Source organism: Sorangium sp. So ce327, from assembly GCF_051530205.1.
GTDB lineage: Bacteria > Myxococcota_A > Polyangia > Polyangiales > Polyangiaceae > Sorangium > Sorangium cellulosum_B.
In genome coordinates this window covers 2,766,545-2,823,063 of the sequence record NZ_CP150330.1, presented here as the reverse complement: position 1 = coordinate 2,823,063, position 56,519 = coordinate 2,766,545, and the positions used below count along the sequence as shown (strand labels likewise).

Genomic DNA, 56,519 nt, shown 5'->3' with positions numbered 1-56,519 from the left:
GCCGGCGCGGCGCTCGACGTCTTCGAGCCCGAGCCGCTGCCCGCGGATCACCCGCTGCTCGCGCTCGACAACACGGTGATCACGCCGCACCTCGGCTATGTCACCGAGGAGGGCTATCGCCTGGTCTATGGCCAGGCGGTCGAGGACATCCGCGCCTTCCTCGACGGCAAGGCGCTGCGGCCCTTGAACCAGCTCCCGGTCGATGTGGCCCCGCTCGGATAGGCTCCGCCGCCGCGCCCCGCGCGTCAGAGGAACTGGCTGCTCCACTTGCGGAACGTCATGATGCCTTTCTCCCCGGCGCACAGGACGGGCTGAGCGCGGTAGATCTTGTTCTCCCAGATCGGGATGTCCTCCTCGATCTGCCGGCAGACCTCCGCGGCCACGGCCTGGCCGAGGCGCTTCGCGCCGTCGTTGCGCAGCCAGAAGGCGACGCGGATGTCGACGAGATCCTCGTCGATCGGGGTGACCGTGTTCACGAAGAGGAGCTCGACGATGCCGGTGAAGCGGATCGTCCCGTACCCCATGCCGTGGCCTTCCCATGTGATCGTGCCGTCGACCACCTGCCCTCCCGGGCCCTTCTGCTTCACCGCGGACCTGGATCGGATGATGTGGCCCTCGATCTCGATCTCGGTCCGAGGCGGCACCAGCATGCCGTGCACCGCGACGAAGTGCGCCGGATCCACGATGTTCTCGAGGGTCTCCTGGACGTGCGTCCGGACCCTCCAGCGCTTGCTCAGGCTCAGGGACCACTCCGGCGAGCGCGCCTCGGCGAGCGGCGGGATCTCGAAGGCAGCGGGCTCGCCGCCGAGCGCGTGGTGGACCAGGATCAGGCCGTCGAGCTCCCGTACCTCCCAGGCGCGGGTCCTCGCTCTCGGCGGGATCGTGTCCGCATAGGGGATGTGCACGCACTTCCCTTCGCCGGAGATCACCCACCCGTGGAACGGGCACCGGATGCCGCCCTGCTCGACGCGGCCGCCCACCCCGAGGTGCGCGCCCATGTGAGGGCAGTGGGCGTCGAGGACCCGGGCCTGTCCGTCCTGCGTCCGGAACAGCACCAGATCCTGCCCGAAGCAGCGGAGCGAAACGGGCCCGCCCGCGGGCAGCTCGTCCGAGGTGGCGACCTGGAACCAGCCTTGGGGGAAGGGCTGCAGAGGGATTCGAGCGCTCACGTGGGTCTCCTCGGCTCAACGTCTGTCGGGGTCGCCCGTACGCTCATGCAGCGCGGGGCGGAGGGGCCTTGTCGTACCGTTGATCGCGGCATGAGCTCGTCATCTTACGAGACCCGGACGCGCCGAGGTACCGCCAAGCTGGCTCCTGCGGGCCTCGCGCGCCCGAGCGGGCGGCCGCGCTCCTGGTGAGGCCGCCTGTCCGCCGCTTGCCCTGCCCGCCCGCGAGCTCTCTGCCGATCGCCGCCGGCGGGATCCCCGGTGTTCACCGCCCGCGGCTCGTCCCCTGTCAGCGCGCCGCCGCGAGCTGCTCCAGCCCCTCGTCCACGCCGATGACAGGCGCATACCCGAGCTCGGCGCGGGCGCGGTCGGTCTTCACGGTCACCGAACGCGACATCATGGCGGCGGCGAAGCGGGTCATCGGCGGTGCCCGGCGGACGCCGAGGAGGCGCCAGGCGCCCTCGATCGCGGCCGCGAGCGGGAGGACGACGGCGCTCGGGATGCTGCGCCCGGGCAGCGCCACCCCTTGCGTCCGCGCCAGAGCCGTCAGGAACTCGCGAAGCGTGCGCGTGCCGTCGTCGGCGACGAAGTAGGCGCGCCCGCCCTGGCCGCGCTCCAGGGCGAGCAGCAGCGCGTGCACGAGGTTCGCGACGTGCGTCGTCGACGTGCGCGCGCCGCCGCCGTCGAGCCAGGCGAAGCTCCCCTCCCGCGCCATGCGCAGCACGACGGGCAGCACCGTCGCGTCCCGTGGGCCCCAGACGAAGCGCGGGCGAATGGAGACGGTGGTCATGCCGCCGGGTTCGTGCGCCGCGAGCACGCGCCGCTCCGCCTCTGCCTTCGTCTCCGAGTACAGGAAGCGCTGCCTCTCGGGATAAGGGTGCGTCTCGTCGATATCGATGAGATCGTGGCCATCGAAGAGCGCCGCCTCGGTGCCGACGTGGACGAACCGGCGCACACCGGCGGCGCGCGCCGCGGCGAGCACCCGCCCCGTCCCCTCCACGTTGCCCTCCCAGAACTGCGCGCGCGTCCCCCACTCCTCGACAACCGCGGCGCAGTGCACCGCGGCCTCGGCGCCCGCGAGGTCCTCGCCCTTCAGCGTCGCGAGATCCGCCGCGACCGGCGTCGCGCCATAACGTCGCACGACGTCAGCGCTCCTCGGCGAGCGCGCCAGCGCGCTCACCTCGTGACCGGCGCGCACGAGCCCCTCGATGAGATGGCCTCCGATGAACCCCGAGCCCCCTGTAACGAAGACCTTCATGGCCGCCACGATGCCCGCGCTCTCACTGGATGTCCAATGCGACCAGCGGCGAGGCCGGGACGGGCGCAGCGGTCGCGTCGTCTCACCTCTCGCCTCCACCAAGCAAAGCGACCACGACTGCCCGCAAGCGAGCGATCTCGCCTTGGAGTGCATCATTTTCCCGCCGCAGACGCGACTCCGCCTCTCGTGACCGCGAGAGGTCGGCTTTCTGCTGTTGAAGGACGCGGTGCAACTGGCGCCGCTCGACGAGCAGCGGGCGGTTCAGATGAAGACGCTGGATGTGAAACCAGCCGCGAGGCGTCAGCCCGATCAGCCGACCGTGAACTGTCTCCTCGACGTGCGCGCCGAGATCGTCACGCTGAGGGCGAAGAAGCCGCAAGCTGTCCGGTGCGCCGTGTGCGGGGGCATAATCGCCCTTGAACCGATTGCACGCGGTGCAAGCGTAGACGAGGTTCTCGATGTCGTCGGAACCACCCGCCGCGAGCGGGTAGAAGTGATCAATCTCCAGCTCGCCTCCCACCGACGTTTCGGAAACGCCGCAGTAACCACACCGTCCACCGAAGGTGGCCCGCACGATTGCGCGCGCTTCAGTGGAGACGGCCATTCATGCAGCGGGGAGCGGCCCGCCGGCGACGCGGGCAAGTCCGTCGAGGATGGACGCGCGGCGCCGATCGAACTCTTCGAGGAACCTGCGCGTGTCGGTCACGAGGGCCTGTTGCTGTGCCATGAGCTGGGCCAGTTGCTCGTTCTCGCCCTCGACGCTGGCCAGCTCGACCGCCAGCTCGCCGGCCTCGGCACGCAACCGAGCCATCTCCGGGGCAAGCACCGCCGCCTCCTCCGCCTCGATCCGGGCCATCAGCGCCGCGAGCTCCTCCTGCTCAGGCTGTGTCAGCGTGCCGGAAAGCTCCCTGTCACGGAGGCGGTCGAGCTTGCTCTGGTCGTCCTCGGTCCAGCTCATGGCAGCCACCCTACCCATACCAGGCTGGGAGCGCAGGGGCAACGGCAGGCGCTCGCGACGTGTGGCGACGCAAATGGCACAGCCGCCGCCATCTCCAGTCTGGCAGCACGCGCATGCAGGCTGACTGCACACGCACGTGGCCCCCGGTGCCGACTCGTTGGTCGCGACCCACTTATCGTCGGCGGGATCGTCGGAGGGAGTGCTCCGGCGCCAAGACCGGTCCTGCCGCCGAGCTGCGCAACCCGAGCCATTTCGCCCGGTTGCACGAATGTACAACTTCGTGTACATCTATGGAATGGCGCATCGCTACTCCGTCGCAGAAGCTCGGGCCCATCTCCCCTCTATCATCGAGCAAGCGGAAGCGGGTGAGGTCGTCGAGCTCACCCGGAGAGGTCGCCCCGTGGCGGTCGTCTTGTCCCGGGAGGAGTTCGAGCGGCTGCGCTCGGATCGACCGAGCTTCGGCGACGCGTACCGTGCATTCCGGAAGAGGCACGACCTCGATGAGGTGGGCCTGGAGCGCGACTTCGCCGCGTCCGTTCGCGACCGTTCGCCGGGTCGACAGGTCAAGCTGTGAGCCCGCGCTTCTTGCTCGACACCTCCACGATCTCGGAGCCGATGAAGCAGGCGCCCGACGAGGCGATGCTCGCGAAGATCGAGGCCCACGCGCACGAGAGCGCGCTCGCCGCCCCCGTGTGGCACGAGCTGTGGTACGGCTGTCGGCTCCTGCCCTCAGGCAAGCGGCGCACGGCGCTGGAGGCGTACCTGCGCGAGGTCGTCTACCTGTCTCTTCCCATCCTGCCGTACGATGCCGCGGCCTCGGCATGGCATGCCGACGAGCGCGCTCGGCTTGATGGAAAGGGAACGCCGGCACCGTTCGTGGACGGCCAAATCGCCGCCATCGCGAAGAGCAACGACCTGATCCTGGTAACGGTGAACACCCGAGATTTTCGGCGATTTCAGGGCCTGCCGATCGAGAACTGGTCGAGCAGAAAGAAGCAGTAGGCGCCGAGTCATCGTATCGACAGCGAAGGCAGGTGCCGCCGCGCAGCCGCGCGCGACAGCCGCTCAAGGGCGGCGCGGCTCAGCCGAGGAAGTCGAGGACATCCTCGTTGAACTTCTCGGGGTTCTCGAGCCACATGAAGTGGCTGCCCCCCTCGTCCGCGCCGAAGAGGAGGAGCTCGGCGCCGGGGATCTGGTCGGCGACCCACTGCTGGGAGATGGGGTTGAAGATGCTCGCATCTCCGCCGACGACGAGCGTGGGCACGTCGATCCGCGGGATCACGTCCCTCCAGTCCTGCTCGGCCTGGTTTACGAGCAGCTTGGCGGCGTACTCGCGCGGGAGCTTCAGGTTCTGCTCGACGACCAAGGCGAGCTGATCCGCCGGGTAGCCGGGGGTGAACATGGTGGCCACGAGCCCGTAGGTCGTGGCGATCCCGTCGGGCCCGCGCAGCGCGGCCGCCGTCTCGTGGAGCGTCTGCGGGGTGAACAGGGCCCCCGCCTCGACCGCCTCTTCCGCGGACCAGTCGGGCCAGGCCGTCATCGCAGGGCCCACGTCGACAAGGATCAGGCGGTCGATGTAGCGTCCCCCGTAGTTGTCCCAGTAGCCGTAGAGCGCGCCGCAGCCCATCGAGTGACCGAGGACGGAGAGGTGCTTGAGCCCCATCCCGCGGATGAATTCGTAAAGATCCCTGCTGAAGCGCGCCATGCGGTAGCCGTGCTCGGGCTTCTCCGACTCGCCATGTCCGCGCCAGTCGAGCGCGAAGACATGGTGGTGCCGCGCGAAGGCGAGGATCTGCGCCCTGTACAGCGCGGCCGACTGAGACCACCCGTGCAGGAGCAGCAGCGGCCTCCCCCTCCCCGCCTCCAGGTAGTTGAGGGCGACCCCATCGCTCGTCGTGAAGGTCCCGGAGCGGATGCGCGGCGCCGCCGACGCCTCGCCACCGAGCAAGCTCGTGGCGGCCAGCCCCGCGCCGAGGCCCACCGCCTGCTTCAGCACCTGGCGACGGGTAGGGGTCGAGCTGGACGAAGGTGCTGCTTGCTTCTTGTCGGTCATGGCTCTTGATCTCCACTGCCGGCCGCGCGCGAGGCTGCCCCTCGATCACACGCTGCCACAGCCAAAAGGAAGAGTCTCGACGCGACCGCGGCGATCGCCCGGATTGACGATCATCTCGACCGCGCCGTCGGGCAGATTGTTCACGAACGGACCAAGGCCGCAAGTAAATACAAATTATAAACGGCGCAAGCAAATCTCCGACGCCGGGGCGTGTCCACGCAGGAGACAGGCCGCGCGGCGCCGCGATCGCGACGGCGCGCGCTGTATCATGCCATGAACCGGACGCGATAAATCGGAGGGGGGTGGCTTGAGATCAGCTGCCATGAATCGCCTTGATCTTTTCTGCGCGGTAGCGTCGCACGCCCGTGACATGTCACGGTCGCGGCGTGACACGTCACGGTCGCGGCGTGACATGTCACGGTCGTGGCGCGTGGAGCGCCGCGGTCACCCCCGAGGCGCCGGCAGAGCGCTGGCCCTGCGCGCGGGATGGAAAGCGCCTTCTTCGGTCGATATCCCCAGCATCTGCGGCGTGCGGCGCCCCGAGCGCGTCCGCCAAGGCACCAGAGCCGCCGAGCAGAACCACGGCGGGCACGGCCGTTGCTAACGCGGTTGCTAACGCTGCTGACGACAGTTCAGGAAGCGGATTGACCGGCGCTTCCACGGTATTCTGAGCCATGCAACACGACCTCCTTGCCCGACGCGCGGCGCGCGCCGTGCCATTCTTCTTCTCCCTCTCGGCCCTCTCGGCGAGCTGCTCTCGCGGCGCGCCCGAGCCTCCGAGCGTCGACGGCACCGGCGGCACCGGCGGACATCCGGCGACCGTTGACGCGACCCAGGCCAGCACGCACGGGTCCGGGACTGCAAGCGAGGCGGCGGCCGGCGCCGGCGTCCCGGGTGACGCTGGCCCGGACGCTCCCCCCGAGGCGCCTCAAGATCCAGGCGACAGCACCTGGAGAGCCACGGGTTGGCTCGAAAGGTGCCAGGTCGACGTCGCCGACGAGCCCAGCAAGGCGCTGCCGTCCTTGCGCTGGGAGCAGTGCCCGGGCAGCGCTCCGGGCTGCACGTCGCTCGTCGTCGACTGGGACGCCGGCAAGTATCCGTGGACCGCCTCGCCGACCGTCGTTCGATGGGGCGACGGCTACCGCGTCGGGCTGTATTTCGAGTACCGGGGTGAGCGACGGACCGGCGTCTACGACGCCGACGGGACACCGCTGGCCGCATGGCGCTACAAGGACCTCGAGCCGACCGTGCCCGAGACCAACCCGAGACAGGAGTACTGCATACCGACGGTGCCCAGCGTCGGTCATGAGCGGGTCTGGCTCGGCGCGCAGAGGGTGAGCGTCGAGGCGCCCGGCTCGGCCTACCTCGTCTCCGGCTACGACGCGCTCGCCACCGCGAGCCAACCCATCCCGGTCGACGCGCCGAGCCACGGCCTCTACACGACCGACGACACCCTCGCGCTATCGGGGCCCGGGTCCGGCACGGTCAACATCTACGACAGGATCAGCGGCCAGGCCAAGAGGTTCGGTCGCCAGTCTGGCAACGACGCGCCATCGTTCTACGAGATGGTTCCAGTCGGCGATCATGCGCTCGGCCTGGCGACCCTCGAAGACGCCACGTCCGAGGGGTGGATCTGGAGCCGCCAGACCCACACCATCGAACCGCTGCTCCGGGCGGAGTCGCCTCGGGTCATCGCCGACGTCAAGAGCGACGGCCAGACGCTCGTGTGGCTGGAGGCGGAGCCCTACTCCGACGACGGGCTCTACGGGGCGTCCAGCCTCTGGACCAGCCCCTTCGCGGCGACGAAGGCGGCTCTCGCTCCGGAGGAGCGCCGGCCGGGCCCGATCATCGGATACCCGATCTCGGCCGCCGGGGAGGGCTTCTATGCCGTCTATGCGATCGGCGAGGACGTGATCCACGTCTACCGCCTGTCCGACGCCCATCACTGGTCGTTCACGACGCCGCCCGAGCTCTTCGCTATCCAGAACATCGCTCACGTGGACTCCCGCGAGGTCTGGGTCTGGGTCCGGGGCGGTATCGTACGCCAGGCGATCTCGGGGCTCGGCGCCGGCGATCCCGCCCCGTGATGTCCGCCCCCCACGCCCGGGACGAGCCTGGACGATAACGCGGCAAGTCCCATGGCGCGGCCCGCATGCCCGTACCAGGGCGCACCCCCTGGCGCCTGCGGCCGCGCAAGCGGCGGCACGGGTTCGCACGGGTTCAGGGATCGCGCGCTCCCGCGACACCTGGCTGGCGGGAAGCCTGCCTGGCTGGTAGTAGCCGAGCTGGTAGCAACCTCGTGAGCCCCCTCCTCTCCACCGCGGCGTCGTGGGAATGCGCATCACGCCGCCTGTCGGCTCGAGCGGAGCGGGGCTATTGCCCTGGAGAGCAGACATGTTGAAGGTGGCGATCATCCTGGGGAGCACGCGGCCGGGCCGCAACGGCGAGGCTGTCGCGAAGTGGGTGCACGACGTGGCGACGAAGAAGGGCGGCGCCGACTACGAGCTCGTCGATATCAAGGATTTCGACCTGCCGTTGCTCGACGAGCCGGCGCCCCCGTCGATGGGACAGTACACCAAGCCTCACACCAAGGCGTGGGCGGCGAAGATCGATTCGTTCGACGCCTTCGTGTTCGTCACGCCGGAGTACAACCACGGCACCTCGGGCGCGCTCAAGAACGCGATCGATTACCTGTACAAGGAGTGGAACAACAAGGCGGCTGGCTTCGTGAGCTACGGCAGCGCGGGAGGCTCACGCGCCGTCGAGCACCTCCGGCTCGTCATGGCCGAGCTCCAGATCGCGGACGTGCGCTCGCAGGTCATGCTCTCTCTGTTCGACGACTTCGAAAATTTCAGCGTGTTCAAGCCCCGCCCCCGCCACGAGAAGTCCGTCGGCACCTTGCTCGATCAGCTGCTCGCGTGGGCCGGAGCGATGAAGACGCTGCGCACCGGGTGAGCAAGGCGCGCTCGCGGAGCCTCACGGGCCCGACGACGCCGACCCGCAGCGATTCTCGTGGCGTTCGCCGATTCTACCGCGGACGTTGCAGGAGGGTACCAGGAGCACCCCGTGGAGGGGAAATCGGCGCCTGAGACCGCCGACAGGAAACCAGCGCCGACCTCGATTGTGTAGGGTGTCAGATGGCGCAACCCTTGGTCGGCTCGTGGGGCTTCACGGCGGACGGGACCCTCGCTCGGAGGCGCCGGTGAACCTCGCCGCGCGGCCTCATTTCGAGGGCCAGACCCGGGCGGAGGAGCTGCTCCCCCCTCCCGGGGACGGAGGCCGGAGCGCTCCGCCGGACGACATCGCCGTGCCTCCGGAGCGGAAGCTCCCACCCGCCGTGACGCAGCGCTCCGGCGAAGAGGCGCACGAACTCGGCGCGCTCTACCGCAACCACCATCGCCTGGTGTACCGCCTCGCGCTCCGCTACGGCCGCGGCAACGTGGCCTGGGCAGAGGACGTGACGCAGGACGTCTTCCTCGACCTGATGAAGGCGCTCGAGACCCTGACCGAGCGAGACAACCTCGAGGGGTGGCTGTACAGGACGACCTCGAATCGCTGCCTGAACCGGCTGCGACGGGACCGATTCCTCGCGCTCCCGCCCATCCGCTGGCTGCTCGGGCAAGGCGAGGGCGAGCGCAGCCCCCTCGATGAAGTGACGATCGCGCGCGACGATCTGCGCCGCGCGCTCGAGACGCTGGGCACGCTGCCTCCCAAAGAACAGGTCGCTTTCTCGATGTTCTATCTCGACGGCAAGGAGCAGGAGGAGATCGGGAAGATACTCGGCCACTCCAAGGGATACGTCTGCAAGCTGATTCAAAAGGCGGTTGCGCAGCTCCGCGACGCCGGATGGGAGGTGGGCCATGACGCGAAACCGTGATCTGCTCGCGTTGCTGCGCGAGGTGGACGAGCAGCTCGCCGCGGTGAAGCCGTCGCCTCGGCTCGAGGCGCGCCTCGTCGCGGAGCTCGACGGGCGCGGGCGGCGGCCTTTCATGGGCGGGAGCGGGGGGCGCTCGCTCGTGCTGGCGCTGGGCGCCAGCGCGAGCGCCGTCGCCCTGGGCACCGCGCTCCAGGGCCTCACACCCGGCTCGATCTTCACAGAGCGCCCCGTCGAACAAGCGATCGAGCTCGCCGGCGATCCGCCTCCCGCGGACGGCGGGCTCCTGGAGCGCACGCCGGCCCACGGCCCGACAGCGCCGCCTCCCCGGATCCGCGCCCCGCTCCTCCAGGAACCTCCCCGCCGGCTCGCTCCGGCGCCGCCCGTGCCGCGCAGCGCCGTGCCGCCGCGGGACGCGAACGACACCCCAGGGCTCCTGGACGACAGCCGGCTCCCTGTCGACCGCGCCTCGCCTCCGCCGGCGCGCGGGCGCGTCGAGCCGCTGACCTCCCCGCACACGCTGGGACGGAGATGGGTTGATGGCCCGGAAGGGCTATCTCCTCTCGCGCAGCGCGGCCCTCACGCCCCGCTGCGCCGAGGCTCCGGAGGCGTCCCCGCGGAAGCGGCCGCGCACGAGGGCGAGAGCGGAGAAGGCACCCGTGCCACGGACGCCCAAGGACCCACGACCGAAGATCCGGCGGCCCCGCGGGACGAGGCGCTCTGCCAGACCGCGGACGCGTTGCGGCGTGAGGCCAGGGCACGGTGCGAGGCGCAGGGCCTCATCGTCGCGGATTTGACGCTGCTCGATCCCTGCGATCACGGGAGCTACCTCGACGCCGAGTACACGTGCGGGAGGATGGCGCTGACCACGTGCTGGAAAGGGGTGCTCGGCGACGGCGTCACGTGCTTCGACACGACGTATGTCAAGGACGAGGTCTACATGATGTGCAGGGAAAGGGACACGGAGCTCCGCTCCCTCGATCAGGAGCAGCCCGACGGGGCCTGCGGTGACCACGAGACGACCAGGGTCTACTACGAGTGCTGTCCCCTGGGGGATCCGCTGCCTTCGCCGTCGTGCTGGACGAGCGAGATCGACTTCGGTGAGGCATGCCAGCCGTACGAGAAGCTGGATGCCGAGGCCACGGCGCTCTGCAGGGGCAATGGCCACTATCTCTTCCGTCGCGTGTTCGGGGACAAACACGTCGCCTGCACCGACGCCACGGCCACGAGCCTGAGCTACACCTGCTGCCCCTTCTGATCGCGAAATCGCCCGCCCGAGGAAACCGCCGGCCTCGTCGCGGTTGATAGATGGAGAGCGACACGACGGAGAGGGCGCGCTGACCCGAGCTCGAGCGGCGCGCGCTCGGAGCTGTCCGGCGCAACGCCGGCTTTCACGGAGGATCACGATGCGGACTTCCCTTGCGATAGGTCTATTGCTCAGCGTCTCGATATCCAGTCTCCTCGTCGGCTCGGGGTGCACCATCACCCTGGCGCCGGATCCCGATCCACCAGCGGGCTCGACGGGCGGGGAAGGCGGGGACGCCAATCCTGGGACGGGCGGCGGCGAGGACCCGGGGTCGGAGGGCGGCGGGGGAACGTTGCCTCCCCCGCCCTCGGCGTGCTGGCTCGGGGACATGGGCGACGGGTTCACGTGCCACGACACGGCCATGCTCCGGGATCACGCCCAGGCGAGGTGCGCGAGGATGGGCGCGGAGCTCGCGAGCTTCGTGAGCGACACCCTCAACCCGAGCTGCGCCGAGCACGAGAGCAGCGAGGTGGTCTTCGAGTGCTGCGGCGGCGAGCCGCCACCTCCGCCGCCGCCGCCGAACTCGTGCTGGAAGGGCGAGCTGGGCGACGGGTCCTCCTGCATCGACCTGGGCGCCATCAAGGATCGGGCTTACGCGATGTGCGTGAGCGCGGGCGCCCAGCTCACCTGGCTCGACGCCCTGCCGGACCCCGGGCGCTGCGGCCCGAACGAGGCCACCAAGGCCACCTTCGAGTGCTGCGGCTCCACGCCGCCGCCCCCCCCGCCGCGCGCGTGCTGGAAGGGCGAGCTGGGCGATCGCAGATCCTGCGTCGATCCCTCCGCGCTCAAGGATCAGGCCTATGCGGCGTGCTCACGCTCGGCCGCAGACCTCACCTTCTTCGATTACGAGCGGAACAACCCGAGCTGCGCAGCCCACGAGACCACCTGGGGTTACTTCGAGTGCTGCGGTAGCGAGCCTCCTCCTCCGCCGCCTCCTCCGTCCGGCGCATGCTGGAAGGGCGAGCTCGGCGATGGCCTCTCCTGCGTCGACCGCTCGGTCATGAAGGATCGGGCCTATGCGACGTGCGTGAGCGCGGGCGCCAGGTTCACCTCCTTCACGTACGAGGAGGACAACCCGCGCTGCACCGGCTACGAGACCAGCAAGGCCGTCTTCGAGTGCTGCGGCGCCGAGCCTCCTCCTCCTCCGCCGGAGGCCTGCTGGGGTGGTTCTCTGGGCGACGGCACCTCGTGCATCGACATGGCCGCCCTCAAGGAACGGGCCTACGCCACGTGCGCGAGCGACGGCGCGGATCTCTCGGCGTTCGACTACGGGTACGATGGCCGCTGCGCCGCCCACGAGTCGAGCTACGCCAAGTTCACTTGCTGCGCCTCGAAGACCCCGCCCCCTCGGTAGCGCCGGCGCGACCGCGCGGAACCCCGGGCTCGCACCTGCACCGCACAGCTCGCCCGGCGCGGCCGGCCGCGCAACGTGTTTGCACATCGGCGCGACATCGGCTCTGATGGCCGAACTTCTTCCGAGGTTCTCATGGCCGTGGCCCCGCCCCTCGTCCGCGCACGACTCACGATCGATGGACTCAAGACCTCGCTCGAGGTGAAGGAGCTCTCAGGCGCGGAGGCGATGTCGGAGCTCTACGCCTTCGATATCACCGTCGAGTGCGCCGACACCGACCTCGACCTCGACGCGCTCGTCGCCGAGTCGGCCGTGCTGACGCTCGATCACGGCGCCAGCGGCCGCCACCTGCACGGGATCGTCAGCCGGTTCGAGCAGGTCCACACCTCGGAGCACCACGCCGCCTACCGCGCCACGCTGGTGCCCGAGGTCTGGCTCCTCGACCAGCGGTACGATTGCCGCATCTTCCAGGGCGTCACCACGGCCGAGGTCATCGAGCGCGTGCTGAAGCTCGGCGGCGTCCGGCGTTACCAGATCGTGCTCCAGCGCGGCTACGAGGCGCGCGACGTCTGCGTCCAGTACCGCGAATCGGACTGGGCGTTCCTCGGCCGCCTCATGGAGGAAGAAGGCATCTTCTATTACTTCGAGCACACCGACGCTGGCGCGACCCTGATGATCTCCGACACGGCGCAGGTCCACTCGCCCATCTCCCCGAAGGAGCTCCGGTATCGGCCGGTGACGGGGTCGATCCACGCCGGAGAAGGCATCGATACGTTCCGCTTCGCGCAGCGGGTCCGGCCGGGGAAGGTCACGACGCGCGACGTGCCGTTCGAGAACCCCGCCTCGGTCGTGGACACGGCGGCCGAGAAGGGGCGGCACACGGACCTCGCCGTGTTCGCGTACCCGGCCAGCCCCGCGGCGGAGGTCCGCCTCGACGCGCTCCAGGCGACCGCCGCCGTGGGGCAGGGCGAGGCCTTCTCCGTGCGGCTCGCGCCCGGCGCGCGGTTCCGGCTCGAGGATCACCCGAGGGAGAGCTTCAACGCGGAGTACCTCGTCACCCGGCTCCAGCACGCGGCCCGGTTCGACAGCAAGGAGGGGTACCGCTGCACGTTCGAGTGCGTCCCGGCCGGCGTCGCCTTCCGGCCCCCGTGCAGGACGCCAAAGCCGCGCATCGCCGGCCCGCAGGCCGCGACCGTGGTCGGGACGCAGGGGGCCGAGATCGAGACGGACAGCGACGGGCGCGTGAGGGTCAGGCTGCACTGGGATCGCAACGGCAGCGCCTCGGAGAACGCGTGCTGGGTCCACGTCGCGCAGATGGCGTCGGGGGCCGGCTACGGGGCGATGCACATCCCGCGCGTCGGGAGCGCTGTGCTCGTCGAGTTCCTCGACGGCGATCCGGACCGGCCGATCGTGACCGGGCGGGTGTACACGGTCGTGAGCCCCTATCCGTACGCGCTGCCTGCCGAGAAGACCAAGTCGGCCTTGCGGACCCAGACCACGCCGGGAGGCGGCGGGTACAACGAGCTCCGCTTCGAGGACCAGTCAGGCCGGGAAGAGGTCTACCTCCGCGCCCAGCGCGACCTCAAGGTCGAGGCCCTGAACGACGCGCGCCGCAACGTCGGCGGCGACGACGCGCTCGCGGTGACGGGCGACCGCACGAAGACCGTCGGCGGCGCGGAGACGGTGACGATCGCGGGCGCGCGCACCGTGACCGTGGGTGCGGCCGAGACCAGGACGGTGGCCGCGGATCGGACCACCTCGGTCGGCGCCGACAGCTGGCTCTCGGTCGCGGGCGATCACACGGCGAGCGTCGTCGGGGACCGCCGCGACATCGTCGCCGGGGACCGCAGCGCGTGCGTCGGCGGGGACGAGTCGGTCAAGGTGAGCGGTGATCGGACGGTCATCGTCACCGGGGCGCACGCGATCTCGTCCCTGGACGACGAGTCGAGGCGCGTGGCGGGCAACCTCACCCTCTCGGTCGGCGGCACGATGCAGCAGGTCGTCGACGGGCACTGCACGCTCAGCGCGGGCTCGCTCGAGTGGGCGATCACCGACGGCGCGCTGGAGATGACGTGCGCCGGAGAGGTGCGCGTCGAGTCCGAGCAGGAGGTCCAGATCGGCGGACCCGATCTCACCCTGTTCGCCGACTCGACGATCCGGATCCGCGCCCAGAAGAAGATCGTCCTCGAGATCGGCAATTCGACCGACGCCGAGGGCAAGTCCGCGAAGATCGAGATCACCTCGGACGGGATCTACGTGACCAACGGGAGCGCCACGGAGAAGCTCGACGGCGGCGCCGTGCGCCTGAACTGCTGAGCGCGGCGCCGCGGCGGAGAGGGCTCGATCCGTGAAGCTTCGCAACGAGACAAGGCACCTGGCGCGCCTCCTCAGGACAGCGTCGGCGCGCAGCGACGACCACATGCTGGGCTGCGCGATCGCGCGGCCCACCTTCCGGGTCGCCGGCGGCGCGCTCGTCGCCACGCCCGACGAGCCGTGGCCGATCTCGGGCGAGCCCGTCGCGACGGCGCTCGGCAAGATGCCGGGGGACAAGCCGTTCTACATGGGCGGGATCGACGTGCTGCTCGGCGGGAAGGTGCGCCAGCCCGGCGGCGCTGCGAGGCCGCGCCTCGACGTCGAGCTCGAGGTGGGGCGGAGCTTCCGGCGGCGGATCGCCGTCTTCGGCGACCGCTCCTGGGTGCCCGGGGCCGGCGGCGCCCTGGTCCCGAGCGAGCCGGAGTCGTTCGTCTCGATGGAGCTCGACTACGGGCGCGCCTTCGGCGGGACCTGCCCTACCGACTACGGGCTCGACATGCCCTTCACGCCCAACCCGGCGGGGCGAGGGTTCTACCTCGACGCGAAGAGCGCGCTCGGGAAGCCGCTGCCCAACCTCGAGGACCCGAACCGGCTGCTCCGCTCGTTCGGCGACTCCCCCGATCCCGTCGGCCTGGGGTATTACCCTGGCGAGGGCGCGCTCCGCGTGAAGGCGGCGACGAGCGCCGCCGCGCCGGACCCGAGCCGGCTCACGCCCGACAGGGCGCCTGAATTCAAGGTGGGGCACAGGGACATCCTCCCCACGTTCTTCAACATGGGGCACCCGGGCATGATGATCGAGGCAGGCGGCGAGCCGAGGCCGGGCGACGGGATCCGGCTCACGCACGGCCTGCGCGGCGGGGAGCTCGCGTTCGCGATGCCCGACCTGCGGATGCACATCCATGTGCAGCTCGAGGAGCGAGAGGTCGTCTTTCCCATGCACCTCGATCAGATAGGGATCGTCGCGGGGGAAGGCCGGGTGTTCTTCTCCCTGCGCTGCGTGTTCGAGTACCACGTCCGCAAGGAGGAGCGGCGCACGGCGACGCTGTACGACGGGCCACCGCCGGCGGTGATCCCGGGGAGTTACCGGATCGCGCACGACCGGTGAGGCCGGCGGTCGAGGCTCGTCTCGAGGCGCCAGAGGTGGACGGTGTCACGGCGCAGCCTGGCATGTGCGTTCGGGCCCGCTTCAGGACCCGACTCGAAGACGGAACGGCGCGCTTGCGGACGACGATGCACCGGGCTAGGATGCCCTCCTCACGATCGTCCCTGGCCCTCTATAACGACGCTTTCCCTCTTCCCTCTCTCGTGGGGGAGATTGCAGCTCGCTCGGACGACTGGACGACGCACCGTGTGCTCGCGCGGGAGTTCCGCGCCGCACGTCTCCGTTCGATCCGTCACGGCTTCGTCGGATGGCAGGCCGAATGCGCCGCAGAGCGCACCAGAAGGCCGTAAAAGAGCAGGATGGCATGGGAAATCGTCTCTACGTAGGAAATCTTTCGTTCAACACCACCCGCGAGACCCTCGAGGCTGCGTTCGCCGCGGCCGGCGAGGTCCGTGAGATCGCGATGCCGACCGACCGCGAGACGGGGCAGCCGCGCGGCTTCGCGTTCGTGACCATGGGCTCGGCCCAGGCCGCGAACAGCGCCATCTCGCAGCTGAACGGCGCCATGCTCGATGGCCGCGCGCTGAAGGTCAACGAAGCGCAGGAGCGTCCGGCGCGCGGCTTCGGCGGCGGCGGCGGCGGCGGCGGTCGCGACCGGTACTGATCACGGGCGCGGCGTGGCGGCGCTCGTGCGCCGCCACGCCTGCGCTTTCAGGACGCACCCATGAGGTGCTGAAGAACGCGCCCGGAGGCGCCGAAAGGCCGGTTCGGCATGCAGAGACAGGGAGCATTGAAGCGGCAGAAGGAACGCGAGAGGCAAGAGAAGCAGCGCGAGAAAGACGCGAACCGTCTCGCGCGCCGCACGGGAAAGGGCTCCGCCATCAGCGGGACGCCGGGAGAGGATCCGGACATCGCAGGGATCGTCCCGGGGCCTCAGCCTGCGGTCACCGAGTGAAGCGCGCAGCGCCGAGCCAGGGCGCCGAGCGCGCCCCGTCCGAGCCAGGAGCCGACCAGGACGGCTCGGCGCAGGCGGCCGTACGGCAACGATTCATCGAGCAGAGCGCAAACGCGCTGGGCCAGGCGTGGGCCAGGCGTTGGCGTCAAGACCTCCATCGAGAGGGCCGCCCCGCCGCCGGCGGATGGCCCGGCACGCTGCGTGAAGCACGAACGCAGGTGGAGATCACCCTTCCCGGGGAGCTGTGCCATCGCAAGATGCCCGCCATCACCGGCGTGGAGCGCGAGCTCGCCGCCCGGACCGCCTACTCAAGCGCGCGGGACGAGTGGCGAAGGCACACCGACCCCGAAATCCCCTAGTCGGGTAGGCCGGGGTCGACTACCCCCCGGCCCCTCCACAGATCCGGACGTGCGGAACTGCCGCATCCAGCTCGGCGCGTGCTGCGCATCGAGGACTGAGGGCGCACGCCGGGGAGGCGTCGAGCGCACCTGGTCGAGCCTGAGATCCAGCCGGATCGAAAGGCGAATGCGCGTGAGTACAGTTTGTTAGGCTGGTCGCATGATTCCAACGAAGAACAGCTGGCTAGTTCTCAGTCTTGTTGCGATCGCCGCGGGCTCGACGTCGGCGTGCACGATCGAGACCGCGTCGCCCACCGGCACATCGGGCACGTCCGGCGGCGCGGGCACCTCCGGCGGCGCGGGCACCTCCGGCGCCGGGGGCGCTGGTCCCAGCGGCTCCTCCGGCAGCACCGGCACATCGGGCGGCACGGGCGCTTCCGGCAGCGGTGGCTCGTCCACCGGCGCGGGTGCCCTCCCCGCCGGCACGTTCCTCTACGTGCGCGCGGAGACGGCCGATCACGATCACCTCATCGCGCGAGACTTCGCGACCGGCGCCGAGCGCGTGGTCACCGATCTGCGCGGCGACGGCAGTGAAGGTTGGGAGATCTGGGGCCACACCCTCTCGCCCGACCGCACCCGCATCGTCCTCGCTTCGCTCTACGGCCCCACCAAGGAAGACAACGACACCCGCCTCGCGACCCGCCGCCTCTGGAGCCTCGCCACCGACGGGACCGATTTCCGCCGCCTCACGCCGGTGTTTCCCAACGACGGCGAGGGCCTTACGAACTTCCAAATCTCGGTGGACGCACCGATGTTCACGGCCGACGGCACCGGCATCATCTACGACTTTGGCAACTGGTGGTACGAGGGAACGAGCCTCCAAGGAGGCTCGTTCCCGTGGCGCGTGGCGGCGGGGGGTGGCTTGCCGGAGCCCTTCCCCACGGTGTTGAGCTGCACGGTGATAGAACCTTCGGTCAACCCGGCCACCGGCGAAGTCCTCCTCATTCACAGCGTGTGCGTGAATTCGGAAGATCAGGGCATCTTTCTCTATCCGAGAGCGGGTGGCACCAGCCCCGTGAAGCTCGTGGATGAGGGCTACGGCGCAGGCCAGGTGCGGCCCTCCCTTACGCCAGCGAGCTGGCTCGGCGACGGAAGCGGCTTTGTCTTCGCCGGAACCATCGATATCCCGGCCGACGACACCACGGTAGCCACAAGCGCCCTCCTGGTCTACGACATGGCCACAGCCATGATGTCCCCCCTCGTGCTCGCCGAGCCCGGCACCTACATTGATAGCGTGACGATCGCTCCCGACGCGACGTCCCTCGTCTACTGCCTGCGCCACGACGACGTGACGGATCTCCACGCCATCGACCTCACGCAGGCCGAGCCCGAGGACAAGCCGATCACCACCGACGGCAAGAGCTGCTCCCCGGCCTTCTGAAGCGTCGCTGGCCTAGCCTGGATTTTCACCGAGATAGTTCGCCTAACGGCGCAGCATGAGGCCGGCCCTCCGGTTCGGTAATCGAGGGACACGGTTTTACGCCGAACGGCGTGAGACAGACAAGCGGTGGCATCAAGGATGCCGTGAGGGAAAAGGGTGCGCTATGGGCGAATTTCTCGTCCGTCAGCCTCTCCCCCTCAGCGGACGCAGCTGATGCGCCGGCAGCGCCGATCGACCTTGAAATCCAGCAGAAATCGGCTTCATCGCTTCTCTGCACCGCTCTTCTCACCTTGACGTGATGCCTTATGTGTGGGTCACGTTTTTTACGATGAGCGCACCAACTGCCCTAACTGACCCCGCCCGCTTCTTCCTGGCGCCCACCCAGGCGCGGCACCGCCAGTACGAGGCGCTGCGCGCCTACTTTGTGGAGCGTCGCTCGAGCGCCGAGGTCGCGAAGGCCTTCGGCTACACTTCCGGCTCGTTCCGCGTGCTCTGCCATCAGTTCCGGCACGATCCTGACCGTGCCTTCTTCGCCGAGCCGATGCGCGGCCCGCACGAGCAACCGAAGAAGTCCCGCGCCCGGCGCCTGATCATCGCGATGCGCAAGCGCAACCTGTCGATCTACGACATCGCCGAGGAGCTCCGGGGCCAGCACATCGAGCTCAGCCCCACGGCCATCACCGAGGTGTTGCGCGAGGAGGGCTTCTCCAGGCTGCCGCGTCGCAAGGACGACGAGCGCCCCGCCAGGACGCGCCCCGAGCGCGCCAGCCGCGCCGATGTCCGCGATTTTCAGCTCGTCCCTGCGACGTTCGAGACCCATGTCGGCGGTTTGTTCGTGCTCCTCCCGCTGCTCGTCAAGGTGGGCCTTGATCGGCTCGCCGACGAAGCAGCCCTGCCTGGCTCGAAGGCGATCCCGGCAGCCCACGCGCTGCTTGCAGCGCTCGCGTTGAAGCTGACGTCCATCGAGCGCAAGAGCCACGTGATGGATCTGGTCTTCGACCAAGGCCTGTCGCTGTTCGCGGGGCTCAACGTCATCCCGAAGACGACCTTCCTCGCGCAGTACTCCGATCGCCTGGGCCGCTCCAGTTCGGTGCGACTGCTGCGCGGCTGGCTCGAACACCTGCGCGCGCATCTCGCGCTCGCGGGCGCGTCGTTCAACCTCGACTTTCACGCCGTTCCCTTCTTCGGGCAGGACGAGTTCGTCGAGCGCCACTACCTTTCCAAGCGCAGTCGCCGCGACAAGGCCGTGCTCACCTTCATCGCCCAGGACGCCGACACCGACGTGCTCTGCTACGCCAACGCCGACCTGCGCAAGGGAGAGGAGAGCGATGAGGTCCTGCGGTTCGTCGACTTCTGGAAGAAGGCGCACGGCCAAATGCCCCCGCACCTCGTGTTCGATTCGAAGCTCACCACCTACAAGAACCTGAGCCGCCTCGATGCCCAGGGGATCACCTTCGTCACGCTGCGCCGCCGCACGGATGTCCTCAAGCGCCACGTGCTGAACGCTCCGGCTGCAGCCTGGCGCCGGGTGGAGCTTGATGTACCGCACCGCAAGTTTCGCAACCCCAAGGTCCTCGACGAGACGATCCGGATGGGCAGGGACTATCCCGCGCCGATCCGCCAGATCTGCGCGCGCGATCTTGGTCACGACGAGCCCACGGTCCTGCTGACCAACGACACCCGCTCGACGCCGCGCACGATCCTCGAGCGCTACGCTCGGCGCATGCTGATCGAGAACAACCTCGAGGACCAGGTCCACTTCTTCCACGTCGATGCGCTGTCGTCTGCGGTGGCCATGAAGGTCGACTTCGACGTGACCTTGACCGTCATCGCCACCGGTCTCTACCGGCTGCTCGGCAAGCACCTGCACGGCTTCGAGCACGCCAAGGCGCGGCAGATCTTCCGCCGCTTCCTCGACACGACGGCGAGGGTCGAGGTCAGCCCGCAGCGCGTTCACGTGCGCCTCCCTCGTCGGGCTCACAACCCGATGCTGCTTGAATCCGGCTTGCTCGCGACGCCCGTCGCTGTCCCCTGGTGGGGAGGAGCTTCGCTCGAGGTCGCGTTCGCTTGACCGCCGTCAGTGGCCTTTATGTTAACCGATCTTCTGCTGTGAAAATCCAGGCTAGCGATCTCCCGCGCCGTGGGTCACGTCGATGCCTCGCAGCGCCTGCTGGGCGATGCTCAGGAAATCCGTCTCGGTGATGATCCCGACGAGCTGCTCCTCGTCGCCGACCACGGGCAGACAGCCGATCTTGTGATCGAGGAGGATCTGGGCTGCATCGGCGGCCGGGGTCGTCGCTCGCACGGTGCGGACACGCCGGGTCATGATCGACTCGATCGGGATGGGCTTGCCGTCGAGGCGGCTCACGTGGCGGAGCAAATCGCGATCGGAGACGATCCCGACGACGTGCCCCTTCGCGTCGACCACGGGAATATGCCGGATCTCCGCGAGCTTCATCTCGAGGTTTGCGGCGCTGATCGTGTCGGCCTCCTTCAGCGTGATGACCGCGGTGCTCATGTAATCCTCGACCCTGCAGTTCTTCTTGGGCTTCATCGAACAGGCTCCTTGCGCTCTCGGCACGCATGAGTACGCCCGCCCCCATTGCGAGCTCCGCTCCCCCGTGCCCGCTCGACGGAGCATGCAAGAGGCCGACCAGCGTGCACCCGCGCCCCGGAGCCGCTGCGCCGCCACGTCGCCGGGGCGCGGGCGCAAGGCCTGCGGACGCGGTGAAATTGCTGCGCCTCGCGCCTCACCGGGCGCGCCGTCTGCCGGGACTCGGCCAGGGAGCGAGCGCTCGTGGAGATCATCGGATGGAGTCTCGGAGTCGCGAGCCGCAGCATGCGTCTCCCGACGTTCTCCTCGCTCGAGGTGCTCGCGGCCGAGCGTCGTGCGGTGGCCGCAGAACGCGGATAAGATGAAATCTAGAAAGGCAGGCAGCCAGCCATCGCGATGGGGTTCCCGACGCGGGGTTCGTCAGGGTCGAGCGGCAAAGATCTCGGCGTGCGCTCGCAGCGCCTTCGAGCAGCGGCGCCACGCATCGCACAAGCGGCATCGAACCGCTGCGCGTCTCGTGGTGGGTCGGTTTGCCGCAGCGCTCTCGGCGCCGCGACGCGGAGCGCTCGCGCGCCCGCGACGTCCATCGCCAACACTGGAGTAGCCTCATGGAAGACTCTATATCACATATCGACGGAGAGAAGGGAAACGAGCCTCATCGGCCCTTGACAGGACTTCGCGACAACCCGCACATCCAGCGGCAAACCCGGCTCACGTGGATTCGTAGCATCATGCTGCTCATCACGACCGACCCGGACTCGAACGCGCGCGGCGTGGCGGTGCACGCGGGCGCGGGCGTCCCGATCGCGGAGCAAGATGACGTGTCGCTGCTCCTCGCGGCGCTCCTGGATCGGGTCAAGCTTCGCCGGGACATCTGGGTCCCTCTGAGCTTCGGGGTGCTCGGGTTCATGCCCATCGTCTGCCTGGCGCTGGCGATGTTCGAGATCGTCCCGCTGCACCTCTCGGGTCCTGGCGTGGCGCTCCCCGCAGCGTTCGCTGCGATCGCGCTTGGCGTCCGCTTCCCGCGCTACGGGCGGCTCGCCGCCCGCGGGTACCTGATGGCGCTCGTCGCGGTGTGGATGTACGACGTCACGAGGGCGCTCTCGATCCTCACCGGACAATGGAACGACTTCATCCCGAACATCGGCGCGCAGCTGCTCCATCGACACGAGGGCCACGCGCCGCTCGGTTATGCGTGGCGCTGGCTTGGAAACGGGGGTGGCATGGGTGTCGCGTTCTTCATGGTCTACCCCGTCTTCGCCAGAGGGCGTGAGGTCGTCCAGGCTGCCGTGAAGTACGGCGTCTTCGTCTGGACTTGCCTCATCATCACGGTGCTCGCCGCGCCCCGTGGCGAGGAGCTGCTCTTCCGGCTCACGCCGAAGACGTTCGTTCTGAGCCTGATCGGTCACCTGGTGTTCGGCGCCGTCCTCGGTTACCTCATGCGCTGGACCGGCCTGAACGTACGTCCGTACCCGGCGGATCGCGCGTCCCGATCGAGCCAGGGCTAGCCGGTCCCGGCGCGCTGCGCGGGACCGTCGCGCTCCAGGCCTGGCCGGAGCAGCGCCGCGGCGCCGCGGGCTCGAGCGGCCGGGCCTCCCGTCGGAACCACAGCAGCGAGCAGAAGGCGCGTTGCTCCGCTGCCAGAAGGTTTGTTACGCTGGCGAGCACGATGGCCCGTGTTCTCCTCGCATGGATCGGGAAGGCCGATATCAAGGCGGCGTCGGGCGACGCCACGGTCGGCGAAGGCCCCATCGCGCACGCCGTCGCCGAGCGCGCGTTCGACCACCTCGTCCTGCTGAACAACCATCCAGGAGAGGAGGTCGCGCCGTTCACGCGATGGCTCAGGACCAAGACGAAGGCGAGCATCGTCCTCCGGCAGGAGGCGCTCTCCACCCCGGCGCGCCACGCGGACATCTACCGCGCCGTCATGGAGGCTGTGGCCTGGTCGATCGAGCAGTACGGGAAGAGGGCCAAGCGGACCTTCCACCTGAGCCCGGGCACGCCCGCGATGGCGGCCATCTGGATCCTCGTCGCGAAGACGCGCTTCGAGGCGGAGCTCATCGAGTCATCGCCCCAGACCGGCGTCCAGACCGCCGACGTGCCCTTCGAGCTCGCCGCGGAGCTGATCCCCTTCGAGGAAGAGCTCGCCCGCCTCTCGGACGGCTTCCGGCCCGACGAGCCGGCGTTCTCGGACATCGTCCACCGGAGCGAGGTGATGAAGCGGCTGCTCGACCGCGCGCAGCGGGCCGCCGGCACCATGGCGCCCGTCCTCATCCAGGGCGAGTCCGGGACTGGAAAGGAGCTCCTCGCCCGCGCCATCCACCAGGCGAGCCCGCGCGCCGAGGGCCCGTTCGTGGCCGTCAACTGCGGCGCCCTGCCCAGGGAGTTCGTGGACTCCGAGTTCTTCGGGCACACCCGGGGCGCCTTCCCGGGCGCCGTCGCCGACCACCAGGGGCACCTCGGGCGCGCGACCGGCGGGACGCTCTTCCTCGACGAAGTCGGCGAGCTGCCGCTCGATACGCAGGTGAAGCTGCTCCGCGCCCTCCAGGAGAAGAAGATCCGCCCCGTCGGCGGCAGGCAGGAGGTCCCCGTCGACGTGCGCGTCATCGCCGCGACCAACCGGGATCTGATGCGTGAGGTCGGCCAGGGTCGATTCCACGAGGATCTCTTCTACCGGCTGGCGATCCTGGTCCTGCACACGCCGCCCCTCCGCGAACGCGAGGGCGACGTGGGCCTGCTGATCGACCAGTTCCTCGAACGCCTCAACAACGAAGCGGGCCCCGGAGGCACCCAGAAGAAGCTCTCTCCCGCCGCGAGGAACCACCTGCTCCGTCACCCCTGGCCGGGGAACGTCCGGGAGCTCGAGGGGACCCTCTGGCGCGCCTTCGTCTGGGCGCGCGGGCCGGTGATCGATGTCGTCGAGGTCCGCGAGGCGCTGTTCGTCCGCGAAGACACGCCGCGGGATGCGGTGCTGGGCCAGCCGCTCGGCGAGGGCTTCAGCCTCGAGGAGACCATCGCCCACGTCGTCCGGCACTACCTGGAGCGGGCCATGAAGGAAGCGAACCAGAACAAGACGCGCGCGGCGGCGCTCATCGGCTTCAGGAGCTACCAGCGCCTGAAACAGTGGCTGGCCAAGTATGGGGTGGAGGCGTGATGGAACGGGCCGCGCTCGGCCGAAGGCGTGGTCTCCGCACTGGTGCGGCGGAGGATTGGACGCTTTTCTAGCGGTTTGCCGCTCTAACCGTAGGTCGCGACGCCATTGGCGTAGGTGTTGCGACTTTGCGCCTTTGCGTTAAAATCTCTCTCCGGATCCCTGGCCTGACTCCTGGTGGGTGGAGCTACGCGCCGGACGCGGCGGCGTCGCTCACCATCCAGGCAAAGCGGTCGTCCACCCCCGCCCTCGCGCCGCTCTCCTCGCTCTGATCGGACCACGAGAAGCGCTCGCTCACGCGCGCCGTCGCGCTCGCGTCGCCCCTCCAGGCGAACCGATCGCCAACCACGGCCTTGGTGGTCTTGTCATCATCGTCGTCGTCATCATCCGTGTCCCCCACGGGGTCCCCGAGGTCGTCGTAGACGCCGCTCCTGCTCCCGAGCGCGAACGGCCCGAAGCTGTACCCGTCCGACCCAGCGTCGAGATCCCCGGGGTCGTGGTACTGCGCGTCGATGGAGCTGTAGAGTTTCCCGCCGACCTTCTTCGAGTATTTGAACCCGTTCGCCAGGGCCGTGTACTTGAGGATGCTGCTCACCTTCCGCGACTGCAGGAGGTTCTGCTCGGTCACCTTCTTCCACGTCTTCACGGCGATGATCGTGTCCTTCACCGACTTGGCCGCGGCGCCAAGGCTCTTCCCGAGCTTCTTCATGCGATCGGCGGCGCTCTCGCCAAGCTCCGCGGCGCCCTGCTTGAACGACTTCCACACGCTGCCGTCCGCGGCCTCCGCGAGCTCCTCGAGCAGCTCGTCGCTCTGCGATCGCAGCCGGCTGAGCGAGTCCGAGAAGCTCTCCGCCGCCTGCTTGCCCACCTTCGACGCGACGTCGTCGGCCGCCTCCTCGGCGGACTCCTTGAGGATCTTGGCGAGCGTCCCCTCGGCGCTCTCCCGCGCGAGCGCCTTGCCGGCCCGCTCGAAGAACGGCTGGGCGAGATCCGCGCTCTTGGCGGCGGCCATCTTCGCGCCCTTCACCAGCCCCTTCCCCGCGGCCTTCGCGCCCTTCCACAGCTTGCCCGCGATCTGGCCGCCGAACTTCATCAGGATGTCCATCGCGATCTCGATCGCGATGTCGACGAGGCACGCGATGAAATCGGTCCAGGTGAAGCCGGCCTTGGCGGTGCCCCAGACGATGGTGAAATCGAGCGGCAGGCTGATCGGGCTGTTGCACGCGAGGTGGAGCGAGAACGGCACGGTCTTGAACGGCGAGCACGCGAGATCGCAGGTCGTCTCGCCGAAGATCGGGTTATCGCATCCGATCGCGACCCCGCTCGTCCCCCAGACCGAGATGGAGCTCCCGAAGAGGATGGTCCAGGGCAGGAGCGGATTCCACCCCTGGACCACGTCCACGTGCGGGACGACGAGGCTCGCGTCGCTCCCCCGCCCCATCCAGTGCACGCCGTCGAGCTGTATCTCGTGCTTGTCCTGCTCCGACCAGAACGAGAAGAGGTGCGTGCCGCTGACGAGCCCCGTCTGGAGATGAGGCCAGTACTTCTGGGGCACGTAGGCCCCGGGCGGCGGCATCGGCCACCAGAACAGGGCCTCGTGCCACGAGAGGCCGAGGAACACGTTCCACCGCGTGACGGTCAGGCAGCCGTACGACATTGTCCGCGCTCCTTCATCGGGTCGATCATCGCGTCGATCGCGCGGCCGAGGTCCAGCGCACCTCGCGCCGCAGGTTCATCATCTGCTCCTCGGTGAGATCCAGGGCCACGGGGGCCCTGGCGCTCCAGACCACCACGACCTCGCCCGGGACCGGCCGCACGACCACCGAGCAGAGGTGGGACTCCGCCTCGGTGAGCGCCCGGCCGGGCGCGAGCTCCAGCATCACCCGGGGCACCTCGCCGGGCAGGTGGAAGGAGTAGACTTGCCGGTTCGGGTGCACGTGATGCAGCTCGAAGTACTCGTCCGGCGCGAGGTCGGAGACGCTCATCCCGGGCGACGCGACCTGCGCGTACTCCGGCCGGAGCGGGCCGCCGGGGTCCTGATAGAGCGGCGGAATCGAGAGGACATCCCGGGCGGCCCAGCCGCGCTCGACCTCGGCGGGGAGCTTGCCGTCGCTCTGGCAGGTCGGGGCGAGCCCGAGGTAAGCGAGCCGGGGAAACCAGGCCATGGACTGGTAATCCCAGCCTGCCGGCAGCGGCGCATGGATCCACCGGTACGGCTTGCCCACGGCGAGGCGCTGGGGCGTCAGCGGGTCGAACGGGAACTCGAGGTTGGGGATCGGCCGCCCCGCGAAGCTCTCGGCGTCGAGCTCCATCAAGTACCCGTAACCACAAGGATTTCTCGGGTAATGGTACACCGTGTCGGCGAGCCGGTCGATGCCTCGGCGGGCCTCCTGGACGAGCTGGCCGAGGAGGTCGCCGTTCCGGCCGAGCGCCGTCAGATCGACGCCGCCGTAGGCGTAGTCGTAGCGGATCGGGACCACCTCGATCGGCGCAGGCTCGGAGAAGCGCGGCCGGCCCGCGCGGTCGATCTCCCCCACGCGGTCGCCGTGGACGACGATCTCGCGGTGGTGCTTGCCGAACCGGACGCTCGCGGTGAGCGTGCGGGTGTCGGGCTTGTAGGCGTGGGCGAAGGCCTGGATGACGACGTCGGTCGCGCGCCGGAAAGGGAGCATCTCGTCGACGGCGATCGGCGGAGACACCCGCGGCGGCTTGCGATCTTCGCTGTACGGGATCTCGTCGTCGTGCAGGACCTCCTGCTGCCCGGGGGCGTCGAGCTCGCAGCGCCCGTTGTGGATCCGGTAGGTGCGCTTCGAGATCCAGGCGATCCACCGCCGCCCGTCGGGCTCGCCCTGCAGGAGCAGCTCGGTCTTGCGGCGCGGCCTGCGCGGTCTGTGCGCAGGCGCGCGCGCGGCGGGCGGCGTCGGGTCGTCGCTCACGGCCGTTGCTCCGCGCTCACTCTGCCTCGTAGATGCGCCACCGGCCCCGCCAGAAGTTCTTCTCCGGCTCCTCCGCGTCGCCTGGCTGGCGCCGTGTGTCGGTCAGCAGCGGCTCCATCTGATCCCAGAAGCCCTGACCCACCGCGGGGCCGAAGATCGCCATCACCGTGTCGCGCATGAGCTCGTGGCGCTGCGCTTCCGGCAGCACGTGAAAGGGGTCGGTGAGCCTCTTCGTCATGCGGTCATGGTACGTGGCGCGCGCGGGCGGCGACTCGATATTTTGTTGGGATCTCCCGCCGCAGGCGCGCACCTCTGGCCGAGCTCGGCGGCCAGGTGATGAAGCCATCCGCGCACCGCCACACACCGGCGACGACTCCGATGGTCGTTGCGGCCCGCGAACGCTGGAAGAGCCCTTGACCTCGGGAGGCGCGGTTGCGACCGTGCATGACGGGGACATGAGCGAGCCGAAGGGGACACTCCCGGTCGACGACGCGCAGGCCGCGCAGTTCGCGGCGCGCGCCTTGCCGTTCTTGCCAGGCACCGCGGGCGGCGTCGCGTGCGCGTCGCTCACGCCGTCGGCGTCGGCGGCGGCGGCGCAGGCGACCGTGGACACGGTCCCCTGGCGCCACGAGGGCAAGCTCCGGCTCACTGTCGTCGTGAAGGCCAGCTTCTCGCTCGACGCGTCGCCGATGCGGCCGGCGGAGGTGGCGGCGCCGTTCCACACGAAGGATGTTCACGACCGCCGCGGCCCGATGACCCACGTGACCGCGGCGAGCGATCGGGTGCCGTACCGCCAGTACGTGGACGTGACCGCCCTCGGGCACGCCGCCGCGCCGGGCGGCCGCCCCGTCGCCGAGATGAGCGCGCGGTTCGCGCTCGTCCAGCGCGAGGGGCAGGGCCTCGACAAGACGGTGCGCGTCGTCGGCCGCCGCAAGGAGGCCGGGGCGGCGCCGGAGCCGTTCGTGCGGATGCCGATCGTGTACGAGCGCGCCGCCGGCGGCGTCGGCGTGCCCGAGAACCCCCTGGGGTGCAGCGAGCGCGACGGCGAGCTGCCGAACGTGCTCGACCCCGTCGATCCGCAGAGGCCCGCCGGCTTCGGTCCGCTCGCGGCGGCGTGGCCGGCGCGCAGCCGCCGCCTCCCGGCCGGCGCCCGCGCCAGGCTCGACGCCGAGGTGATGGAGGTGCCGGGCGCCTTCGACTGGTCGTACTTCCAGTGCGCCCCGCGCGACCAGTGGGTCTCCGCGCTGCAGCCGGACACGGTCGTCGTGCTCGAGGGCTTCCACCCGGATCGCCCGCGCATCGAGAGCGCGCTGCCGGACGCGCGCGTCGCCGGCGCGGTGTACGGCCTCGACGACGCCGATCCCGACGCCCCGGCGCGGCTCGCGTTCCACGCCGACGGCCTCCACGTCGACGCGGATCGGCGGCTCTGCACGATCACCTGGCGCGCCCACGTCGAGCTGCGCGACCCGGCGCAGCGGGAGCGCCTGGTGGCCGTCGCCGGCGTGGGCATCGGGAGCGCGCCAGCCGTCCCGCCGCGGCGCCCGCCGGTGCAGCGCCCCGCGGCGGCCGCGGCGGCCGCGCCGGCCGCGCCGTCGCGCTCCAGCGAGCCGCGGCGGCGGGAGGCGTCCGCGGGCGGCACGCTGGCGCTCGACGGGCCCGGCAGCGCGCCGGGGTCGGGCACCTTGCCCGCCACCCCACCCGCGGCCACGACGCCCGGCCCGGCGGCGGGAGCGGTGCTCGCGGCGCTCGACGTCGACGGAGCTCCATCGCAGCCGCCCGCCCCCGCGAGCCCCGCGCCGCGCGCCCCGGCCCCCGCCCCGGCGCCGCAACCGCCGGCCCCGCTGAAGGCGCCGCCGGCGCCGAGCGCAGCGCGCCCGGAAGAGCCGGTCACGATCGAGCGGTACGCCACCGTCTGCGCGGAGCTCGCCGAGCGGGGCGCGCTGCGCGGCGAGGTGCTCTCCGCGCACGACCTCGACGAGGCCACCTGGCGGAAGGCCGAGCGGCGCTGGCGTGACGAGCTCGAGCGCGCGCTGAAGCACGGGGACCGCGCGCTGCGCGAGCGCTTCGACGACGCGTACGCGAGCACCTGGGAGCGGCGCCACCCGGACCGGTTCGGGGCCGAGCAGTACGCCCGCCTCGTCAGGGCCGAGCGGCGGGGCAAGCTCTCGCTCGAGATCGCGGAGCAGGGGCTCGACGCGCCGCTCGGCCTGCGCCTGAAGCGCGTGTGGCAGCGGCGCGTCGCCGCGCAGTCCGCGCTGGCGGAGCAGGTCGAGCGCGCCCTCTCGGCCCTCTGACGCGCGGTCGACCCCGCCCTCGCCGCCCGCGGCACGCTGTCGGTGAGCGCAGACGCCGCCCGCGGTACGCCGTCGGTGAGCGCGGGCGCCACCCACCGCGCCCCACGCCGCGTGCGGCGCTCAGCAGTTCAGCTTGATCCGCTCGCCGAGCAGCTGCACGTCATCGTTCGCCGCGATCTGCACGTCGCCGCGCGTGGCCTCGAGGTTCACCTGACGGGCCTCGGCGCGCAGCTCGCCGCGCGCCCGCGTCGTCACGTCGCCGGCGACCGTCTGCGCGAGGTCGCCGCCGGTCTCGTGCACGATCCCGTGCTCGGCGCGCACGTGGAAACGATCGCAGTCGACGCGCACCGCGCCCGGCGACTCGAGCTCGAGCTCCGCCGCCCGGATCCGCAGCACCGGCCCGCGCTCGGTGAGGCGCACGTCGAGCTCGATCTCCCCGGACGCGCTCCGGATCGTCACCCGCTCCTCGTCCCCTGCCGCGGATCGCACCTCGACGACGCGCCCCGACGGCAGCTCCACCCGCCGGTCCTCGACGTCGCGCCGCGTCTGCTCCGCGATCCGCTCGATCAGCGCCGGCAGCTGATCCACCTGCTCGGGCTCCGTCACGATCTCTGGTGCACGAGCTTCGTACAAGGGCTTCATCGCGGCGCGCTCGCGGGAGAGTCTCCCGCTTCCTGCATCGAAGGAGAGCGCACCCGGGCGCGCCGAGCAATCGCAATCTGAACGTCCCGGTTTGCGACCGCGGACACCACGGCGCAGGCCCCTTCCACCGCCTTGCTGCTCCCCGCATGGTCAAACGCTGGCACACAGCACGTGGAGGATGGCGAAGCGTCGTTCGGTGCGGCGCATACCCACGAGGCCTGGACCGCCGCGGCTTCCAATTTGTCCAATACGGCGGCGCGCGCGGGCAACAGGATCGGCGCATGAAGATCATCGTCAAGATCATCCTCATCCTTGTCATTCTCTCTCTCGGAGGTTGCATGTCCCGTACCACCGGATCGACCTCGGCCATGGAAGGCCCCAATGCCACCGCGGCCGTCGTCCGCTACCAGGTCACGGACGTCGATCGCGCCGTTCGCTTCTACACCGAGCGACTCGGCTTCACGCTCGACCTGCAGGCCGGCACGGCGTTCGCGACGGTCTCCCGCGGTGACTTGCGCTTGCTCCTGAGCGGCCCCGGCAGCTCCGGCGCGCGCCCGATGCCCGATGGCCGCGCTCAGGTCGCGGGCGGCTGGAACCGCATCGTCCTCTACGTCGACGACCTCGCCGCGATCATCGAACGGCTCCGCGCGGCCGGGACCCCCTTCCGAAACGACATCGAAAGCGGCGTGGGGGGCGCGCAGATTCAGCTCGAGGATCCCGACGGCAACCCGGTCGAGCTTCACCAGTCGCCGGAGGAATCGACCTCGGCCGCGGAAGGCCCCGATGCCAACTCGGCCGTCGTCCGCTACCAGAACACGGACATCGATCGCGCCGTTCGCTTCTACACCGAGCAACTGGGCTTCACGCTCGACCTGCAGTCCGGCACGGCGTTCGCGACGGTCTCCCGCGGTGACTTGCGCTTGCTCCTGAGCGGCCCCGGCAGCTCCGGCGCGCGCCCGATGCCCGACGGCAGCGCTCAGGTCGCGGGCGGCTGGAACCGCATCGTCCTCTACGTCGACGACCTCGCCGCGATCATCGAACGACTCCGCGCGGCCGGCACACCCTTCCGGAACGACATCGAACGCGGCGTGGGGGGCGCGCAGATTCAACTCGAAGATCCCGACGGCAACCCGATCGAGCTTCACGAGCCATCGGCGGGGTAGCTATCAGGACTACGTCTTCGAACACTTGGCCGACGCCTTCCCTCGGCTCGTGCGCCATTCTCGCTTCGTCGAGCTCGAGAAGCGCGCTCTGCTCCTGATGTACGCCTTCGCTCGCAGCCCGTTCGGGCTGCGAAGCTCACCGGACCAGCTTCCGAACTGGCGTTAAGCCGCCGGAACACGCCCTGGAGGGGCAGGAACCGCAACACGGGCGCTGACCCGGCACCATGGCCGGGTCAGCCGGTCAGCCGCTGCGGTGGGAGCGGGCCAGAGCCAGTCGACCGAGGACCATGCCGATCAGCCCCAGCACCAGGGCCACGATGGCCCCGCCTCGCCCATTGCCGGTGCCGATACCACCGGTGGAGGTGGCCAGGTGCAGCCCAGCGAGGACCATGCCGATCAGCCCCAGCACCAGGGCCACGATGGCCCTGTCTCGCCCGCTACCGGCGCCGGTACGACCGACGGAGCGGGCCAGAGCCAGCCCACCGATGACCACGCCGAGCAGCCCCACCACCGCGGCCACGGTGGCCCCGGCTCGCCCGGAGCCGGTGCCTATAACACCTTGCGCGGCCGCCGGTGCGGCAACCCCGACCCCCGCGAGCAGGGCGGCGGCAGCGGCGGCGACTCGGATCAGCGATCGGGTGCGTGTCATGAAGCTCTTCCTTCCCCCGATCACCCTGATGGCCTCGCGCAGCCGCGCGTCCGCCTGCGGAACTACGTTGCACTTCTTGCCAGGATCGCCGACCTCTGTGTCAACTTGGACCGAGCATTGCGTCATGACCCACGTCTACCCACGGCGGGCAACCCGGTCTTGGACGAATTGGAAGCGGCGGGGCTCGCCACCGATCGCGCTGCGGTGCGTCCCGGCACCGCGCTGATCCTTCGCGGTCATCGGGTCGAGACACTTCGAGATCGCGCGTGTTGCCGGTCCGTTCGGCGCGCCCCGTCCGGCGCGGCTGGCGCCGCGATGGCGATGTGGTGCAGCTTGACGCGTTCGCGGGAGGAGTGGGCGACGAGCGCGGTCGGCGAATTGCCGGAGAGCGCCACGAACTCGCGGATCAGGTGCGACTGGTCGCAGAACCCTGACACGGCAGCGAGCCGGGCCCAGTCCGGCTCGCGCTCCCTCTCGGCCTGCAAGAGCGCCCGTCGAAAGCGTGTGATCCGGGCGAAGGCCTTCGGGGCGAGGCCGGTCTCGGCGGTGAACACGTCGACGAGCCGGCGGTGGCTGATGCCGAGCGTGGCCGCCACGTCGGCGACGCGCCTTTCGCCTCCATCGAGCGCCGCGATCGCGTGCGGAACCAGGGGATGACCGGGGCGCGCGACCGAAAGGCGGTCGAGCAGCGCGCGCTCGAGCAGCGCGAAGCGAGCGCGCGGCTCCGGCGTCGAGCACAGGCGTTCACGGAGCTCCGCCGCTCGCAGCCCCCAGAGGTCCGCGAGGTCGGCGTGCGTGTCGGTCAGCGCGCCGAGCGGCGCGCCGAGGAACGGCCACGCGCCGCCGGGGCGGAACTGGACCCCGACCATCGACGCGTGCTCGCGTGTGTCGACGCCGAAGGCGGACTGGTACGCGCCCGAGACGACGGCACCGGAGTAGCGGCGAATGGTGGGGCCGTCGTAGACGCGAACCTCGTCCTGGTCGAGGTTGACGACCAGCTGGAGGGTACCGGAGGGCAGGATGCGCTCAGCCGCGTGAGGCGGAGCAGCCGAAAGGTACCAGAGCTCGGCGACGTGCGCCGAGAGCGGCGGACCCGGCACGTGGCGGACATACAACACGTGGACACTATGGCCGACGATCACGCCGCCGGCCACATCGCCGCGCGGCGGTCGCGAGGCCCGAGCGCTCCCGTCGCACCTTCGCCTATGCCGGCGTGAAGCGCGCGAGGTCGGCAATCCCGAGCGCCGCCTCGAGCTCGTCAACCTCGGCGACCGCCTTCTCGAAGCCCTCGTCGCCGAGCATGGGGTGACTTCGCCGCCTTCGCCAGCGCCACTGTCCAGTTTCGGTTCCCGGGATGGATCACGATGCCAAGGAGCGCCGAGCCGGCCAATGCGGAGGCGCCGGATTCGATTGTAGTACCGAGCCGGAAGGCTGCAGGCCGCGTCCGAACGGCAGCGGGTCGCGATTGACGGGATTACGAAGATCGTCTACGCGCTTCGAACCATGATCTCGACGGCGGATCGTGAGATCCGGGCGGGCCTCTGGAAGATCCACATCCACACTCCCTCGACAGGGGCTGAAACGAAAGTATGAACCACCTGCGCAAGATGCTCGATTCCGAGGCGCCTTCGGCGACGCTCCTTGTCCGCCTCTCGGTCGGGGCCGTCTTCTTGTCCGAAGGGCTCCAGAAGTTCATCTATCCAGCGGAGCTCGGCGCCGGAAGGTTCGTCAAGATCGGCATCCCCTGGCCGGAAGCCGTGGGACCTTTCGTCGGGGTGGTCGAGATCGTCTGCGGGGCGCTCGTGCTCGCGGGGCTCCTGACCCGGGTCGCCGCCGCTCTGCTCGTCATCGACATGGTCGTGGCGCTGATCTCGACCAAGCTTCCGATCCTGCTCGGCCGAGACATCCTCGGCTTCCACGTGCGCAAGCTGCCGCAATACGGCTTCTGGAGCATGGTCCACGAGGCGAGGACGGACTGGGCGATGCTGCTGGGCGCGCTCTTCCTCGTCATCGTCGGCGCGGGGCGCTGGTCCTTCGACGCGCGTTTGGCACGGCGCCGGAGCGCGCCTAACACTCCGGCAGATTGACCCCCACCTCCACCGGCACCTCGAGCACGTTCACCGCGAGCCCCCCGCGCGCCGTCTCCTTGTACTTCGACTCCATGTCTGCGCCGGTGTCGCGCATCGTCTTGATCACCTTGTCGAGGCTCACGAAGTGCGCCCCGTCGCCGTGCAGCGCCATGCGCGCCGCGCTGATGGCCTTGATCGCGGCCATCGCGTTGCGCTCGATGCACGGCACCTGGACGAGCCCGCCCACCGGATCGCACGTCAACCCGAGGTTGTGCTCCATCGCGATCTCGGCCGCGTTCTCGGCCTGCGCCGGCGTGCCGCCCAGCCCCTCGGCCAGCGCGCCCGCGGCCATCGAGCACGCCGAGCCCACCTCGCCCTGACACCCCACCTCCGCGCCGCTGATCGACGCGTTCTCCTTGTAGAGAATGCCTATCGCGCCCGCCGTCAGCAAAAAGCGGATGACGCCCTCGTCCGTCGACGTCGGCACGAAGCGCCGGTAATAGTGCAGGACCGCCGGGATGATCCCCGCAGCGCCGTTCGTCGGCGCCGTCACCACGCGGCCCCCGGCGGCGTTCTCCTCGCTCACCGCGAGCGCGTAGAGGCTCACCCAGTCCATCGCCGTCAGCGGATCCCGGAGCCCCGCCTCCGGGCTCTCGATGAGCTTGCGGTACAGGGCCGGCGCGCGGCGCACCACCTTGAGGCCGCCGGGCAACACGCCCTCTGCCCGGAAGCCGCGCCGCACGCAGTCCTGCATCACCCCCCAGATGCGCAGGAGACCCGCCCGGGTCTCCGCCTCCGGGCGAAACACCTTCTCGTTCTCCAGCATGACCTGGCTTATCGACAGGCCGCTCGCCGCGCACGCCGCGAGCAGATCCGCGGCGCTGTGAAACGGATACGGCAGCGGCGTCGTGTCCGCTTCGATCGGGTTCTCCCCCTTCGCCGCCGCCTCGTTCACCACGAAGCCGCCGCCCACCGAGTAATACACGCGCGCGCGCAGCAGCGCGCCCCCCTCGTCCAGCGCCGTGAAGCGCATGCCGTTCGGATGAAACGGCAGGCTCCGGTGCAGGAAGGCCAGGTGTCCTTTCACCTGGAAGCCGATCTCGTGGCGGGAGAGCAGCGACAGCCGGCCGCTCTGCCGCACGCCCTCGACGATCGCGCCCGCCCGCTCGACGTCCACCCCGTCCGGCGTCTCGCCCATGAGCCCGAGGATCACGGCCTTGTCGCTGCCGTGGCCGCGGCCCGTGGCGCCGAGCGACCCGAACAGCTCCACCGACACCGCAGCGGTGCGGGCGAGCAGGCCCGCCTCGTCGAGATCCACCGCGAACATGCGCGCCGCGCGCATCGGCCCGACCGTGTGTGAGCTGCTGGGCCCGATACCGATCTTGAAGAGGTCGAAAATGGTGACTGCCATGTGACGTGGAACGCCGTTCAGCTGGATCTCCGGCGCCTTTGCCGGAGCGCGCTCGACGCTCGACGGTACACCCTACACCGGTGCAGGCCGGCGCGCAGGGCAGCTCGCGCCGCGAACACACGGCACATCACCCCGCCGCTCCACGACGCGCGCCTTTTGGTATGCTCGGGGACGTCTTCCCGCATTTCCCTCACCCTCCAGAGATGGGGATCCCCATGCGCCATGCCCCGGCCGTGCTCCTCGCCGCCTCCCTGCTCGCCCCCGCCGCCGCGCGCGCCGACGGCCCCTCGCCCGCGCCCTCACCGCCGCGAAGCGCCCAGGCGAGGCCGCCCGCGCTCGAGGTGACGATCGACAGGTCCAAGGTGGACGTCAAGGGCCGCCAGATCGAGGTGAAGCTGTCGCGCGCCGCCAGCAAGGTGCGCATCAAGGTCCTCGGGCAGTCGGGCGCGGTCCTGGCCGAAGAGGAGAAGCCGTTCGGCGGGGCCGCCGCCGGCTCGCCGCTCGCCGTGACCTGGTCGCCCTCGAGCGACGAGCCCGTCGCGCGCATCGAGGTGTACGGCCACGACACCGAGGGGTACTGGGCGGGGATCGCGATCATCCCCTGGAACGTGAGCATCCCCCACGAAGAGGTGCAGTTCGAGACCAACTCCGACGTCATCCGCGCCCCCGAGGTGCCCAAGCTGGAGGCGAGCCTCCAGAAGATCTCGGAGGTCGTGGCGAAGACCAGCGAGCTCGGCAAGATCACGCTGTTCATCGTCGGCCACACGGACACGGTCGGCGGCGTGGAGCACAACCTCACCCTGTCGCGGAAGCGCGCCCGCGCGATCGCCGCCTGGTTCAAGGGCCGCGGCGTGAAGCTCCCCATCGCCTTCGAGGGGCTCGGCGAGTCGGCGCCGCTCGTGAAGACCGCGGACCAGGTGGACGAGCCGCGCAACCGCCGGGTCGACTACATCCTGTCGGTCGAGCCGCCGCGGCTGCCGTCGGGCGACGCGTCCTGGAAGGCGCTCTGAGGCGAGGCGGCCCCGTGAAGACCACCGTCCTCGCCCTCGGCAGCCGCGGAGATGTCCAGCCCGCGATCGCGCTCGGCAAGGCGCTCGCGGCCCGCGGCCACGCCGTCAGCGTCCTCGCCGGCAAGAGCTTCCAGCCCTGGATCGAGGCGCACGGGCTCGCCGCCATCCCGGCGAGCGTGGACTCGGTCGACATCATGGAGAGCGACCTCGGCAAAGAGTGGGTGTCGCGGGGCACCAACCCGATGGCCCAGTCGCGGATCCTGCAGCGGATCATCGACCGCTTCGGCGCGGAGATGGCCGACGACGCCCTGCGCGCCTGCGAGGGCGCCGAGCTCATCCTGAGCAGCTTCACCTCGGACACGTACGCGGCCTCCATCGCCGAGGCCTCCGGCGCGGTGCAGGTCAGCATGCCGCTCCAGCCCTCCATCCTGGCGACGCGCCACGGGCCGACCGCGCTCGCGGCCCCTGTCCCGCGCCGCGACAGCGTGCTCAACCTCCTGTTCGGCAAGCTCCTGATCGAGCCGACGGTGTGGCGCTGGTACGGCGGCGTGACGGCCCGCGTGCGGCAGAGGCTCGGCCTGCCGCCGCAGGATCGGCGGGCGTACATGGCCGCTCTGCGCCGCATGCTGGTCGTCCACGGCTACAGCGCCCACGTCGTCCCGCACCCGCCGGACTGGCCGCCCAGCTACCACACGACGGGCTACTGGTTCCTCGACGAGGGCGAAGAGTACAGGCCGCCCGAGGCCCTCGAGCGGTTCCTCGCGGCGGGCGAGCCGCCCATCGCCCTCGGCTTCGGCAGCATGACGTCCCACGATCCCGGCGCCACGACGAGGCTCCTCGTCGACGCGGTCGCGCGGAGCGGCCAGCGCGCCGTCCTGCTCTCGGGCTGGGCCGGGCTCGGCGACATCGCGCTGCCCGACACGATCCTCCGGATCGACGCCGCGCCGCACGACTGGCTCTATCCGCGGGTCGCCGCGGCGGTGATCCACGGGGGCGCAGGCACCGTGGCCGCGTGCCTGCGCGCCGGGCGGCCTGCGGTGGTCGTCCCGCACCTGGGGGACCAGCTCTTCTGGGGGCGCCGCGTCGAGGAGCTCGGCGTCGGCCCGCGCGCCATCCCGCGGCCGCGCCTCACCGCCGACGCGCTCGCGGCCGCGATCCGGACCGCCGCCACCGACGCGGGCATGAAAGAGCGCGCCGAGGAGCTCGGACGCAAGATCCGCGGCGAGGACGGCGTGGGCACGGCGATAGGCCACATCGAGCGGCACCTCGCGGCGCGCGGTCGCGTGACAGCGTAGGAATACAACGTCCGAGGACATCGGCCCTCGGGCGCTCACGCCGTTTCGTGTGCCTCGCGCGTCCACACTGTGGGCGGTTGGGCGTCCTGGGAAGAGGCCTCTTTCCAAACTCTCGTCGCCGGGATCCGGGCTCATGTACTCTCGTCCGATCAGCGCAGCGGGCGCCCCGTCCGCCGCGCGACTCGGATACCGCCGCTCGATCGGATACGCCCCTCACGTTGACGAGGCCACGATGCAGCCGGATCTTCTCTCCAGCACACCTGCCCGCGCCACCGCCGGCGCCGCCCCCCGCGCGAGCGCGCCGCCGTCGGCGCGCGGCTTTCCGCTCGTCGGCGTGCTCCCGCATCTGCTGAAGGATCGGCTCGATTACCTCGTCTCGGCGAGAGAGCAGCTCGGCGATCTGTACACGATCGATCTCGGGCTCGCGCGGCTCGTCGCGCTGAACCACCCGAGGCACGCGCAGCACGTCCTGCGCGACAACGCGCGCAACTACTCCAAGGGAGGGGCTCTATGGGAGAGCATCCGCGCGCTCATCGGCAATGGGCTGCCCACGAGCGAGGGTGACCTCTGGCTGCGGCAGCGGCGGATGATCCAGCCGGAGTTCCACAGGGACCGGCTCGCCGCGATGTGCGACCTCATGGTGCAGGCGATCGACGACGGCATGGCCGGCTTCGGCGTGGCCGCCGCCGCGGGGCGCCCTGTCAACGCCGAGCGGGAGCTCCCGCACATCACGATGAAGGTCATCCTCAACACGATGTTCGGCTCGGGGATCACCAAAGAGGAGGCGGACGCCGTTGGCGGCTCGATGCAGTACGCGATCGACTACATGCTCCTCGGGGCCGCGCTCCGGGCGCTGCCGAGCTGGATACCGGCCCCCGGGCGGCGCCGCTTCGAGCGGTCGGTGAAGACGATCGATGACAACGTGTTTCGCTTCATCGCGCAGCGCCGCGCGCAGCCGGGGCGCGGCGGCGATCTGCTCTCGATCCTCCTCGCCACGGTGGACGCCGAGACCGGCGAGCAGATGTCCAACCAGCAGCTGCGGGACGAGGCGGTGTCGATGTTCCTCGCGGGGTACGAGACGACCTCGGTCACCCTCGCGTGGGCGCTCCACTTCCTCGTCGAGAACCCCGACCTCCTGCAGGCGCTCGCGGCGGAGGTCGACGCGGCGCTCGGCGACAGGCGGCCCGGCTTCGCAGATGTTCCCAGGCTGCCGCTCGCGCTCGCGGTCGTGCAGGAGGCCCTCCGGATCTACCCGCCAGCGTACTGGATACCTCGCACCGCGGTCGAGGACGACGAGATCGACGGCTTCCACATCCCCGCAGGCACCCTGGTGGGCATCATGAGTTATGTCCTCCACCGGCACCCGGACCACTGGGAAGCCCCGATGCGGTTCGACCCGGGCCGGTTCACGCCCGAGCGCGCGCGCGCCCGGCACCCGCTCGCGTTCATCCCGTTCGGGATCGGACAGCGGCAGTGCATCGGCAAGGAGTTCGCGCTGATGGAAGGGCAGCTCATCCTCGCCCGGCTCCTCCAGCGCTACCGGGTCAGCGCGGTGCCGGGGCGGACGACACGGCTGCACGTCGCGACAACGCTGCGCACGTCCGGCGGCGTGTGGCTCCGGCTGGAGCCGCGCGCGGGCAGATGACCGGCGGCGCGGCCAGGTCGGCCGCGGCGACCGGCGCCGTCGCCGGCACCACCTCCGCAGGCTTGCTGCAGGCAGACGGCCCCCGGGAGGAGGCCCGAGGGCCAGCATGACAAACGGACCGAGCGGCGCATGGGGAGCGCGTTCTTAGGCAGGCGAAAAGCGACGTCGAGTAAGCCGCGGCCGTGGTACAACTTCTGGTTTCCGACCGCGAAGCAGGGTGACGGCTCCGACTTCATCATCGAAGACAAAGAGTACATCACCGACAAGCAGGGTCACCTCTACTACGGCACGATGAGAGGTACACCGAACAACCCAACGGTGCACGGCGGGAAGTACGTGCCCACAGCGTTGAAGCGATAGCCCTATGCCTGTATGGCCCATCCTGCCTTTTCCGCCTCCGCAGCAAGCGGATGTGGACCGCGCCCTCGGCAGCGCGACGGCGGCGTGGCTCGTCGCAAACGATCGCCGCCGCGTTCGCGTCGCTCGTTCGGAGCTCGACGCGCTTCGCCCGCTGCTTCGCCTCCGCGGGAATACGCCTCCGCGCGGCGAGGGCACAGATCTGGAGGCGGACACGCTGGGGCCGGTCACGGTGGAGCTCGAGCGCCAGGGACGGCCAATCGCCGCGCTGCGCGTGGGTGCTGACCTATCGATCCAGCTTGCGTGGGATACCGCCGCGCAGGTGGACGCGCCCGCCGCCCTCCGCGCCTGGCTCACCGCGCACGGTGTAGCCGTACTGCGCCCTGAGCCAGGACGCGGCCAAGCCCCCGCAGGCTTGGCGTCAGGAGGTGCGCTCGTTCCTCCGGGGACAACCCTCGTTGCCGCAACGTCGTCGTCCTATCGCCGCCTTTGCACGGATGGCAGCTGGGTTTTCGCCATCGACGGCTGGACGCTCGTGCGGCTGAAGAAGGACCACGGGGTCCTCGAGGTGCGCCCGGTCTTCAGGCCAGACACACCTATCGCAATCCGCAATCGCGCGGTGCTCTTGCTCGACCCGAGCGGCAGGCGCTGCATTGTGACGGAAGAGGGTGAGTCTCCCCCAGACCGGCGACCGCTCTGTGGCCTCCCGGCGCTACGCCTTCGCCATGCCCTGCCACGCTTCATGGCGGCGCGCGACGCGGCGCTCGCCCGCCTCGTCCCCAACGACGCCGACCTGCTCCCGCTCGACCCCGGCTACGACGCCTGCGACGCCTACGAGGCATTCGGCGGCCCGCTGCCGGCCGCGCTGCGGCTGCGCTCGTTCTGGGGCTGCGACGTTCCGCGCGGGCTCCTGCACGAGGTGCCGAAGCGCGGCGCTCCCCGGAGCACCGCGCTCGGCGGCCGCCCTGTCTGGCTGGGCGCGACCGATACGGGCGTGCTCGTCGTCGTGGCGCGCGATGACAACGAGGTCGCCGTGCTCGCGGTCGACAAGGGCGGTCCGGCCCGCTCGCTGGGCGCGTTCCGCGGCCGGGCGGACGACGTGCTCGCCGCGCTACGCGTGGGCGGCGAGGCGTGGCTCCGCCTCGCTGCGCCGCTCGGCGACATCGTCGTGGCGCTGGAGGGTGCCGCAGGCGCATGACACCACTGCGCGGGCACCTCTCCTTCTGCACGATTGCGAGGGCGCGCGCCCACGAGGCCGACGAGTCAAAAGGGCGACCGACCAGCTGCTGTCGGAGTTCCTGACGCGATCGAAGCCCTGACCGGGGCGTCAGCGCCCCGCGCGCCGGCGACGATCGATGAGCGCGGTCGCGATCGGGAACAGCGGCAGCGCCATCAGCACGTAGAACCCCGGCTCATCGAACGCGGGCCCCCGCGGCCGGTAGATGCCGCCGCTGAGCAGACACGTCGCGACGTACGCCACCAGGATGGCCGCCCCGCACAGGCTCCACAGCCGCAGGTCGATCGGCGCTGGTGACGAGGCACGCGCGGCCCGCGGCGCGGCGTCCGGCGCGTCGAGGACTCCGCGCCACCGCTCGACGTCCCACAGCGCCAGCCCGACCAGGCCGGCGAACATCAGCGTGACGACCGTCGCCGTCGGGACGACCGCCGTGCTCCAGCAGAACGCCAGGATCGCGCCCGTCACCGGCAGCGCCAAGAATGCCCCGACCGTCGCGAACCGCTGCGTCATGAGCAGCGTCGCGGCCACCAGCTGGACCACGCCCACGAACGTGTAGAAGTGCCCGGTCGCGTGGAACGCGTGCAAGAACTCATGGAACGGGCCGCGACTGCCCGGATCCGTGAACGGCTCGCCGAGGATCTTCTTCAGCCCCGCCGGCAGGAACGCGAAGCCGATCAGGATGCGCAGGTTCACCACGGCGAGGTGCGCCCACCGGCGCTGCCGGAGCCAGGCGACCATCGCCTCGATGCTGTCCATCACGGAGTCCACGGGCCGCGCAGTGTAGCCGCGCCGCGCGCGCCGCGGATCTGAAACCGTGGAACTGGAGCGTACCATCTCAGCCTCCGTCCGGCGTGAGAAGCATGCCACAGGAGGGATACCCGCCGCCCGCGTACGCCACGCCCCGCCGCCCGACGGCTGGCGCGCTGGCCCACGGCAGCCCGGGAATCACGGCCCGGGCACGAAGCGCACGTCGCGGCTCGTCTGGTATGGGTGGAAGCACGTCATCGTGCTCGGCGGGAGTCTCCTGCTCGTGCCCGTCGCCCTCGGCGCCGAGACCCCTGAGATCCTCGTGGTGAGCCTCAGCGGCATGGTGGTCCCGTACGAGGAAAGCGAGCCGGAGAGCCATCGTTCCACCCGCCTCCGGCTCGAGCCCCAGATCGGCTTCGCGCCCGGCGGCGCCACCTTCGGCCTCGGCGGCACCTTCTGAGTCGCGAGCCGCTCGGGCTGTGGGGCCAGGGTCGAGAGGGTCCCCTGGGCAACGGGGAAGTCCCCCGCGCGCTCCTTCTCGCGTAGCCGCGATCGGACGGCTCTGCTCCACGACCATGTTGAACGACTTACCGAACTGTCCACTGGACAGACCTCGTCCTGCGGCCTCGGCCGACCAATCGACGGATAGTTAGACAAACTAACATCTGGCGACTGGCGTCCCGGACTGGCTTGCAAGGGCCCATGGATCGACGTGGTCCGTCACGTGGCACCTCGATTACGAAGCCAGCTCCCAGTCCTACCGCAAGAGCGATGCCCCGGTTCGTTGCGAGAGAACTGACGGTGTTCAGCGCGCCCTCGGAGATCCAGGCCCGAATGCCCGAGCCACGCTCATCCCCGATACCTCATGCCGACCTTCGTACTGGCAGAGGAACGCGTAGCGCATCGTGCAGGTGAGCACGTGCCGTCCAACCCGGCGTTGCCACCGATGGGCCCTTCGCTTACGCTCGGGTCCCACGGCCGCACGCTCTCTGCTAGGCGAAAAAGGACAAAAGCGGGACTCTGCTTCGGCCGTGGATCTGGAGATTCTCATGACGACGCTGCAGGAGCTCCTTGCGATCGATCTTCCAATCATCCAGGCGCCCATGGCCGGCGTGCAGGGCAGCGCGCTCGCGGTCGCCGTCTCCAGCGCTGGTGGGCTCGGCTCGCTGCCCGGCGCCGTGCTGGGCCCGGACGCCCTGCGCAAGGAGCTGGCAGCCATCCGAGCGCAGACCACGAGGCCGTTCAACGTGAACTTCTTCTGTCACACGCGGCCCGAGCCCGACGCCGAGCAAGAAGCGATCTGGCGTGCCCGGCTCTCGCCGTACTTCGCCGAGCTCGGCGTCGATGCAAGCGCCATCCCGACCGGCCCCGGCCGGTTGCCCTTCAGCGATGAGACCGCTGATGTGCTCGACGAGCTCAGGCCTGCTGTGGTGAGCTTTCACTTCGGCCTGCCCTCGGAGGCCTTGCTCTCGCGGGTGCGCCGCTCGGGCGCGAGGATCCTGTCCTCTGCCACGACGGTCGACGAGGCGCGCTGGCTGGAGGCGCGCGGCGTCGACGCGGTCATCGCCCAGGGCATCGAGGCGGGCGGTCATCGCGGCAGCTTCCTGTCCGACGATCTCAGCGTCCAGCTCGGCACTTTCGCGCTGGTGCCGCAGATCGTGGACGCCGTGAAGATCCCCGTCATCGCCGCGGGCGGCATCGCGGACCCGAGGGGTGTCGCAGCCGCCATCGCGCTCGGTGCGGCCGGCGTGCAGGTCGGGACGGCCTACCTCTTGTGCCCGGAGGCCACCACGAGCAGGGTGCATCGCGCGGCCCTCGCGAGCGGCGCAGCCGGCATCACGGCGCTCACCAACCTGTTCACCGGGCGACCCGCTCGGGGCATCGTGAACCGCCTGATGAGGGAGCTCGGGCCGATGAGCGGCGCCGTGCCAGCCTTTCCCTTGGCGACGTCGGCCATCGCGCCCCTGCGCGCCAAGGCCGAAAGCCAGGGCAGCGGCGACTTCTCGCCGCTCTGGGCGGGGCAAAACGCCAGCGGGTGCAAGGAAGTGCCAGCGGCGGAGCTCACGCGACAGCTCGCGGGGGCACGCCCAGGTGCACGCTGACGCCGCCCAACCTGCCGGTGGACCCGACGGGCACCTGGGGCGCCCGCGGCGCATCGGCCGACGCCAGGCCGCAGGAGGAAGCAATGAAACGCACGTGGACAATCATCGGTGTTGCTGATGTTGCTCGTAGCTTCAAGTGGTATCAGTCGCTGTTTGGTCAACCGGAGACGAAGCCCGCTCATGATAATTTCGGGCAAATACTGGACTCCGACGGAACGGTCCTGCTTTGCCTGCACCAGTGGGGAGCCCACGAGCATCCACCGCTGACCAGCCCCGATCACGCTCAGCCTGGCAATGGGCTGCTCTTGTTCTTTCGTGTGGACGACTTCAATGAGACGCTGCTTCGGGCACGCGCCCTCGTCGCCGGACTGGAAGAGGAACCCCGTTTGAACCCCGGTACCGGCACCAGCGAGTTCGCGCTCCGCGATCCTGATGGGTATTACGTCATGGTCAGCGCGCTCGCCGCGGCCTGACAGCTCACTCCCGGCGTGCCGCCAGCGCAGGGCTCCGGCTGGACCCGCGCGCGGGCAGGTGACCGGGCGCCGCGCGGGGGCCATGGGGTGAACGGCTCCTGTTCGTGTATCCTGCGGCGACCATGTGCTGCACCTTCTCCCCCGCGAGGCTCTCCAGCACCCTCCTCTATGCCGGCGATGCGCAGTGGAACGGCCTTTACGTCCACGTCCTCGCCTACCAGAACACGGCGTCGACCTCCGGCCCGAACGCCATGATCCTGCCGATCCCGGCCACGCGGCTCGGCCCGCAGAACGCGGTCGACACGCGCCCGTTCCGCACCTTCCTCGAGGACATCCGCCAGGCGACGCGCCGGCCGATCCCGCCAAGCTATGGCCCGCCGCCGTTTGGCGCGCCCCCCGCCGCCCGGGCCGTGGTCTTCGACGTGGGCAGCTATGCGGTGGTGCTCGCCGAGTCGCCGCGCGCGATGCTCTCCGTCCTCGGGCAGGTCCCGGAGCCCAAGCGGCCTGCGATCAACGATCGCCTGCTTCAGGCGTTCGAGGCCTACTACCCCGGCTGGCCGGTGGCGGTCTGTTGCTGGAACGGCAACCTCAAGCCCGAGCCGCTCCTGTGGTGGTACGAGCCCAGGTACCCGGAGTGGCTGTTCGCGCCCGCGCTCGACGCGCACGACGGCAACCCGCCGGATCTCCAGGCGACGGTCGAGGTCGATCACCACATCGCCTTTGGCTCGGCCCTGAAGCCCGAGGGCCAGGCGGTCCGTTACCGCGATGAGGCGGGGGCGCACCGGCCGCTCCTGCCCTCGAGCGTGCACGGCACGGAGCTGCGGTCCGGGATGAGCAACGGCGATTTCTGGGCGCGGCGCGACCAGCTCGGCGGGCCGGCGCTGCGTTGCGCGCCGGGCGACAGGACGGGCGCGCCGATCGCGCTGAACGGCTGGGAGGGAGCTCCACCGCCCTGGCTGCCGCCGGAGCCCATCGTGTGGAACTGGAATCCGCCGTCGCCCCGCCCGCCCATGCCGCCGCGTCCCGATGGAAAGAGGTACTGCTCGAACTGTGAGTTCTTGCTCGATGCCTCGGTGAAGCTCTGCACCATGTGCGGAGCGTGGATCGATGTCGAGGGAGCAGCCCAGCGCTGAGCTCGACGGCCACGGACGAGCGATCTGAAAGCCGTCGACCCCGAGCAAGCAGACGCGAAGGATGGTCCCCACCTCTCGCCTCTCCACCTTGGTCTCTCGATATATCTCCTCCCCGTCTCCCCGTCTCCCTGTGTACTCTCTCTTGCTCTCTCTCCCGCCCGACAAGCCGACGGAGCCACCTCCGAGCTGAAGATCGCGCGGTCATCGCCCGATCTACACCCTCGTGACGACCATCGCGCCATCGTATAGAGTCTGCGAGATGCTCCCAGCCCCGCTCGTCCTGTTTCCGAGCAGCCCGCTGCACCCGACCGCGCCGGACAGCGCCTTCGAGGAGGAAGCCCGGCATGCCGCCAGCGCCGGCTTCGACGTCGGCCTCATCGACCTCGAGGTGTTCCTCGGCGGCGACGTGAAGCTCCGCCGGGTTCCGGAAGGCCCGGGCGAGGTGATCTACCGCGGCTGGATCCTGGGCCTCGATGCTTATCGATGCATGAGCGAGGTCGTCGCCGCGCGTGGCCGGCGGTTGATCACGCAGCCGGCAGCGTACCAGCACTGCTATCACCTGCCCGAGTGGTACGAGGCGATCGGCGGCGCCGAGCACACAGCGCGGTCGATCTGGATCCCGGGCTCCACGTTCGACCTCGAGGCCGTCGTCGTTCACGTGCGAGAGGCGTTCGGCTCGGGCGCCGTGATCCTCAAGGACTATGTGAAGTCCCGCAAGCACGAGTGGTTCGACGCGTGCTTCATCCCGGCGGCGGACGACGAGGCCAACGTGCGGCGCGTCGTGGGCAACTTCCTCCGCCTCCAGGACGACCACGTCGTCGGCGGGCTCGTCTTCCGGGAGTTCGTCGAGCTGCGACGCATCGGGCTGCACCCGAAGAGCAGGCTTCCGCTGGTGAACGAGCATCGCTTCTTCGTGCTCGACGGCCGGCCGTTCTACTCGGCGCCGTACTGGGCCGACGGCGCCTATCCGGGTGAGCCGCCGAGCGCCGACGTCCTCGCGCCCGTTCTCGACCGCGTGCGCAGTCGTTTCTACGCGGCCGACGTCGCCGAGAAGGAAGGGGGCGGCTGGATGCTGGTGGAGCTGAACGATGGCGGATCGGCGGGCATCCCCGAGGGCGGGGCCGCGGACGCGTTCTACCGGCACCTGCACGCGGCGCTCGGCTGAGCATGGCGCAAGAGACAGCGTTCGCTCTGTGGCTCATCCCCGGCGGAGCGCCGGCCGCGCGGCTCGAGGAGCTCATCGAGGCGCTCGCCCGGGAGACCGGGGGCCCGGCGTTCGCGCCTCACCTCACCCTGCTCGGCGGCCTGCGCGGCGACGCTGGCGCGCTGGCCGCGAAGCTCGGCAGGCTGCGCGGCGACGGCGGCGCGCTCCGCCCCGTCGCGCTCGAGGCGCGGGGCCCCGCGACCGGCGACACCCGCCACCAGTGCGTGTTCCTCGACGTGACGCCGTCCGAGCCGCTGGCGGCGCTGCGCCGCGCGGCCGAGGCGGCGCTCGGCGCGGACGCGAGCGAGGCCCCCTTTCGCCCGCACGTGAGCCTCGCGTACGGCGAGCTGCCGGCCGCGCGCCGAAAGGAGCTCGCCGCGGATCCTCGGGTGCTTGCGCTCGCGCACGAGGTATGGTGGGCCGACCGGCTCGAGCTGTGGGCCGTCGGGGGGCCGACCGACCGCTGGCGCTGCGTCGAGGGCGTCGCGCTGGAACGCCGGTGAGATCTCGCCGGCGCGGGTGTCATGCCTGCCCACCACGCGCCGAGACGCACGGTTCCGCCGCAGGGGAAGCGTCGACGAGGGATTTCCGCCCTGCGCGCAGATCGCGGCGCGCCGAAGTATGTGATCTCGTGGATCTCGGCTAGCCTAGGGCCCATGGCGATGGCTCCCGTTGCTGTGGGCGACGTCCTCGCGGGCAAGTACCGCGTGGAGCAGATCGTTGGCGCCGGTGCGATGGGCACGATCGTCGCCGCGTGGCACCTGGAGCTGGAGCAGCGGGTCGCGATGAAGTTCCTGCACTCGCTGCGGTCGGACGGCGGCGACCCGGCGGAGCGGTTCCGGCGCGAGGCGCGCGCGCTGGCCAGGATCAAGAGCGAGCACGTGGCGCGCGTCCTGGATGTCGGCTCGCTGGAGGGCGGGATGCCCTACATGGTGATGGAGTTCCTGGAGGGGAACGACCTCGCCCACGAGATCCGGGCGCGCGGTCCGCTGCCCGTGATGGAGGCCGTCGGGTACATGCTCCAGGCCCTCGACGCGATGGCCGAGGCGCACGCCACGGGGATCGTGCACCGCGATCTCAAGCCGGCCAACCTGTTCCTCTCGCTCCGGCCCGACGGCGATCGGGTCATCAAGGTCCTCGATTTCGGTATCTCGAAGTCGCTGCTCGGCATATCGCGCGACCAGGTCGCGCTGACCCAGACGGCGTCGCTCCTCGGGTCGCCGCTCTACATGTCTCCCGAGCAGGTGCGCTCCGCGCGGGACGTGGATACGCGCGCGGATATCTGGTCTCTCGGCGTCATCCTGTACGAGATGCTGACCGGGCGGACTCCGTACGACGGCGAGTCCGTCGCTCAGCTCTTCCACGCGCTGCTCTACGAGAACGCGGCCCCGGTCGCCCAGCTGCGCCCCGACGTCCCGCGCGAGCTGGACGCCGTGGTGATGCACTGCCTCGCCAAGGAGCGCGAGCAGCGGTGGACGAACGTCGGCGATATGGCGGCCGCGCTGCTCCCGTTCGGCCCCGCCACGGGCCACATGCACGTCGACCGGGCGCGCCGCATGCTCGGCAGCTCCTCGGACATCGCGCGGCCGTCCCTCCTCCACACCGGCGTGCCGAGCGGGGGCGCTCAGGGCACCGGATCGCGCCCGTCCCTACCGCACGGGGGCCCGCCCTTCGCGTCGGGCACGCCGTCTTCACCGTCCTTCGCGTCGGGCACGCCGTCTTCACCGTCCTTCGCGTCGGGCACGCCGTCCTTCGCGCCGGGAACGCCGTCTTCGCCGTCCTTCGCGCCGGGCATGCCGTCCTTCGTGCCGGCCTCGCCGACCGTGCCCAACGCGGAGACGGGGCCCACGGTCAACTCGTGGAGCAACTCGGGCCATCCGGTGCGAACGGTCCACAAGGGGGCGCGCGTCGTCCTGGCCATCGCCGCCGGCGCCTTGCTGGCAGGGGCCTCGCTCGGCGCCCTGTTCTTCCTGCGCTCCGGGCTCTCCACCGACCAGGCAGAGCCCCCCGCTGCCGCGGTTGCGCCCACCGCCGAGGCCACGGCGGCGCCCACCGCCGAGGCCGCGGCGGCGCCCGACTCCGAAGCCACGGCGAAGGGCGACGCGCGCGAGGCTCCCGCCGCCACCGGCGCCGCGCCCGAGGTGGCCGGCGGTTCGCCGGCCCCGACCGCGCCGGTGGCCTCCTCCAGCGCGCCCGCGGCGCCGCCGGCGGCGTCCTCCGGCCCGGCGGCGCCGCTCGCCGCGCAGCCAGGCGCGCCTCGGGCGACCGCCACGGGCCGGCCCGTCGAGCGCGCGCAGCCCGACGCGGGCGCGCGCCCGGAGCCGACGCGGGGCAATTCGATCAGCGACTTCGGCGGGCGGCGCTGAGCGTGGCGCTCGCGTCGATCCGGCGACGGCCCCGAGGCTCGTCGTGGCCAGCTTGGAGGAGAACACGGGACGTATGAGGCGTACGAAACGTCGTCAGCGAAGCATCGCACACTGCGTCGGCCTGGGTCTGTGCGCGGCGTTGATCTCCGGGGGGCTCCCCGCGCGGGCGGAGCCGAGCGCCGCCGACAAGGCGACGGCGGAGGCGCTCTTCGACGCGGCGCTCGACCTGATGAAGCAGGGGCGCAGCGCAGAAGCGTGCCCGAGGCTGGAGCAGAGCCAGCGCATCGATCCGGGCATCGGCACGCTCCTCTACCTGGCCGAGTGCTACGAGAACACCGGCCGCACGGCGAGCGCGTGGGCCACGTTCCGGCAGGCCATGTCGGAGTCGCAGGCGGCGGGGCAAGCCGACCGCGCCCGCAAGGCGCAGGCGAGGGCGGCCCGGCTGGAGCCGGCCCTGTCGAAGCTGAGCATCGGCGTCGCCGCGGAGAACCTCGCGATCGAGGGCTTCAAGGTGCGCTCCGCCGGAAAGGCGGTCGATCCTGCGGTCTTCGGCGTCGCGATCCCCGTGGATCCGGGCGAGATCGCGATCGAGGCGAGCGCCCCGGGCCACGAGACCTGGACGGCGACCGTGAAGCTCGGGGGCGACAGCAAGGGCCCTGCGAGCGTCGATGTCCCGGCGCTCAAGCGGCTCGCGGGGCCGCCGCCTGCGCCCGGCGATGCGCGGCCTCCCGAGGCGGCGGGCCCTGCGCCGGCGCTCGGCGCCCCTGCGCCTCCGCCGGCGCCCGCGGCGTCCGGGGGCAACACGGCGCGCTTGATCGGCCTCGTCGTGGGCGGCGCGGGCGTCGTGGGGCTCGGCGTCGGGACGTTCTTCGGCGTGAAGGCCATCTCGAAGAACAGCGACGCGGAGGCCTACTGCAAGGGCGGCAGCACGTGCGAGGACGAGCGCGGCGTCACGCTGACCGAGGAGGCCAAGAGCGCCGCCACCGTGTCGAACGTCGCGTTCGGGCTCGGGGCGGCGGCGGCGATCGGCGGCGCCGTCCTCGTGTTCGTCGTCGCGCCGAGGCAGGCCCCGCCCGTCCAGGTGGGGGCGTTCGTGGACGCGCGCAACGTCGGGTTGCGCGTGGGAGGTACGTTCCAATGAGACGCATGACAGGGCTCCTGTCGCTCGCCCTGCTCGCCCCGCTCTCGAGCCTCGCGTGGCTCGGCTGCCAGGCCATCGCCGGCATCGAGGACCGCACCTTCGACCCGGGCAGCTCGGAGACGGGGGGCGGGCAGGCGCCCGTGAGCGAGCAATGCGCGTCGTACTGCGCCGACGTGATGGCGAACTGCACGGGAGAGCACCAGGTCTATGCCACGCTGGAGACCTGCCAGGGCGTGTGCGCGCTGCTCCCGGCGGGCGATCCCCTGGAGCCCGTGGACAACACGGTCGCCTGCCGCGCCCGCCAGGCGGAGCTGGCGGGCGCCACCGGCGAGGTCGGGGTGCACTGCCCGGCGGCCGGCCCGGGCGGCGACGGCGAGTGCGGGAGCAACTGCGAGAGCTACTGCGCGCTGCGGGCCGCGGCGTGCACGCTCGAGGTCGCCACCGAGGAGGAGTGCGTCGCCATGTGCGCGGGGCTCAAGGACGTGGACATGTTCGACGTCATCGAGAACCACGACGGCGACACGCTGCAGTGCCGCCTCGTGCACGTGAGCTCCGCGACGGTGGACCCCGACGAGCACTGCCCGCACGCGAGCCTGACGCCGGTGCAGCCCTGCGGCGATCCGGAAGGGACGGCGCCGAGCTGCGAGGACTTCTGCCAGGTGGTCATGACCTCGTGCACGGGCGATCTGGCCGTGTACGAGTCGAGAGCGCAATGCCTCTCGGTCTGCGCGGCGCTCCCTCCCGGCGCGACGGAGGACCGGGTCGAGAACACCGTGGGCTGCCGCAAGTACCACGCTTACAGCGCGATGCTGGCGCCGACCACCCACTGCCCGCACGCGGGGCCGGGCGGAGACGGCCATTGCGGGGTCGAGGAGCCGGGCTCGGGCACGACGGGCAACTGCGTGTCGTACTGCACGCTGTTCGAGGCGGCCTGCAAGGAGGCCCTCGGCGAGGCGTACGATGGCTGGGGCGCGGCGTGCCAGGACCAGTGCAGCACGATGGCGGGAGCCGCCCACGATTCCCACTACGCCGTCGCGAGCGCCGAGGGCGGCGACACGGTCTCTTGCCGGCTGCTCCACGTGAGCCGCGCGCTCGAGAACCCGGATGAGTGCGCGGCGCTGGCCGACGGGACCGCCTGCCAGTAACGGCCCGCGGTGGGCCCCACCGCGTTCCGGAGGGCGCGGGTGGTGCGGTCATTTGCTCAGAGAGGTTCCACATGAAGGCGGGAAGGCGGGAAGATCATCGAGGTTTGTAGAGTAGCCCCCCGGACCGACGGGTCCGGGGGGCCCTCGCCAGATCCGGACAAGGAGATTTCCACCATCCGGCTCTTCCGCCGAGAGGGCTCAGGGGGACGCCCAGAGCTGGACGCGGATCCTCGGCCTGGGCAGCGGGAAATCCCGCAGCAGGGCCTTGAATCGCTCCCAGTTCAGGTACGCACGCTGGCTCCGCCGGCATAGCCACTTGTGCCATGCCCGTTCGGCCTCACGGATCAAGAGCGCGAGGCTCCGGATGTTTCCGTTTACGCCGAAGTAGTTGCAGTGCCCGACGATGCGTCGTGTGAGCGCGGCGTGTTGCTCCTTGACCGGCAAGTGCCGATGGCGTCGGCAAAAGTCGACGACGGCCGTGATGGCCCGTCGGAGGCGCGCCTTGCGTGTCTTCATGCTCGGCATCCATCGACCCGATCGGCTTCGCCGCCAGTAGTGCGTGAAGCCGAGGAAATCGAAGGTCGCCGGCCCCTCGCTCCCAGGTCCCCCGTTGTCCGGGCGGCCGAAGGGCAACAGGCGGGTCTTGTCCGGATGCAGCTTCAGTCCGTACCGCTCGAAACGCCGCGGCAGCACCTCCATCACCCGCTTGGCGTCGTCCTCCCTGTCGAAGCCGATGACGAAATCGTCGGCGTAACGGATCAGGGTGGCCTTGCCCGCGAGCCGCGGTTGGACCTCGCGCTCGATCCACAGGTCGAGCACGTGGTGAAGGTAGACGTTGCCCAGCATCGGCGACAGGACCGAGCCCTGCACCGTCCCGTCCTCCGGCGCCGAAAACTCCGCGCCGTCGAGGACCCCCACATGCAGACACTTGCCGATCAGCCGCAGCAGCGACTTGTCGGCTACCCGGGCCTGGAGCATCTCCATCAGCTTCGTGCGGTCGATGCTGTCAAAGAAGGACTCGATGTCGGCCTCCAGGATCCAATCCACCCCGCCGAGCAGCATCCGGTTCAGAGCTCGCAGCGCGTCGTGCGCGCTGCGACCGGGCCGAAACCCGTACGAGACGTCTCGAAAGACCGGCTCGTAGACGACCTCCAGCACCTCCCGCACCGCGGCCTGGACGATCTTGTCCTCGGTGCACGAGATGCCGATCGGTCGTGTCTTGCCCCGTTCCTTCGGGATGTGCACCCGCCGGATGGGCTGGTGCCGGTAGCGCATCGACTTCATCCGCGCGTGCAGATCGCCGACGTTGCGCTCCAGGTCCTGCCCGTACTGCTCCTTCGTGATGCCATCCACGCCCACCGCAGCGTCCTTACGAAGGCTGCGGTACGCACGCTGCAGCGCTTCTTCGTCGATGAGGTGCGCCAGCGCGAGGAGGACCCCTTCCGGGTCTCGCTCCGCCCTCTCCCTTACCTTCAACAGTCCCGGTGACATGGTGTTCGCCGTCGTGGCAGCGCTCATGGTTCCCTCCTGAAGTTCCTCTCGACACGGGTCCCCTTTGCTTGACGGGCTCCGGTGCCCTCCGTTCGCCCGCGTCCTCGCTCGTATGGGACCCTCCGACTCCCTCGTCTCCTTCGGCTTCGGCTCCGGTTCCCCTTGCTGTGGGCCTACCGCGAGGCGGATGCGCATTTTCCTTGCGGAGCCCGCTGGGGCTCGGCTGCGAGACACGGGCATCCGCGGCGTGTCTCGCCCCGGGGACGGATCACCGGCTCCCCGTCGTACCGGCGTTTCTCGTGGAGAGACGAGGGCCTCCCAGGTGCCTGGGCCGTCCTCTTGCTGCGCGCCGCAGCCAGATACCCCGCCGGGTGCGTCCCCCTCCCGCCCTTGCGAGGTAGGACGCTGTTGCCTTCAGGCGGAAGAACACCCTGGGCACCCGGACGTTGGAGGATTTCGTGGCTGACACGCTGCGGCTCGCTCGCTCGCCTGCCTACGCATCGCCGAGCCCCTCACGGGACCCGTCGCAAGGCTGGCTTCCGGCTGGTCGGGCGTGACCTTGGCCGGGCGGGATTCGCACCCGCTGGACAGCAAACCCGATTTCAGAAGCTACCGCTCACTCCTTTCCTTCGGGACCAGCCTTGCCTGGTCGCACTCTTCCCGCCTTCATGTTCAAATCCGGCCACCACCCGCAAGGTTGCGGAGCGGAGGTGGCCGCTACTGCAGGCCGAGCAAGAACCCCCGTATGCGGGCCGACACCACACCCCCTGCCTCGAGGAGCATCGCGTGGCCTGTGCGGGGCACGATCATCCACTCGGCACCCGGGATGAGGCCGCGCAGCGTGTCGAGATCGGCCCGCAAGGCCATCACGTCGCGCTCGGGCGCGATCACCAGGACCGGCACCCGCACATGGGGCAGGACGTCCGACGCGCGTGCCTCCATCAACGACCGCAGAGACGCCCAGTAAGCGCGAAGGTCCATGGTCCCGACGGCGCGGAGGAAATGCTCCAGCTCCTCCCGAGGCGCCTCGGGCCCGAAGACGCCCGCGGCCTGGCCCAGGGGGAAGAGGGCCCTGGACGCCGTGACGCGGCGCACGACCGGCGCCATGCGAGGGATGATGGGGGCCGCTGTCCGCAGCGCCACCCGGAGGGCCGTGCGCGCGCCGGGGATCCTGAAGGCGGCGCTCGACGCGTAGGGGTGATCGGCGCCGCCGGCGATGAGCACCATCGCGCGCACGAGATCTGGGCGGCGGCGATAGAGCTCGAGCAGCACCGTGACGCCCATGGAAAAGGCGATGTGCACCGGCGCGTCGGCGAACGTGCCACGAGCACGGACCGCCTCCGTCACTCGTAAAAGGTCGTCTGCGTGGGTCCGAATGGCGTAGTCGCCCGAGCGCGCTATCTCGCTCTGCCCGTGACCCCGGTAGCTCCAGTGGACCAGGTGGGTCGTCATTGCGAGGGCGCTGACGAGGTGCTTCCAGAAGTTCTCCGTCGTGCTGAGGCCGTTCGTGAGGACGACGGGCGCTCGATCTCGCAGCTGCACCTCGTCGCCTGGGCGCTGGTGCGTGTGCCACGCGATGCGCGTCCCATCGCTTGCAACGATGTGCCGCAGAATCGAACCTTCCATGATCGGAACGGACAGTAGCATGCGCGACCTCGCGACCAGCGATCGACAAGGGTAGCGTTCCACCTGCCGCATGGCGTCCCAGGTCCGTGTCGCCGTGGTCGGCCTGCCGTGCAGCGCAGCCTCGAGCGCCATGGTGCCCGCCGTGAGCCGTACGTTCCGGTCGCTATCCCTGAGGGCGCGGCGAGGCCTCGCTGGCGCGTTCAGGCGTGTGCGCGCCCTGGGAGGCCCCGCGCACCGCGACGACGTCGGCGCGCCCGTGAAGTCATTGAAATTGTCGACCTTTCCGTTGTCCGCTGTCCGGCACCAGGGAAGAAGCCCAAGGACGAATTTGCGTTGGCGAACCGGCGCGATCCGTCGTTATCGATGGCATTTCGGCGGGGCATGGCGACGGATCGCAGCCCCTCGGAAGGTGTTGGCCCAACGCGGGCCCAATGAATAGGCGTTTGCGGGACTGCGCCTGAGCAGCAGCGGCGGCGAGGTCCCGGCGCAGTCCTGCAAACGTCGGGTTGGACCGGGCCGGTTCGCGGCCGGGCGAGGCGGTCGCGGGGTCTATGGGGATCCTGCCCGAGAAGGCAGCAGAGGGCGGGTGCGGCGGGGCTTGCACGCGTGGTGCATCCCGCCGCCACGACGTCGGGCGCAGACGTGCCGAGACAGAGCGCGATGCCGACGGAGGCCCAGCAGCACGCACGCTGCCGACATGGACGGCGCAGAAGGCGGATCGATGCCTGACCGCCACGCGACGGAGGTGGTGTTGTTGCTCCTGCCCAGGCCAGCGATGCTCATGACGTGTCCGGAGGAGCAGCGGAAGAGGCGACGACGCACGACGGCAGCGGGCGGCGAGCCATCGCAGCCTGGCCGCAGCGAGGGCAGATGGACAGGTCGATCCCCGTGAGCGCGGTGAGCAGCGTGCACCAGTCGACCTTGACGACGTGGCGCGCAGAGGGCTCGTGCTCGTGAGAGCTGCCTTCCCGGTGCTCATCTCCCCGGACAGCGCGCTGCCCTGCGTCTCGCGCCGCCAGGATCCTCGTGCGTGCCACCTCGAGCGTGGTGGTGGCGTGACACGCAGCCATCAGGCCGAAGTGTCGGATCTTCACGAAGCGATGAGGCAGCACGTGCAGCAGGAAGCGACGCAGAAACTCCTCTGCGGAGAGCGTCACGGTCTTGTCTCCGCGGGTCCGGAAGCACACGCCGCGCTCATCCATCCACCGCAGCCGGTGATTGGACAGCCCGACGCGGTGGGTATAGCGACCGAGGTAGGCAAAGACCTGCTCGGGCCCAGCGAAGGGCGGCTTGGCGTACACCACCCAGGGCTTGCGGTAGAGCGCGTCGAGCATCGCCGCGAAGGCAGCGGGGTTGGCCAGCGCGGCGGCCCCGCCGGTCAGGTCGAGCTCTCCTTGGTCATAGGCCTGCCGGAGCGCGGCGAGCAACTTGCCGCGGAAGAGCTTGCCGAGGACCTGCACAGGGAAGAGGTAGCCGCGCCGCCCCTCGATCCAGCGCGAGCCGTCGAGCGAGAGCCCGCCGCCGGTGACGATGCAGTGCAGGTGTGGATGGAAGCTGAGGTTGCGGCTCCAGGTGTGCAGCACGGCGGTGACACCGAGGTCGGCGCCGAGCCGTTTGGGATCGCGGCCGAGCGTGAGCAGCGTCTGCGAGCCGCACTGGAAGAGCAGCCCGAAGACCGTCTGCGGGTTGACGAGCGCCAGCGCGCGCAGCTCGGCCGGGAGCGTGAAGACGACGTGGAAGTAGTGCGTCGGCAGGATGCGCTGCTGCCGCTCGGCGATCCACCTGGCCTGGCTGAGGCTCTGGCACTTGGGACAGTGGCGGTTGCGGCAGGAGTTGTACGAGGGCTGCTCGTGGCCGCAGCTCGTGCACACGTCGACATGGCCGCCCAGCACCGCGGTCCTGCACGCCGCGATGTCGCGCAGGACCTTGCGCTGGGCGGCGGAGACGGCGTGGGCGCGCAGGTAGGCCTCGCCGTGGGCGCGGACGATATCCGCGACCTCGAGACGAGGCCTACCCGTCGCCGCGGGCCGCGGCGCCAGGCGATGCGTGAGCACGCGACCTCAGCCGAGCTTCTTCTTGGCCTCCTGGGTGCCGAGCACTTCGGCCGGGCTGCGGGTGCGACCGACGTGAGCCTGGCTGACGCGGACGTAGCGGACGGTGGTGCGGATGGAGCGGTGGCCGAGCAGGGCCTGGATGACGCGGATGTCGGTGCCGAGCTCGAGCAGGTGGGTGGCAAAGCTGTGCCGCAGCACGTGCGGGGTGACGCGCTTGTGCAGCTTGCAGCGCCTCGCCGCCTCGCGCAGCGCGTTGCGCACCGCCTCGTGCGAGATGACCGAGCCCTGCTTGCGACCCGGGAACAGCTCCGGTCCAGCCGGTCTCTCCGCCCGCCAGTAGATGCGCAGCGCGGTCAGCACGGGGGCGCTGAGCATCACGTACCGATCACGCCCGAGCTTGCCATTGCGGACGTGGATGAGGTTGCGCTTGCTGTCGACGTCCTCGACCCGCAGCGAGCAGACCTCATCGATCCGCAGACCGGCACCGTACGCCGTCAGGACGATCGTGC

General features: G+C 70.3%; 53 protein-coding genes (3 of these 53 only partly in view). 34 read left to right on the top strand and 19 right to left on the bottom strand.

What is annotated here, in order from left to right; genetic code table 11:
• Nucleotides 1-222, top strand: the 3' end of a protein-coding gene (locus tag WME95_RS10730) for a D-2-hydroxyacid dehydrogenase family protein (protein WP_437908300.1). Its footprint begins 756 nt before the window's first position; only the last 222 of its 978 coding nucleotides appear in the window; its start codon lies off the left edge, out of view; its stop codon occupies nt 220-222.
• A 23-nt stretch (nt 223-245) separates the two neighbouring features.
• On the opposite strand, the gene WME95_RS10725 is transcribed toward WME95_RS10730, so the two are convergent.
• The 4 genes from WME95_RS10725 to WME95_RS10710 form a co-directional block, all read right to left on the bottom strand.
• Nucleotides 246-1,169, bottom strand: coding sequence for a Rieske 2Fe-2S domain-containing protein (locus WME95_RS10725; protein WP_437908299.1), 924 nt, complete (start codon nt 1,167-1,169; stop codon nt 246-248).
• 286 nt (nt 1,170-1,455) lie between these two features.
• A complete protein-coding gene (locus tag WME95_RS10720; RefSeq protein WP_437908298.1) occupies nt 1,456-2,424 on the bottom strand; it encodes an NAD-dependent epimerase/dehydratase family protein in 969 nt (322 codons plus the stop codon).
• An 82-nt stretch (nt 2,425-2,506) separates the two neighbouring features.
• Nucleotides 2,507-3,028 carry an HNH endonuclease gene (locus WME95_RS10715; RefSeq protein ID WP_437908297.1) on the bottom strand — a complete coding sequence of 174 codons (522 nt, stop codon included), beginning with the start codon at nt 3,026-3,028 and terminating at the stop codon, nt 2,507-2,509.
• Complete coding sequence (locus WME95_RS10710; protein ID WP_437551552.1) at nt 3,029-3,382, bottom strand: hypothetical protein; 354 nt, start codon at nt 3,380-3,382, stop codon at nt 3,029-3,031.
• Nucleotides 3,383-3,650: 268 nt separating this feature from the next.
• On the opposite strand from WME95_RS10710, the gene WME95_RS10705 reads away from it, so the two are divergent.
• On the top strand, nt 3,651-3,956 hold the full coding sequence (locus tag WME95_RS10705; protein ID WP_437908296.1) for a type II toxin-antitoxin system Phd/YefM family antitoxin: 306 nt from the start codon (nt 3,651-3,653) through the stop codon (nt 3,954-3,956).
• Nucleotides 3,953-4,384 carry a type II toxin-antitoxin system VapC family toxin gene (locus tag WME95_RS10700; protein WP_437716767.1) on the top strand — a complete coding sequence of 144 codons (432 nt, stop codon included), beginning with the start codon at nt 3,953-3,955 and terminating at the stop codon, nt 4,382-4,384. The genes WME95_RS10705 and WME95_RS10700 overlap by 4 nt, the downstream gene beginning before the upstream one ends.
• A gap of 79 nt (nt 4,385-4,463) precedes the next feature.
• On the opposite strand, the gene WME95_RS10695 is transcribed toward WME95_RS10700, so the two are convergent.
• Entirely contained in the window at nt 4,464-5,435 is a 972-nt protein-coding gene (locus WME95_RS10695) for an alpha/beta fold hydrolase (RefSeq protein WP_437908295.1), read from the bottom strand.
• 674 nt (nt 5,436-6,109) lie between these two features.
• Here WME95_RS10695 and WME95_RS10690 point away from each other — a divergent pair.
• The 12 genes from WME95_RS10690 to WME95_RS10635 all read left to right on the top strand — a co-directional run bounded on the left by WME95_RS10690 (nt 6,110) and on the right by WME95_RS10635 (nt 20,186).
• Complete coding sequence (locus WME95_RS10690; protein WP_437908294.1) at nt 6,110-7,522, top strand: hypothetical protein; 1,413 nt, start codon at nt 6,110-6,112, stop codon at nt 7,520-7,522.
• A 307-nt stretch (nt 7,523-7,829) separates the two neighbouring features.
• A complete protein-coding gene (locus WME95_RS10685) occupies nt 7,830-8,390 on the top strand; it encodes an NADPH-dependent FMN reductase (protein ID WP_012234515.1) in 561 nt (186 codons plus the stop codon).
• 247 nt (nt 8,391-8,637) lie between these two features.
• Nucleotides 8,638-9,312, top strand: coding sequence for an RNA polymerase sigma factor (locus WME95_RS10680; RefSeq protein ID WP_437908293.1), 675 nt, complete (start codon nt 8,638-8,640; stop codon nt 9,310-9,312).
• The gene (locus tag WME95_RS10675) at nt 9,296-10,567 is read left to right on the top strand and encodes a hypothetical protein (RefSeq protein ID WP_437908292.1); all 1,272 of its coding nucleotides are present in this window, start codon (nt 9,296-9,298) and stop codon (nt 10,565-10,567) included. The genes WME95_RS10680 and WME95_RS10675 overlap by 17 nt, the downstream gene beginning before the upstream one ends.
• Nucleotides 10,568-10,715: 148 nt before the next feature.
• Nucleotides 10,716-11,969, top strand: a complete 1,254-nt coding sequence (locus tag WME95_RS10670; protein WP_437908291.1) for a hypothetical protein — start codon at nt 10,716-10,718, stop codon at nt 11,967-11,969.
• 138 nt (nt 11,970-12,107) lie between these two features.
• Nucleotides 12,108-14,282: a type VI secretion system Vgr family protein gene (locus WME95_RS10665; RefSeq protein WP_437908290.1), complete on the top strand. Its 2,175-nt coding sequence runs from the start codon at nt 12,108-12,110 to the stop codon at nt 14,280-14,282.
• Between the two features lie 31 nt (nt 14,283-14,313).
• Complete coding sequence (locus WME95_RS10660; RefSeq protein WP_437908289.1) at nt 14,314-15,384, top strand: DUF2169 domain-containing protein; 1,071 nt, start codon at nt 14,314-14,316, stop codon at nt 15,382-15,384.
• Nucleotides 15,385-15,745: 361 nt separating this feature from the next.
• Complete coding sequence (locus tag WME95_RS10655) at nt 15,746-16,045, top strand: RNA recognition motif domain-containing protein (protein WP_437908288.1); 300 nt, start codon at nt 15,746-15,748, stop codon at nt 16,043-16,045.
• 108 nt (nt 16,046-16,153) lie between these two features.
• Complete coding sequence (locus tag WME95_RS10650) at nt 16,154-16,336, top strand: hypothetical protein (protein ID WP_437551531.1); 183 nt, start codon at nt 16,154-16,156, stop codon at nt 16,334-16,336.
• Nucleotides 16,337-16,554: 218 nt separating this feature from the next.
• On the top strand, nt 16,555-16,695 hold the full coding sequence (locus WME95_RS10645; RefSeq protein ID WP_437716756.1) for a hypothetical protein: 141 nt from the start codon (nt 16,555-16,557) through the stop codon (nt 16,693-16,695).
• Nucleotides 16,696-16,894: 199 nt separating this feature from the next.
• Nucleotides 16,895-18,115, top strand: a complete 1,221-nt coding sequence (locus WME95_RS10640) for a hypothetical protein (protein WP_437908287.1) — start codon at nt 16,895-16,897, stop codon at nt 18,113-18,115.
• 328 nt (nt 18,116-18,443) lie between these two features.
• Complete coding sequence (locus tag WME95_RS10635) at nt 18,444-20,186, top strand: transposase (protein WP_437902938.1); 1,743 nt, start codon at nt 18,444-18,446, stop codon at nt 20,184-20,186.
• Nucleotides 20,187-20,237: 51 nt separating this feature from the next.
• Here the strand turns inward: WME95_RS10635 and WME95_RS10630 are convergent, their stop codons facing one another.
• Complete coding sequence (locus WME95_RS10630) at nt 20,238-20,669, bottom strand: CBS domain-containing protein (RefSeq protein WP_437551527.1); 432 nt, start codon at nt 20,667-20,669, stop codon at nt 20,238-20,240.
• A 731-nt stretch (nt 20,670-21,400) separates the two neighbouring features.
• On the opposite strand from WME95_RS10630, the gene WME95_RS10625 reads away from it, so the two are divergent.
• Both WME95_RS10625 and WME95_RS10620 read left to right on the top strand, forming a co-directional pair.
• A complete protein-coding gene (locus WME95_RS10625) occupies nt 21,401-22,177 on the top strand; it encodes a hypothetical protein (RefSeq protein ID WP_437908286.1) in 777 nt (258 codons plus the stop codon).
• 161 nt (nt 22,178-22,338) lie between these two features.
• Nucleotides 22,339-23,823, top strand: coding sequence for a sigma-54 interaction domain-containing protein (locus WME95_RS10620; protein WP_437908285.1), 1,485 nt, complete (start codon nt 22,339-22,341; stop codon nt 23,821-23,823).
• Nucleotides 23,824-24,007: 184 nt separating this feature from the next.
• Here the strand turns inward: WME95_RS10620 and WME95_RS10615 are convergent, their stop codons facing one another.
• Genes WME95_RS10615 through WME95_RS10605 form a run of 3 tightly spaced genes read right to left on the bottom strand, consistent with a single transcriptional unit; the run spans nt 24,008 to nt 26,994 of the window.
• Nucleotides 24,008-25,477 carry a hypothetical protein gene (locus tag WME95_RS10615; RefSeq protein WP_437908284.1) on the bottom strand — a complete coding sequence of 490 codons (1,470 nt, stop codon included), beginning with the start codon at nt 25,475-25,477 and terminating at the stop codon, nt 24,008-24,010.
• A gap of 25 nt (nt 25,478-25,502) precedes the next feature.
• Nucleotides 25,503-26,756, bottom strand: coding sequence for a DUF2169 domain-containing protein (locus WME95_RS10610; protein WP_437908283.1), 1,254 nt, complete (start codon nt 26,754-26,756; stop codon nt 25,503-25,505).
• A 16-nt stretch (nt 26,757-26,772) separates the two neighbouring features.
• Nucleotides 26,773-26,994, bottom strand: a complete 222-nt coding sequence (locus WME95_RS10605; RefSeq protein ID WP_437908282.1) for a hypothetical protein — start codon at nt 26,992-26,994, stop codon at nt 26,773-26,775.
• A 217-nt stretch (nt 26,995-27,211) separates the two neighbouring features.
• On the opposite strand from WME95_RS10605, the gene WME95_RS10600 reads away from it, so the two are divergent.
• Nucleotides 27,212-29,050 (top strand): DUF2169 family type VI secretion system accessory protein, encoded by a 1,839-nt coding sequence (locus WME95_RS10600; RefSeq protein ID WP_437908281.1) that lies wholly within the window; start codon nt 27,212-27,214, stop codon nt 29,048-29,050.
• Between the two features lie 120 nt (nt 29,051-29,170).
• Here WME95_RS10600 and WME95_RS10595 read toward each other — a convergent pair whose 3' ends face one another.
• A complete protein-coding gene (locus WME95_RS10595) occupies nt 29,171-29,683 on the bottom strand; it encodes a hypothetical protein (RefSeq protein WP_437908280.1) in 513 nt (170 codons plus the stop codon).
• Between the two features lie 155 nt (nt 29,684-29,838).
• Between WME95_RS10595 and WME95_RS10590 the strand changes: the two genes are divergently transcribed.
• Complete coding sequence (locus WME95_RS10590) at nt 29,839-30,855, top strand: VOC family protein (RefSeq protein WP_437908279.1); 1,017 nt, start codon at nt 29,839-29,841, stop codon at nt 30,853-30,855.
• Between the two features lie 241 nt (nt 30,856-31,096).
• Here WME95_RS10590 and WME95_RS10585 read toward each other — a convergent pair whose 3' ends face one another.
• Both WME95_RS10585 and WME95_RS10580 read right to left on the bottom strand, forming a co-directional pair.
• Nucleotides 31,097-31,504, bottom strand: a complete 408-nt coding sequence (locus WME95_RS10585) for a DUF6223 family protein (RefSeq protein ID WP_437910972.1) — start codon at nt 31,502-31,504, stop codon at nt 31,097-31,099.
• A 236-nt stretch (nt 31,505-31,740) separates the two neighbouring features.
• Nucleotides 31,741-32,622: an AraC family transcriptional regulator gene (locus WME95_RS10580; RefSeq protein ID WP_437908278.1), complete on the bottom strand. Its 882-nt coding sequence runs from the start codon at nt 32,620-32,622 to the stop codon at nt 31,741-31,743.
• A gap of 471 nt (nt 32,623-33,093) precedes the next feature.
• Here WME95_RS10580 and WME95_RS10575 point away from each other — a divergent pair, with 471 nt between their 5' ends.
• A complete protein-coding gene (locus tag WME95_RS10575) occupies nt 33,094-33,591 on the top strand; it encodes a DoxX family protein (protein ID WP_437908277.1) in 498 nt (165 codons plus the stop codon).
• Here the strand turns inward: WME95_RS10575 and WME95_RS10570 are convergent.
• Nucleotides 33,572-34,984, bottom strand: coding sequence for an L-serine ammonia-lyase (locus WME95_RS10570; protein WP_437908276.1), 1,413 nt, complete (start codon nt 34,982-34,984; stop codon nt 33,572-33,574). The genes WME95_RS10575 and WME95_RS10570 overlap by 20 nt on opposite strands.
• Before the next feature lie 215 nt (nt 34,985-35,199).
• Here WME95_RS10570 and WME95_RS10565 point away from each other — a divergent pair, with 215 nt between their 5' ends.
• The 5 genes from WME95_RS10565 to WME95_RS10545 all read left to right on the top strand — a co-directional run bounded on the left by WME95_RS10565 (nt 35,200) and on the right by WME95_RS10545 (nt 40,489).
• Entirely contained in the window at nt 35,200-35,994 is a 795-nt protein-coding gene (locus WME95_RS10565; RefSeq protein ID WP_437908275.1) for an OmpA family protein, read from the top strand.
• 14 nt (nt 35,995-36,008) lie between these two features.
• Nucleotides 36,009-37,289 carry a glycosyltransferase gene (locus tag WME95_RS10560; protein WP_437908274.1) on the top strand — a complete coding sequence of 427 codons (1,281 nt, stop codon included), beginning with the start codon at nt 36,009-36,011 and terminating at the stop codon, nt 37,287-37,289.
• A gap of 232 nt (nt 37,290-37,521) precedes the next feature.
• The gene (locus WME95_RS10555) at nt 37,522-38,934 is read left to right on the top strand and encodes a cytochrome P450 (protein ID WP_437908273.1); all 1,413 of its coding nucleotides are present in this window, start codon (nt 37,522-37,524) and stop codon (nt 38,932-38,934) included.
• Nucleotides 38,935-39,063: 129 nt separating this feature from the next.
• Nucleotides 39,064-39,294 carry a hypothetical protein gene (locus WME95_RS10550; protein ID WP_437908272.1) on the top strand — a complete coding sequence of 77 codons (231 nt, stop codon included), beginning with the start codon at nt 39,064-39,066 and terminating at the stop codon, nt 39,292-39,294.
• 739 nt (nt 39,295-40,033) lie between these two features.
• Nucleotides 40,034-40,489, top strand: a complete 456-nt coding sequence (locus tag WME95_RS10545; protein WP_437908271.1) for a hypothetical protein — start codon at nt 40,034-40,036, stop codon at nt 40,487-40,489.
• Nucleotides 40,490-40,618: 129 nt separating this feature from the next.
• Here WME95_RS10545 and WME95_RS10540 read toward each other — a convergent pair whose 3' ends face one another.
• Nucleotides 40,619-41,296 (bottom strand): hypothetical protein, encoded by a 678-nt coding sequence (locus WME95_RS10540; RefSeq protein WP_437908270.1) that lies wholly within the window; start codon nt 41,294-41,296, stop codon nt 40,619-40,621.
• 238 nt (nt 41,297-41,534) lie between these two features.
• On the opposite strand from WME95_RS10540, the gene WME95_RS10535 reads away from it, so the two are divergent.
• The 9 genes from WME95_RS10535 (at nt 41,535) to WME95_RS10495 (ending at nt 50,839) form a co-directional block, all read left to right on the top strand.
• Nucleotides 41,535-41,735 (top strand): hypothetical protein, encoded by a 201-nt coding sequence (locus WME95_RS10535; protein ID WP_437908269.1) that lies wholly within the window; start codon nt 41,535-41,537, stop codon nt 41,733-41,735.
• A gap of 589 nt (nt 41,736-42,324) precedes the next feature.
• Nucleotides 42,325-43,377, top strand: a complete 1,053-nt coding sequence (locus WME95_RS10530) for an NAD(P)H-dependent flavin oxidoreductase (RefSeq protein ID WP_437908268.1) — start codon at nt 42,325-42,327, stop codon at nt 43,375-43,377.
• Nucleotides 43,378-43,460: 83 nt separating this feature from the next.
• Nucleotides 43,461-43,850, top strand: coding sequence for a VOC family protein (locus WME95_RS10525; protein ID WP_437908267.1), 390 nt, complete (start codon nt 43,461-43,463; stop codon nt 43,848-43,850).
• 122 nt (nt 43,851-43,972) lie between these two features.
• Entirely contained in the window at nt 43,973-44,983 is a 1,011-nt protein-coding gene (locus WME95_RS10520) for a hypothetical protein (protein ID WP_437908266.1), read from the top strand.
• A gap of 259 nt (nt 44,984-45,242) precedes the next feature.
• Nucleotides 45,243-46,148 carry an ATP-grasp domain-containing protein gene (locus tag WME95_RS10515; RefSeq protein ID WP_437908265.1) on the top strand — a complete coding sequence of 302 codons (906 nt, stop codon included), beginning with the start codon at nt 45,243-45,245 and terminating at the stop codon, nt 46,146-46,148.
• A gap of 2 nt (nt 46,149-46,150) precedes the next feature.
• A complete protein-coding gene (locus WME95_RS10510; RefSeq protein WP_437908264.1) occupies nt 46,151-46,690 on the top strand; it encodes a 2'-5' RNA ligase family protein in 540 nt (179 codons plus the stop codon).
• A 159-nt stretch (nt 46,691-46,849) separates the two neighbouring features.
• Nucleotides 46,850-48,553: a protein kinase domain-containing protein gene (locus tag WME95_RS10505; RefSeq protein ID WP_437908263.1), complete on the top strand. Its 1,704-nt coding sequence runs from the start codon at nt 46,850-46,852 to the stop codon at nt 48,551-48,553.
• A 73-nt stretch (nt 48,554-48,626) separates the two neighbouring features.
• On the top strand, nt 48,627-49,694 hold the full coding sequence (locus tag WME95_RS10500) for a hypothetical protein (RefSeq protein ID WP_437908262.1): 1,068 nt from the start codon (nt 48,627-48,629) through the stop codon (nt 49,692-49,694).
• Entirely contained in the window at nt 49,691-50,839 is a 1,149-nt protein-coding gene (locus WME95_RS10495; RefSeq protein WP_437908261.1) for a hypothetical protein, read from the top strand. The genes WME95_RS10500 and WME95_RS10495 overlap by 4 nt, the downstream gene beginning before the upstream one ends.
• Before the next feature lie 198 nt (nt 50,840-51,037).
• Here WME95_RS10495 and ltrA read toward each other — a convergent pair whose 3' ends face one another.
• A complete protein-coding gene (gene ltrA, locus WME95_RS10490; protein WP_437908260.1) occupies nt 51,038-52,357 on the bottom strand; it encodes a group II intron reverse transcriptase/maturase in 1,320 nt (439 codons plus the stop codon).
• A gap of 690 nt (nt 52,358-53,047) precedes the next feature.
• Entirely contained in the window at nt 53,048-53,956 is a 909-nt protein-coding gene (locus WME95_RS10485; RefSeq protein ID WP_437908259.1) for an alpha/beta fold hydrolase, read from the bottom strand.
• 779 nt (nt 53,957-54,735) lie between these two features.
• A complete protein-coding gene (locus WME95_RS10480; protein ID WP_437908258.1) occupies nt 54,736-56,010 on the bottom strand; it encodes an IS91 family transposase in 1,275 nt (424 codons plus the stop codon).
• 6 nt (nt 56,011-56,016) lie between these two features.
• A protein-coding gene (locus WME95_RS10475; RefSeq protein ID WP_437908257.1) for a tyrosine-type recombinase/integrase crosses the window boundary here: on the bottom strand, nt 56,017-56,519 show its 3' portion. 79 nt of this gene lie beyond the right edge of the window; 503 of the gene's 582 nt are visible here — the last part of the coding sequence; its start codon lies off the right edge, out of view; it ends in the stop codon at nt 56,017-56,019.
• Nucleotides 56,505-56,519: the end of a site-specific integrase gene (locus WME95_RS10470; protein ID WP_437910971.1), read on the bottom strand. Its footprint extends 339 nt past the window's final position; the window shows 15 of its 354 coding nt (coding positions 340-354); its start codon lies beyond the right edge, outside the window; its stop codon occupies nt 56,505-56,507. Before WME95_RS10470 ends, WME95_RS10475 begins: the two co-directional genes overlap by 94 nt.

What these genes read in the sequence shown, in the direction of transcription:
- WME95_RS10720 (WP_437908298.1), bottom strand. Translation starts at nt 2,424, where the DNA reads ATGAAGGTCTTCGTTACAGGGGGCTCGGGGTTCATCGGAGGCCATCTC.
- WME95_RS10715 (WP_437908297.1), bottom strand. Translation starts at nt 3,028, where the DNA reads ATGGCCGTCTCCACTGAAGCGCGCGCAATCGTGCGGGCCACCTTCGGT.
- WME95_RS10710 (WP_437551552.1), bottom strand. Translation starts at nt 3,382, where the DNA reads ATGAGCTGGACCGAGGACGACCAGAGCAAGCTCGACCGCCTCCGTGAC.
- WME95_RS10705 (WP_437908296.1), top strand. Translation starts at nt 3,651, where the DNA reads ATGTACAACTTCGTGTACATCTATGGAATGGCGCATCGCTACTCCGTC.
- WME95_RS10695 (WP_437908295.1), bottom strand. Translation starts at nt 5,435, where the DNA reads ATGACCGACAAGAAGCAAGCAGCACCTTCGTCCAGCTCGACCCCTACC.
- WME95_RS10690 (WP_437908294.1), top strand. Translation starts at nt 6,110, where the DNA reads ATGCAACACGACCTCCTTGCCCGACGCGCGGCGCGCGCCGTGCCATTC.
- WME95_RS10685 (WP_012234515.1), top strand. Translation starts at nt 7,830, where the DNA reads ATGTTGAAGGTGGCGATCATCCTGGGGAGCACGCGGCCGGGCCGCAAC.
- WME95_RS10675 (WP_437908292.1), top strand. Translation starts at nt 9,296, where the DNA reads ATGACGCGAAACCGTGATCTGCTCGCGTTGCTGCGCGAGGTGGACGAG.
- WME95_RS10670 (WP_437908291.1), top strand. Translation starts at nt 10,716, where the DNA reads ATGCGGACTTCCCTTGCGATAGGTCTATTGCTCAGCGTCTCGATATCC.
- WME95_RS10655 (WP_437908288.1), top strand. Translation starts at nt 15,746, where the DNA reads ATGGGAAATCGTCTCTACGTAGGAAATCTTTCGTTCAACACCACCCGC.
- WME95_RS10650 (WP_437551531.1), top strand. Translation starts at nt 16,154, where the DNA reads ATGCAGAGACAGGGAGCATTGAAGCGGCAGAAGGAACGCGAGAGGCAA.
- WME95_RS10640 (WP_437908287.1), top strand. Translation starts at nt 16,895, where the DNA reads ATGATTCCAACGAAGAACAGCTGGCTAGTTCTCAGTCTTGTTGCGATC.
- WME95_RS10635 (WP_437902938.1), top strand. Translation starts at nt 18,444, where the DNA reads ATGAGCGCACCAACTGCCCTAACTGACCCCGCCCGCTTCTTCCTGGCG.
- WME95_RS10630 (WP_437551527.1), bottom strand. Translation starts at nt 20,669, where the DNA reads ATGAAGCCCAAGAAGAACTGCAGGGTCGAGGATTACATGAGCACCGCG.
- WME95_RS10625 (WP_437908286.1), top strand. Translation starts at nt 21,401, where the DNA reads ATGCTGCTCATCACGACCGACCCGGACTCGAACGCGCGCGGCGTGGCG.
- WME95_RS10620 (WP_437908285.1), top strand. Translation starts at nt 22,339, where the DNA reads ATGGCCCGTGTTCTCCTCGCATGGATCGGGAAGGCCGATATCAAGGCG.
- WME95_RS10615 (WP_437908284.1), bottom strand. Translation starts at nt 25,477, where the DNA reads ATGTCGTACGGCTGCCTGACCGTCACGCGGTGGAACGTGTTCCTCGGC.
- WME95_RS10605 (WP_437908282.1), bottom strand. Translation starts at nt 26,994, where the DNA reads ATGACGAAGAGGCTCACCGACCCCTTTCACGTGCTGCCGGAAGCGCAG.
- WME95_RS10600 (WP_437908281.1), top strand. Translation starts at nt 27,212, where the DNA reads ATGAGCGAGCCGAAGGGGACACTCCCGGTCGACGACGCGCAGGCCGCG.
- WME95_RS10590 (WP_437908279.1), top strand. Translation starts at nt 29,839, where the DNA reads ATGGTCAAACGCTGGCACACAGCACGTGGAGGATGGCGAAGCGTCGTT.
- WME95_RS10585 (WP_437910972.1), bottom strand. Translation starts at nt 31,504, where the DNA reads ATGACACGCACCCGATCGCTGATCCGAGTCGCCGCCGCTGCCGCCGCC.
- WME95_RS10575 (WP_437908277.1), top strand. Translation starts at nt 33,094, where the DNA reads ATGAACCACCTGCGCAAGATGCTCGATTCCGAGGCGCCTTCGGCGACG.
- WME95_RS10570 (WP_437908276.1), bottom strand. Translation starts at nt 34,984, where the DNA reads ATGGCAGTCACCATTTTCGACCTCTTCAAGATCGGTATCGGGCCCAGC.
- WME95_RS10565 (WP_437908275.1), top strand. Translation starts at nt 35,200, where the DNA reads ATGCGCCATGCCCCGGCCGTGCTCCTCGCCGCCTCCCTGCTCGCCCCC.
- WME95_RS10555 (WP_437908273.1), top strand. Translation starts at nt 37,522, where the DNA reads ATGCAGCCGGATCTTCTCTCCAGCACACCTGCCCGCGCCACCGCCGGC.
- WME95_RS10550 (WP_437908272.1), top strand. Translation starts at nt 39,064, where the DNA reads ATGGGGAGCGCGTTCTTAGGCAGGCGAAAAGCGACGTCGAGTAAGCCG.
- WME95_RS10545 (WP_437908271.1), top strand. Translation starts at nt 40,034, where the DNA reads ATGGCGGCGCGCGACGCGGCGCTCGCCCGCCTCGTCCCCAACGACGCC.
- WME95_RS10530 (WP_437908268.1), top strand. Translation starts at nt 42,325, where the DNA reads ATGACGACGCTGCAGGAGCTCCTTGCGATCGATCTTCCAATCATCCAG.
- WME95_RS10525 (WP_437908267.1), top strand. Translation starts at nt 43,461, where the DNA reads ATGAAACGCACGTGGACAATCATCGGTGTTGCTGATGTTGCTCGTAGC.
- WME95_RS10520 (WP_437908266.1), top strand. Translation starts at nt 43,973, where the DNA reads ATGTGCTGCACCTTCTCCCCCGCGAGGCTCTCCAGCACCCTCCTCTAT.
- WME95_RS10515 (WP_437908265.1), top strand. Translation starts at nt 45,243, where the DNA reads ATGCTCCCAGCCCCGCTCGTCCTGTTTCCGAGCAGCCCGCTGCACCCG.
- WME95_RS10510 (WP_437908264.1), top strand. Translation starts at nt 46,151, where the DNA reads ATGGCGCAAGAGACAGCGTTCGCTCTGTGGCTCATCCCCGGCGGAGCG.
- WME95_RS10505 (WP_437908263.1), top strand. Translation starts at nt 46,850, where the DNA reads ATGGCTCCCGTTGCTGTGGGCGACGTCCTCGCGGGCAAGTACCGCGTG.
- WME95_RS10500 (WP_437908262.1), top strand. Translation starts at nt 48,627, where the DNA reads ATGAGGCGTACGAAACGTCGTCAGCGAAGCATCGCACACTGCGTCGGC.
- WME95_RS10495 (WP_437908261.1), top strand. Translation starts at nt 49,691, where the DNA reads ATGAGACGCATGACAGGGCTCCTGTCGCTCGCCCTGCTCGCCCCGCTC.
- ltrA (WP_437908260.1), bottom strand. Translation starts at nt 52,357, where the DNA reads ATGAGCGCTGCCACGACGGCGAACACCATGTCACCGGGACTGTTGAAG.
- WME95_RS10485 (WP_437908259.1), bottom strand. Translation starts at nt 53,956, where the DNA reads ATGGAAGGTTCGATTCTGCGGCACATCGTTGCAAGCGATGGGACGCGC.